Consider the following 54135-nt stretch of genomic DNA (forward strand, 5'->3'; position numbering starts at 1 on the left):
GGCCGCGAGCCATTGGACAGCGTCGGCTGGAAGGAATAGGCGCCCATGGGCAATCCATCGGCGACGATCGTTTCCATGCGTGCCTGGCCGAAAGCGCCGCGCGTCTGCTTGTTGGAGAGGATGGCCTGCAGGCCGACCACGTCCTTTGCCAGCGTTTGGATATTGGTCTGGGCTGCGTCGATGACGGCGAGCCGCTCCTGCAGGCGTCGCAGGTTTTCGTGCGTCGACCGTGTCTGCTCGCCGATCGTCGCCGTCACGCGCTGCGACATGCCGTCCAGACGCTGGCCGATGGCCTGGTTGAGCTCCGCCTGCCGCGAGCCGAACACTTCGGCCATGGTGGCGAGCCGGCCTTGCATCTCTGCCTGCGCCCGCAAAAGCGTCGCCATGTTGTGCTCGGATTCCAGCATGTCGTCCTCGGACCGCCCCCTTCCGCGCATCATCAGGATGATGACGGCGAGCATGAGCAGGATGACGAGACCGGTCAGAACCTGGATCGTGGAGATGGCTTGGCCGAAGATGATGAAGGACATGGAACCGAGTATGCTTGTGGAATTCTTACCGACACCATAACAAAACCGCCGTGAATAGCTAGATCAAAACGTGAACAAGATTTTCCGCCAGCTTATTCCGGCCTGGGTCGGCGTCGTTGAAAAAACACCTCGATACGGCCATCTTGGCGATTCCATCGCACAACAAGATGCGTTATGGGAAAAGTCATGACGATCAAGCCACTTATCATTTTACCCGATCCGCTGCTCCGCCAGGCTTCCAAGCCTATCGAGCGCATCGATACTGAAACTCAGCGCCTCGCTGACGATATGTTGGAAACCATGTATGACGCGCCGGGCATCGGCCTTGCCGCCGTCCAGATCGGCGTTCCGCGCCGCATGCTTGTCATCGACGTGTCGCGCGAGGGCGAAGAGAAGACGCCGCTGGTTTTCATCAATCCGGAAATCGTCGCCTCGTCGGACGATCGCTCGGTCTATGAAGAAGGCTGCCTTTCCATTCCGGACTACTATGCGGAAGTGGAACGCCCGGCCCGCGTCACCGTCAAGTATCTCGACCGCGACGGCAAGGAGCAGCTCACCGAGGCCCACGGCCTGCTCGCGACCTGCGTGCAGCACGAGATCGACCACCTGAACGGTGTGCTGTTCATCGACTATATTTCCCGCCTCAAGCGCGAGATGGTGATCAAGAAATTCACCAAGGCCGCCAAGGCCAAGGCTCTTTGATCTGCGATTATTGAAAGATTGGGCTGAAGCACATATGATATCATTGATATCATATGGAGCTGCGGATGAGTGATCTTTTAATTCGCGGCATTGACGACACGCTGAAAAAGCAATTGCAGGCAAACGCCAACCGGCATGGCCGTAGCCTTTCGGATGAAGCGATTGATCTGTTGCGCCAGTCGCTTGGGCGCCAGGAGGATTCCAACAGTTCCGCAGGGCAACGGCTGAGAACCATTCTTGGCGGAGAGAAGCTGAGCGGAGAAGAGATCGATGCAATCGCTGCCTTTCGGCACGCTCCAGATCGTGAACCGCCGCGATTTGAGTGATTCTATCTTGAGGTACTTCGGATGATTGTGCTCGACACCAATGTCGTATCCGAACTTCAAGGGCGGTTGCATAGCGATCGGATATTGCTTTGGCTCGATGGTTTCGCTGTCGAAACCATTTTCCTAACGACCATTACCGTGGGTGAGATCCGATTCGGTCTGGAGCTATTGGCAGACGGGAAGCGCAAGGCGGCATTGATTGTGCAATTGGAAGCGATAGAGGCTGAGTTTTCCGGCCGCGTCCTCGGGTTTTCCAGCAGTGCGGCGCATCAGTATGGAATAGTTTCCGCCCGACGTCACAAAGTTGGACGGCGAATGGAAACAAAGAACGCCATGATCGCCGCTATCTGCCTCACACACGGCGCGACATTGGCGACGCGCAACACAAAAGACTTCGAGGGGCTTGATCTCAAGCTCATAAACCCGTTTGAAGACGGCTAACGTTTGGTCTCCGATAGCGCGCAGCGTCTTTGGAGCAAGATCACGCGAAACTCGATTTCTTAGCCGGATGGATCGCATGTCGCTCAGCATCATTTTCATGGGAACGCCCGAATTCTCCGTGCCGACGTTGCGGTCCTTGATCGATGCCGGGCACAAGATTCGTGCCGTGTATACGCAGCCGCCGCGCCCAGGCGGCCGGCGCGGGCTGGACCTGCAGAAATCGCCGGTGCATCAGGCTGCGGAATTGCTGGGCCTGCCTGTCTTTACGCCCGTCAACTTTAGGGATCCTGACGAGCGCCAGCGGTTTCGCGATTTGGATGCCGATGTTGCTGTGGTCGTGGCCTATGGCCTGCTGCTGCCGGAAGCCATTCTGACCGGCACGCGGCTCGGCTGCTACAATGGCCATGCTTCGTTGCTGCCGCGCTGGCGTGGAGCGGCGCCTATCCAGCGTGCAATCATGGCTGGTGATAGCAAGACCGGCATGATGGTGATGAAGATGGACAAGGGCCTCGACACCGGCCCTGTTGCCCTGACGCGCGAAGTCGAGATCGGCGCGACCATGACATCAGGCGAACTCCACGACAGGCTGATGCTGGTCGGCGCGAAGGCGATGGCAGAGGCCATGAACAAGCTGGAGCATGACGAACTGCCGCTGACCGCCCAGCCGGATGAAGGCGTCCTCTATGCCGCCAAGATTGACAAGGGTGAAACGCGCATCGATTTCGACAAATCCTCGGTGGAGGTGCACAATCATATTCGGGGCCTGTCGCCTTTCCCCGGCGCCTGGTTCGAGGCCGAGATTGCCGGTCGGCCGGAGCGGATAAAGGTGCTCGGCTCGGAACTGGCCGAGGGAAGCGGAGCGCCCGGCAGCGTGTTGACCGACGATCTTGTCATTGCTTGCGCCTCCGGTGCCGTGCGGCTGACGAAGCTGCAGAAGGCCGGCGGCAAGCCGCTGGCATCGGCCGATTTCCTGCGTGGCACGCCAATCGCGCCAGGCACCGTGCTCGCCCCGGAGCGGAGCTGATGCCGCGCTACAGAATGACCGTCGAATATGACGGCACCCCCTATGTCGGCTGGCAGCGCCAGGACAACGGTCCCTCCGTGCAAGGGGCGATCGAAGGCGCCATCCTGTCACTGACGGCGGAGACGGTCTCCATCCGCGGCGCCGGGCGTACCGATTCCGGCGTCCATGCCATGGGCCAGGTCATGCATGCCGACCTGACCAAGGAGTGGAAGCCCTATACCCTGCGCAATGCGCTGAATGCCCATCTGAGGCAGGCGAGCGAGCGTGTCGCCATTCTCGATATCGCCGAGGTCGATGCGCGCTTCGATGCGCGCTTCTCTGCCATCCGCCGACATTATCTCTATCGTATCATCACGCGCCGCGCGCCCTTGGCGCTGGAGGCCGGGCGCGCCTGGTGGGTGGCGAAGGACATGGATCACGAGGTCATGCATGCCGCGGCGCAGACTTTGGTCGGCCGGCACGACTTCACGACCTTTCGTTCCGTGCATTGCCAGGCAAACAGCCCGGTGCGTACGCTCGACCGGCTTGATGTCACGCGCCATGGCGAGCTGATCGAGATCCGCGCCACGGCGCAGAGCTTCCTCCACAATCAGATCCGCTCCTTTGCCGGAACGTTGAAGCTCGCGGGCGAGGGCAAGTGGACGCCCGACGATGTGCGTGCCGCTCTTGAGGCGCGAGACCGCAAGGCATGCGGCCCCGTTGCCCCGCCGGACGGGCTCTATTTCATGCAGGTGGATTATCGGGATGATGGGGCGCCTGCGATGCCGTTGCCGGATGACGAATCCGACGATTCCTGACGACTGCGGCGGTTCGATCACGACCAGCTTCACACCGGCGGATAGACGCCGAGGAAGCGTTGCAGGAAACCCGTCAGCAGCATGCTCGGGATCAGCAACACCAGCGTCAGCGTGCCGATGAAGAGCGGGTGAGTGCCGCAGATCATTCTGAGGATGCGCGCCAGCGCAAAGATGATTGCCATTGTCAGCACCAGCGATAGAAGTGCTGCCAGACCCTTCGAGCCGGGGACAAAGACGATCAATGCGAGGAGCAGCGCGTTCAGATAGTTTGCCGGTACGAAAAGCCAATTTACGGTAACGACGATCGGCGCAAACTTGTCGCCGAAGCGGAAGACCAGAAGCAGCACGCCGGCGAGAATGGGTCGTATCAGCCAGTTCGCCGCTTCGACCAGCGCCAGCCGCAGGAAGAACGCGATGCCGGTTGATGTTTCGGGCGGCATGGCCGTCAGGTAGGCCTGTTGCCACCACAGCCAGGAAATGCCGATCGACGGCAGGCTCCAGAAGACAGCCCAGAAGGAGCGCAGCATGCCGCGATCCGATATGTCAAGATACTGGAAGCCGCGCGCATCCATCCGGATCAGCAGCCAGAGGCCGGACAGATAATATTGGACTTCCTTAAAGGTCGGCATTCTCGAACCAGCGCTGGATGAAGGTCTCATAGATCTCGGTCAGCGTTTCGAGATCCGATAGCGCCACGCGCTCGTCGACCATGTGCATGGTCTGACCGACCAGGCCGAATTCGACGACGGGGCAATAGTCCTTGATATAGCGGGCATCCGAGGTGCCGCCGGTCGTCGAGAGCGCCGGCCTCAGGCCGGTGACGTTTTCGACCGCCGAAGAGAGCGAAGCGATCAGCGCATTGTTGCGCGTCAGGAAGACCTGGCTCGGACGCTCGGACCAGGTGATGTCGTATCTGGCTGGCGGACGTCCGGGGCGCAGCGTCTGGTCGGCCGCGGCCGCATCCAGGCGGGCAAGGATTTCCGCCTTCAGCGTTTCGACCGTCCAGGTATCGTTGAAGCGGATGTTGAAGGCTGCAGTTGCCTTGGCGGCGATGACGTTGGTGGCGGCATTGCCGACATCGATGCTCGTCACCTCGAGGTTCGACGGCTGGAAATTGTCCGTGCCGGCGTCGAAAGGCGGGTCGAGCAGCGCTTCGGTCAGCTTGAGGATACTGCGCACCGGGTTATCGGCGAGATGCGGATAGGCGGCATGGCCTTGAACGCCGTGAACGGTAATGAAGCCGGAAATCGAGCCGCGCCGGCCGATCTTGATCATGTCGCCAAGCTGGTCCGGATTGGTCGGCTCGCCGACGAGGGACGCATCCCATTGCTCGCCGCGCTCGGCCGCCCATTGCAGCAGCTTGACCGTGCCATTGATCGCCGGGCCTTCTTCGTCGCCGGTGATCAGGAAGGAGATCGAGCCCGCAGGTGGCCCGTGCTTTTCGATATGGCGCGCCACGGCCGCCGCGAAGCAGGCAATGCCGCCCTTCATGTCGACGGCGCCGCGGCCAAAGAGCTCGCCATCGGCGATTTCCGCGGCGAAGGGTGGATGGCTCCAGGATGCGGCATCGCCGACCGGAACGACATCCGTATGGCCGGCAAACATCAGATGCGGACCTTCCGTGCCGAGCCGGGCATAAAGATTCTCGATGTCGGGCGTTCCCGGCTCGCGGGCCGTCATGCGCTCGACTTTGAAGCCGAGTGGCAGCAGCATGTCGGCAAGCGCGGTCAGCGCGCCGCCCTCGGCCGGCGTCACGGAGGCACAGCGGATCAGGGTTTGCAGGTTGGCGACGGGATCGGTAACAGTCATCGGAGGCAACTTATCCGGCGGGAAATGGCAAAGCGATGGCAAAGGGTCGGCGATAGGCCGAAAATCCTTGCCGCGATTCCAGCAATCGCACGGGCAAGCTTACCCGGCAAGCGTGAGAGGAGCGCGATATGGCGACCGCGCTCCCGAATTTACAATCAGTCGCGCAGGAGCTCGTTGATACCGGTCTTCGAGCGGGTCCTTTCATCGACGCGCTTGACGATGACGGCGCAATAAAGGCTGGGGGCCGGCTGGCCGTTCGCCATGGTGTTGCCGCTCGGCAGCGCGCCCGCGACGACAACCGAGTAGGGTGGCACTTCGCCATAGGTGATCTCGCCGGTGGCGCGGTCGACGATCTTGGTCGACTTGCCGATGAAGACGCCCATGCCGAGCACCGATCCTTCGCGGATGATGCAGCCCTCGACCACTTCGGAGCGTGCGCCGATGAAGCAATTGTCCTCGATGATGGTCGGGCCGGCCTGCATCGGCTCCAATACACCGCCGATGCCGACGCCGCCGGACAGATGCACATGCTTGCCGATCTGCGCGCAGGAACCGACGGTCGCCCAGGTGTCGACCATGGTGCCTTCGCCGACATAGGCGCCGAGATTGACGAAGGACGGCATCAGGATGGCGTTCGGGGCGATATAGGCGGAGTGGCGCACAACGGCGTTCGGCACCGCGCGGAAGCCGGCTTCGCGGAAGCGGTTCTCGCCCCAGCCTTCGAATTTCGAGGGAACCTTATCCCACCAGGTCGCGCCGCCCGAGCCGCCTTCGACGATCTTCATGTCGTTCAGGCGGAAGGAAAGGAGCACCGCTTTCTTAAGCCACTGGTTGACCGTCCAGATGCCGTCCGCACCGCGTTCGGCCACGCGGACCTTGCCGCTGTCGAGCAGGTTCAGCGCCATCTCCACGGCGTCGCGGACTTCACCCCGCGTCGACGTGTTCACATTGTCGCGATTGTCGAAGGCGGCCTCGATGGTCTTTTCGAGAGAGGCGAGATCGGTAGCGCTCATGGGAATTCCTTAAAACGTCTGTAGCTGTCGTGGTTTTCGGATAGAGGTCCGGATATGGTCGATTGGTCCTACAGCATGGGCTTGAAAAATGGAATGTCTTTTCCGCGCCGATTGAGCTTGGATTCGGGGTGTTGTAGGGGCATATGCTGAGCTCGGCCGTTGCTGCCTACGGACAGGGCGGCTCGGCATGATCTATTTGAAAGGCATGGTCAATGAGCAAGGCGAAGAACGGCAGGCTGAGGCGCAAGGACGGGGTATGGGATCCCTTGAAGACGAGCTCGGCGGACAAGAAGCGAGCCGAATCCGTGCCGCGTACGCCGCAGTCGATGTCGCCTTCCTACAGGCTCGCCTATGCGGACGAGGATTTCCTTTGCCGTGAGGAGTTACGGCCGATCCGCCTGCAGCTGGAATTGCTGAAGACCGAAATGTATCTGACCGAACGCGGCATCAAATCGACCGTCGTCATGTTCGGCGGCGCGCGCATTCCCGCACCGGGTGCAAACGCATGGGCCGCGCGCAACGATGTGCAGCGTGCCAACCTCGAGACCGCATCGGTTTACTATGAGGAAGCGCGCAAGTTCGCCCGGCTTTGCTCGCGTTATTCGGCGAGCTTCGATTTCCATGAATATGTCGTGGTGACCGGCGGCGGTCCGGGCGTAATGGAGGCGGGCAATCGCGGCGCGTCCGAAGAGGGCGCTCCTTCGATCGGCCTCAACATCGTCCTGCCGCACGAGCAGGCGCCGAACGTCTACGTCACGCCCGAGCTCAGCTTCAACTTTCATTATTTCGCGATCCGCAAGATGCACTTCATGGTGCGCGCCAAGGCGATCGCGGTGTTTCCGGGCGGTTTCGGCACACTTGACGAACTGTTCGAATGCCTGACGCTCATCCAGACCGGCCGCATGGAGCGTCTGCCGCTCATCCTCTTCGGCGAGAAGTTCTGGCGCAACATCATCAATTTCGAGGCACTCGCGGAATTCGGCACCATCGCGCCCGATGACGTCAATCTGATCAGCTTCGTCGACACCGCCGACGAGGCCTGGAAGATCGTCGCGGATTTTTACGAGCACGATAACGGCCATTGAACAGCGAAAGCCCGCCGTCGCATGGCGATGGCGGGCTTCGGTCGTAGGGGTACCGCTTAGGGCGCGATCCATGAAGCGTGACGGTGCTTCGTGGAGGATCGTGCCCGATCGATCGGCTTAAAGCAGCGGGCGGTCCGGCATGTCGTCCAGCGAGATCACGCCGTCATGGTTGCGATCCATGCGGTCGAAGAACTTGCTGGCGGCGTCTTCGGCCTCCTGCTTGCTGATCTGGCCGTTTTCGTCCTTGTCGATGCGATGGAACAGCATCATGCCGCGCATGAGACCTGCCTCATGCATGAAGCGGCCATGCGGTCCGTGATGGCGCGGGCCGTTGTCACCCTTGTCGTCGTTCTGGGCCTGATCGCCCTTGGCTTGGTCGTTTTGGGCCTGGTTGTTGCCCTGATCGTCGTTGGCCTTGGCGTGTGCGGCCTTCCATTCCTTGATGCGTTCCTGACGATAGGCGCGCACCTCGCCGGGCGTGAGCTCGCCGTCATGGTTGGTGTCGATCTGATCGAAGATCTTGTCGATGCCGGCCTTGACCTCATCCTTGGTGACCTTGGTGTCGCCAGGCTGGCCGAATTGCTTCAGCATGCGCACATAGACGATTTCCGGCGAAAAGTGCGGTCCATGCCAGCGACCGCCGTGACCACCCCTTGCCTCATCGCCTTGTGCCGCGAAGGTTGCCTGAGCGCCGGCGCCCACCAGAAGGGCTGCGGAAAGTCCCGCAAGAAGAATTTTTTTCCCGTTCATCGTTTTTCCTTTCGTGTCGAGGAATGGTCAAACGATACGGCGGGCGGCCGAAAACGACCAATTAAACCTCTGTAAGGCGGATGAAACTTTCGTAACCCCGTCTTAAAGAAAGGTTAAACCAATGCCTTGAGGAAAGCTGTGAGATCGTCGGTCACATAGTCGATGTGATCGTCCTCGCCGGTCGTCCGTTCCCACCATTCGACGACGGTCGTCTCGAGATTCTGGGGCACGAGCAGCACTGTCTTCATGCCGAGCGCCTTGGGCACGGTGAGGTTGCGCGGCAGGTCCTCGAACATCGCGGCCCTCTTCGTATCCACTCGATTGAGGCTCATGAACTTGTCGTAGGTGCTGCCGGCTGGCTTCGGCACATAGTCTGCCGCCACGATATCGAAGATGTCGTCGAAATTGTCGAGAATGCCGAGCGCGCCGGCGGTCGCCTCGGCGTGCTTGACGCTTCCGTTGGTGAAGATGAACTTACGTCCCGGCAGCGCCTTGATGGCGGCGGCCAGCTCCGGCTGCGGCATCAGCGCCGAATAGTCGATCGCATGCGCCTTCTCCAGGAAATCGTTGGGATCGATGCCGTGATGGAGCATCAATCCCTGCAGGGTCGTGCCGTGATCGAGATAATATTGCTTCTGCAGCTTGCGCGCTTCCTCGCGCTCCATCTGCAGGAGAGCCGAGACATAGGCCGTCATGTTCTTGTCGATCTGCGCGAAGAGATCGACATGGTGCGGATAGAGCGTGTTGTCGAGATCGAACACCCACTCGCGGATATCGGCAAAATCTGAAGGTTCGGATAGCGTCTTTGTCTGGCTCATGGCCGCCTTATGGCATGCCGCCTTATCGGAGGAAAAGGAAAATATTCATGCTACGCCATATGGGGGATACCGCCGACATTGCCGACCGATCCAATGCCGGCTATGATTTTACCATTGAATTCCGGGGCTTTGCTCTATTTGCAAAGTGAGGGGGAGCTTACGCTCTTTCGGGGTTGTGAAGAGGAAAGTCGCCCGACCGGGCTTTTCGGAGGGGATACGATGAGTCAGGTGGAAAAGGCGCAGGAATTCGCGCGGCTGCACAAAAAGGGTGAGCCGCTCATCCTTTTCAACATTTGGGATGCCGGTTCGGCCAAGGCGGTCACAGAGGCGGGTGCGAAGGCACTGGCCACGGGCAGCTGGTCTGTCGCCGCCGCCAACGGCTTTGGTGACGGCGAGGCGATACCACTGTCGCTGCTTGCGGTGACGGCGCGGTTGATTTCGGTCACGAGCCCGCTGCCTCTGTCAGTCGATTTCGAAGGCGGCTATGCGGTGGAACCCGAGGCGGTTGCAGCCAATGTCGAAAAGATCATGGATCACGGCGCCATCGGTATCAATTTCGAGGACCAGGTGGTCGGCGGCCAAGGCGTCCATCCGATCGAGCTGCAGGCGGCGCGCATCCGCGCGATCCGGGAGATGGCCGATCGGCGGGAAATACCATTGTTCATCAATGCCCGCACCGATCTTTTCCTTCAGGAGAGCGATACGGCGCACCACCAGATCCTGCTCGATGAAGCCTATAGCCGCGTCGACGCTTTCGCCGAGGCGGGCGCCAGCGGTTTCTTCGCGCCCGGCCTTGTCGATCCGGAACTGATCGGAGCCCTCTGCGAACGCTCTCCCTTGCCGGTCAATATCATGGTGCGTCCGACGACGCCCGACAACGAGACTATGGCCGGCCTCGGCGTCAGCCGCATCAGCTATGGCCCAGCTCCCTACCGCTCTGTCATGGGAATGTTGAAAAGCGAGGCCGAAGCAATTTATCGGCCGGCTTGAGCGAAATTGAAGTCCTCTGAGGCGGTCGCCCTCCTCAGGGAACGATCAGCGTACCGGCGCCGTGCTCGGTGAAGATCTCGAGCAGCACCGAATGAGCCGTCTTGCCGTTGAGGATGACGACGCCCTGAACGCCGGCCTTGATGGCGTCGATGCAGGTCTCGACCTTGGGGATCATGCCGCCGGAAATCGTGCCGTCGGCCATAAGTTCACGCGCCTGCGAAACCGAAAGCTCCTTGATAAGCTGGCCCTGCTTGTCGAGCACGCCCGGAACATCCGTCAGGAAGAGCAGGCGCGTGGCGCTGAGCGCGCCGGCGATGGCGCCGGCAAAGGTGTCGGCATTGATGTTATAGGTCGCGCCGTCGCGGCCTGGAGCAACCGGTGCGATGACGGGGATCATCTCAGACTTCGCAAGCAGGTCGAGCAGCGTGCGGTCGACTTCGACCACTTCACCGACGAAGCCGAGATCGAGCACGCGCTCGATATTGGAATCCGGATCCTTGATGGTCTTGTGCGCCTTTTCGGCGAAGACCATGTTGCCGTCCTTGCCGCAAAGACCGATCGCCCATTCGCCCGTCTGGTTGATCAGCGCGACGATTTCCTTGTTGATTGAGCCAGCCAGCACCATTTCGACGATCTCGACCGTCTTTTGATCGGTGACGCGCAGGCCGCCCTCGAATTTCGATTCGATGCCCATCTTCGTCAGCATGGCGCCGATCTGCGGCCCGCCGCCGTGGACGACAATCGGGTTGACGCCCGATTGCTTCAGAAGCGCGATGTCGGCGGCAAATGCCTTGCCGAGTTCGGCATTGCCCATGGCATGGCCACCGTATTTCACCACGATGGTCTTGTTTTCATAGCGTTGCATGTAGGGCAGGGCCTGCGCCAGCAGGCTGGCTTGAAGCTCGCTTTGGGATTCGGACATGGTGCACCCCGTGAGATTGTTTGCGGCCTTTTATCTCAAGTTTCTGACAGAGGGAATAATGATGTCCGGATTAGTTTGCTCGGTGTCACACTGGCGTTGATGAAATTGATTTCGTCACCGCGCTTGCCAGCCGGGACTTTTCTCTTAAAGATTGGTCTTGGTGGAGCAAGCGGGGGTCGGATGGCGAACGAGGAGACGGAAGCGCTTATCGGCCGCGTCGCCATGCGTGACCAGAAGGCTTTTACCACGCTTTATAAACGTACCAGCCCGAAACTCTATGGCGTATGCCTGCGTATTATTGGCAACAGGACGGATGCCGAAGAGGTTTTGCAGGAAGTTTACGTGAAGATCTGGCAGCGGGCCGAGCAGTTCGCCGCATCCGAAGGGCCTGCAACGCCGTGGCTGACGGCGATCGCCCGCAATCGATCCATCGATTTCGTCCGTGCCCGCAAGCCTGTGGCCGATGAAATCGACGCCGCACACGATCTTGCCGACACCGAACCCGGCCCCGAAGAGCAAGCAATCGTGAAGGGAGAGGGTAGGCGGATTGACAGGTGCATGGAAGAGTTGGAAGCTGATCGCGCGCGGGCGGTTCGCAGCGCCTATATCGAAGGCTTGAGCTACCAGGAACTCGCCGATCAACACTCGGTGCCTTTGAATACCATGCGCACCTGGCTGCGCCGAAGCCTGATCAGATTAAGAGAGTGCATGGACCGATGAGTACACCCGATCAAAGCAAGGGAGGCCGCTCCCGCGACGAAGTTCTGGCCGGGGAATATGTACTTGGCGTACTCTCGCTGGAGGATCGGCAGAAGGTCGAGCGGCGCATGCGCAGCGATCGTCAATTTGCCGCGATCGTCAGTCGATGGGAGCAGAACCTTTCGGAGTTCAATGAAGAATACGAAATGGTGACGCCGGCGAAGTCGGTCTTTCCGAAGATAGAAAGACGTATCTTCGGAGATGCGGCGTTGGGCGCTCATCTCTGGAATTCGCTGCTGGTCTGGCGCGTCGTTGCCCTCGGTTCATTGTTCCTTGCCGCCGGCGTGGTGGTTTTCACCATCACAAACAACGGCATATCCCGGTCCGTACCGGGCAAGCAGCTGACGGCTTCCCTTGCCGGCCAGAACAGCGCCATCAATCTCCTGGCCGATTATGACGCCAGCAGCGGGCGGCTGAAGGTGACGCCCGTTGCGGCCGGAAAGCCGGAGGAGAAATCGCTGGAGCTCTGGCTCATTCGCGGCAGCGATCCTGCCGAGGCGCTCGGCGTGCTGCCGCAGACCGGCGAAGGCGAAATCGTCCTGCCGCAGGAACTTCACGGCAAGCTGACCGAAGGCGCAATCATCGCCGTCAGTATCGAGCCTTTCGGGGGTTCTCCGACCGGCAAGCCCACGGGCGATGTCGTGGCATCCGGCACCATCCGTTTCCCCTGAGAATTTATTTCCTTCGAAAGACAATCGCCGCTGAAACTCTTCTCTATGGCCCTCCGTATCTTCCTGTGACCCCACATGATCGGGGCAAGAACAGGAAGAGGAAAAGCTATGATCAAGACCGTGATTCGCGTCGTCGCTGTGGCCGCAACGCTTGCCGCCGCAACCAGCCTCGCCCACGCAAAGGACCCCATGGTGGGGGGCGCGGCGATGTACGCCAGCAAGAATATCGTGCAGAACGCCGTGAATTCGAAGGACCACACGACTTTGGTCGCTGCCGTCAAGGCTGCCGGCCTTGTGGACACGCTCGAAGGCAAAGGCCCCTTCACCGTCTTTGCGCCGACGAATGAAGCCTTTGGCAAGCTTCCGCCCGGTACAATCGAAACCCTGCTGAAGCCCGAGAACAAGGCAACCCTAACCAAGATCCTGACCTGCCATGTCGTCGCCGGTGACGATATGGCCGCCGCCATCAAGAAATGGGCGACGAGCAAGGGCGGCGAATACGACCTGAAGACGGTCGGTGGCTGCACGATCAAGGCGATGGACAAGGGCGGCAAGCTGACGCTGACCGACGAGGCCGGCGGCACCGCTCATATCACCATCGCCGATGTCAAACAGTCGAACGGCGTGATCCACGTTGTCGACAAGGTGTTGTTGCCGAAGATGTAATCCTCGACGGCGACAGGGCCGCCGCTCCCCGCGGGGCGCTGGGCGGCGGCCTCATCCGGCTGACCTGATGTTCAGACCGGAATTCCCACTGTCAGGCCAATCGCCTGGCGCAACTCCTCGAGACCCACACCCTTCTCCGATGAGGTGGCGAGAATGCCGGGATAGGCGGCAGGGCGCTTGCGGATTTTTTCGGCGGTATCGGCCAAAAGCTTCGGCAGGCCCGCCTCCTTGATCTTGTCGGTCTTGGTCAGCACGATCTGATAGGAAACGGCGGCCTTGTCGAGCAGGCCGAGGACCTCGTCGTCGTTCTTCTTGATGCCGTGGCGGCTATCGATCAGCACATAGACGCGCTTCAGCGTCGTGCGTCCCCGCAGATAGTCGAAGACCAGCTTCGTCCAGGCATCCACCTGTTCCTTCGGCGCTTCCGCATAGCCGTAGCCCGGCATGTCCACCAGCGCCATGGGCGGCAGGTCGCCACCCTCGCCGGAAAAGCCATCGGGAACGAAATAGTTGAGCTCCTGCGTCCGCCCCGGCGTGTTCGAAGTGCGCGCCAAACCCTTATGGCCGACCAGCGCATTGATCAGCGACGACTTGCCGACATTCGAGCGCCCGGCAAAGGCCACTTCCAAAGGCCCCTCCGGCGGCAGGAATTTCATCGCTGGCACGCCGCGGATGAAAATCCACGGGCGGCCGAAAAGCGGCTTGTCGTCTTTTATGGTCTGTTCTGCCATGCTGCTTCAGGTCTTCCGGTTCGATTGTTGACTGGCTTCGAGGTTTTGCCGGCGAAAGTCAAGTTTTGATCGGTGTGCCCGTCGACGGTCTTTTGGCGATGCATTCTGACCGGCACTCGCAAAAATCCGCAATTGCTGCGCCGCGCGTCCGTAAAGGCCATGCTACTCTTTGGCCTCATGAAGACCAGCACAGAAGAAAATTATCGTCGGCGCATCGCCCGCGTTATCGAAGCGATTATGGTCGATCCGTCAGCGCCTCATTCGATCGAGAGCCTTGCTGCCGTCGCTCATTTCTCGCCATTCCATTTCCATCGGCTCTATCGCGCGCTGACCGGCGAAAGCATTGCCGCCACGACACGCCGGGTTCGGCTTGCCCAGGCGGCGCATCGACTGGCCGGCCGCACCGTCTCGGTTACTGAAACGGCATTAGATGCAGGCTACGACAGCTCGCAGAGCTTCGCGCGTGCCTTTCGCAATCTGACCGGGCTTAGTCCGACCGATTTCCAGATGCAGCAACAGTCGATCACGATGAGCCTTCCTCCGGTGACGATCGTTGATCGGCAGCCGGTGACTGTATTTGGTGTGCGTCACCATGGGCCGTTCACAACGATTCCCCATAGCTATCGGCGTTTGCGGCAATGGTCGTCGGAGCGTGGGATAGCATGGAACGACGTTGCTCGTATCGGCGTCTGCCATGGCGATCCGGATCAAGGTGACGGCTTTCGATATTTTGCCGGGCTGATCCTGTCGAACGATGAGCTGGCGACGGACGGGCTTGAACGATGTGACGTGCCGGGCGGGCGCTATGCCCGGCACCGGCTGATCGGCCCCTATGCGCTCATTTCTCCGACGTTTCAGACGCTCTTCGGCGGATGGCTACCGCAAAGCGGCCTCGAGCCTGACGATCGCCCGGCGCTCGAAATCTATCTCAATCACCCAAGGCACGTAGCCGACAGCGAACTCGCCACCGATCTGCTGATTCCGCTTCGCGACGCAGCCGAGTGATGCATTGCACCAACCCCGTTCGATTTTCATTTTGGGAAAAGAAAATGCGTTTCGCAAAGACTCTATGCTTCATTGCCGTCAGCTTGACCGCAACGTGGGCTCACGCAGCGGGCCTGAAATCGTTTGAAGTCCCGGCGGACGCAAGCGGTCCCGCTCTCCGCGCCTTCATCTGGTCGCCCTGCACGGTTGCGCCGGCGGACATTACGCTTGGATCGATCATCGTTTCTGGTGTCCGGAATTGCCCGATCGTGGGCGCTAATCTGCCGTTGGTCGTCATTTCGCATGGTCATGCCGGCAGCTCTCTCGGCCATCACGATACAGCGGAAATCCTGGCGGATGCCGGCTTCGTCGTCGTCGCCTTGAACCATCCGCGCGACAATTTTTCCGACATGAGCCAATCGGGCGATATATCCGTCTTCATCGAGCGACCGACAGATATCAAACGTCTCATCGATTTCATGCTGAACGCCTCTCCGGAAGCGGCACACATCGATCCGAGCCGCATCGGCTTCTTCGGCTTCTCGCGCGGCGGTTATACCGGCCTGGTTCTTGCCGGAGCGATCCCGGATTTTCACGATCCGCATGTCTCATGCCCGGAACCGGCGCCGATTTGCGGACAGATCCGCCGCAACGAGCTTCCGACGCAGCCGTTGACCCAGGATGCGCGTATCAAGGCTTTGGTCATTGCCGATCCGTTCAGTTTCTTTTCGACCAAGGACAGCCTGAAGAATGTCAAGGTGCCCGTTCAGCTCTGGGGCTCGCAATATGGCGGCGATGGCGTGCTGCCGGAAAACGTCGTAGCTCTAACGGATGACTTGCCGGCAAAGCCCGAATTTCATGTCGTCTCCAACGCGGCGCACTTCGCCTTTCTCGCACCTTGCTCGCCGGCGCTCGCCCAGTCCCAGCCGGAGATTTGCAAGGATGCCAACGGCTTTGACAGGGTCGCCTTTCACAAGTCGTTCGATGCGGACGTTCTGTCATTCTTTCGGCGGCATCTGATCGAAGCGGGCAAGCCGTGACCGGTCGGCCCGGCTTTCAAGGCAACCGCGATCACGAGGAAAACGGATAGCCTCGCGCACGCGATATCCCACAAAAGAAAAACCCCGCCGAAGCGGGGCTTTGCTGTTTATTTCGATGGTGCCGGTTTTCGTTTGAAAAGGCCCTTGAGATTGTCGAAGAGTTCCACCTTCACGCCGTGGCGCCTCATGATGATCGACTGCTGGATGACCGAGAGCGTATTGTTCCAGGCCCAGTAGATGACGAGGCCGGCCGGGAAGCTTGCCAGCATGAACATGAACACCAGCGGCATCCAGGTGAAGATCATCGCCTGGGTCGGGTCCGGCGGCGTCGGGTTCATGCGCATCTGCAGGAACATGGTGACGCCCATGATCATCGGCCAGACACCGAGATGCAGGATGGTAGGAGCCGCAAACGGCAGCAGGCCGAAGAGATTGACAATCGAGGTCGGGTCCGGAGCGGAAAGGTCCTGGATCCAGCCGAAGAACGGCGCATGGCGCATCTCGATGGTGATGTAGATCACCTTGTAGAGCGAGAAAAAGATCGGAATCTGCAGGAGCACCGGCCAGCAGCCCGCGATCGGATTGATCTTCTCTTCCTTGTAGAGCTGCATCGTCGCCTGTTGCAGCGCCATTCGGTCGTCGCCGAACTTGGCCTTCAGCTCCTCCATCTTCGGCTGCATGCGCTTCATGTTCGCCATCGAAGCATACTGCTTGCTGGCGAGCGGGAAGAACAACGCCTTGACCACGATGGTGGTGCAGAGGATGGCGACACCGAAATTGCCGAAGTAGCGGAAGAAGAAATCCATCAGCTTGAACATCGGCTTGGTGATGAAATAGAACCAGCCCCAGTCGATCAGGCGGTCGAAGCGCGGGATCGAGTAGCTGGTCTCGTAGCGGTCGATGACCGGTACTTCTTTCGCGCCGGCGAAGACGAGGTTCTTCAACTCGATCGACTGGCTGGGAGCGACCGTGACGGCATCTTGCTTGTAATCGGCCTGATAGCGCGGCGTGCCGTCGCTGAAGTGCGAGAAGCGGGCATCATAGGCCGTCGACTGCGGCGGCACCATGGTTGCGGCCCAGTACTTGTCTGTCATGCCGAGCCAGCCGCCGGTCGACTTGGCGGGCGTCGTGGCTTCCTTCTCGGTTGCCGCATACTTGGTCTCGATCAGGCCGTCATCGCCGATGACACCGATGAAGCCTTCGTGCAGAACGTAGGCGGACGGCGTCTCGGGTTTATTGTAGCGGGTGACGCGGCCGTAGCTCGAGAGGGAAACCGGTGCCTGGCCGCTGTTGGCGATCTTGTCGGTGATCGTGAACATGTAGCGATCGTCGACGGAAATCGTGCGCGAGAAGGTGATGCCCTTGTCATTGGTGTAGGAAAGCGTCACCGGCGTCTTGTCGGTCAGCTTGTCGCCGCTCGAGAGCGTCCACATGGTCGAAGGGCCGGGGACCGCACCGGTCGCGTCGCTGCCGACATAGCCGAGTTCGGTGAAGTAGCCGTCCTTGGTATCGGCCGGGCTGAACAGCGTAATGATCGGGCTGCTCTTGTCGACGGTCTCGTGATAGGTCTTGAGCCTGAGGTCGTCGAGGCGCGCGCCTTCCAGGTTGATGGAGCCGGCAAGCGCAGGCGTATCGATGACAACGCGCGAAGAAGAGGTCTTGGCGACCGATTGGTCGCGTGTCAGGACCGTCGGCGCAGTCTGGCCGCCTGCCGGCAGCGAGCCGTTGACCGCAGCGCCTGCGCCCGCGGCGGGTGCCTGCGTCGTCTGGGCCTGCTGCGACTGCTGCTGCAGCTTGGCGGCCTGTTCGGCCTGCCGCTGCGCTTCGAGGCGCGGGTTCATATAGAAAAACTGCCAAGCGAGGACGATCAGCACCGACAGGGCAATCGCTATGAAGTAATTGCGGTTGTTTTGCATCATGTGTTCCTGGAGCGGTCCGTTTCCGGTCGCCGGTGTTTCGGCCTGGTTTCGATACGCTGGACGAGTTCACTCACCAGTTTTTCGAAAGGTGCGGTCAGCACATCGCGCCGCGCGACAACCACATAGTCGTGTCCGGGCTGCATTGCAAACCCGGCATGAAGCCGCACGGCTTCTTTCAGCCTGCGCCGCATGCGGTTGCGCTCCACTGCGTTGCCATGTTTTTTGGTGACGGTAAAACCAACGCGGGGGTCGGCGTCGGAAAGCTTGCGGTCCAGCATCTCTAGGAGGAAGAAGCTGCCTCTGCGCTTCTCGCCTTCGCGGACTGCAAGAAACTGCGGCCGGCTCTTCAGCCGCCCGACAGTCTTTTTGGGTCGTTCATTCGTCAATTTGCCCGCCATCCTCGACTATCGGGCATTTCGGCCGTTAGGCCGAAAGACGCTTGCGGCCGCGGCTACGGCGAGCGGAAAGAACCGCGCGACCGCCCTTGGTGGCCATACGGGAACGGAAGCCGTGGCGACGCTTGCGGACAAGCTTGGATGGTTGATAGGTACGCTTCATTTATTTAAACACCGCGGAGTGCGGCCCTTCTTGAGCTTTGCTTCAAAAGCAAGCAGCGTTGTTGATTATGGCGAACGGACTTCGCCCGCAAAAGCAGGCTCCGGGACCGGACGTGCGCGGGCTTATAAGGATGAAGACCCATAGAGTCAATTATATCGGCGCAAATTCCTTGAAGTCCGGGGTTCCAGCCGGTCGATCGGCGGCCGTTGCCGCCAGCCATAGCATTCGGCCGATTGATTGCATGGCCAACAATATAATTCAGTAAATACTGAAATATACAGCAGAAATAGCAGCGACGTCGCATCTCTCATATATAAATACCGCAATATATCATTAATGAATTTAGCCGATATCTAGGTACATGCTGGAAAAACCCATCGATTTATGGGGAGGAGACCGGCCTCGGAGGGTATCGTGAAGATTCGCGGCAAAATAAACCTGCTTGTATTCGTCATGGCTGGCGCAGCGCTTTTGATCGGCGCTACCGCCCTTTATGCGCTGCATCAGTATGACCAGAAATTACAGAGCTACGATCAGACCGCCGGGCGCGCCTACATGGGCGAGCGCCTCAACCGTTATGTGACGGCGGTGGTCATGGAATCGCGCGGCATCTATGCTGCCGCTTCCGCAAAGGACGCCAAGAGCTTCGCCGATGGGTTGATGGGCGACCTCGACGAGATCGACAAAGTGCTCGCGGCCTGGGCGCCTATGGTTCCGGATGCGCAGAAGGCAGAATTCTCCAAACTGCAGGCCGGCTCTCAGGAGTTTCGCGTCTTCCGCACCGAAACGGCCCGTCTTGGCGTGACGGATGGTCCGGATGCCGCCAGCAAGCAAGGCAACAATGAAGCCAACCGTGCCAATCGCAAGGCTTTCCAGGCCGAGATCGATGCTGTGGTTAAAACCGATAAGGCAGAACTTGCAGCAGCCGAAACCAGCATCGCGACTTTTCATAACGCTATCTTGTGGGCCGTCCTTTGCATCACGGTGGCGGGCATCAGCGCCGGCGTCGGCCTGGGCTCCTATATTGGCACCGTTCATCTGAGCCGTCCGATCCGCAAGGTGACGGAAGCCATCAACAAGGTTGCCGACGGTCAATTCGATATCGAGGTCCCGTTTGCCGGTCGCCGCGACGAAATCGGCGAGATGGCCGCTGCCGTCGATGTTTTCAAGGAGAACGGCAAGGCCGTGCGCCGCATGAATGCCGAGGAAACGGCCCTGCGCGCCAGGAGCGACGAACTTCAGTCCAGCATGTCTCTGGCCGTCTCGGCCGCCGCTGCCGGCGATTTCAGCCGTCGCATCGAGAAGGATTACGGCGATGCCAACCTCAATCGCTTTGCCGGGAATGTGAACGAGCTGCTGGTGAGCGTCGATACGGGTATCGGCGAGGTGCGTCGCGTAATCGCAAGCCTCGCTGATGGCGATCTGACGCAGGCCATGAAGGGCGAATTCCAGGGCGCCTTTGCCGAACTGCAGCAGAACGTCAATGCCACGCTCGCGACCCTCAAGAGCACCATGCGCGAGGTGCGGGAGACGACGGGCTCGATCAACACCAACACCAACGAGTTGCGCCACGCCAGCGACGACCTCTCCAAGCGTACCGAACAACAGGCCGCCGCCCTCGAGCAAACCTCGGCGGCGCTCGACGAGATCACCTCCGTCGTCCAGAATTCGACGGAACGGGCGCGCGAAGCGAGCATCATGGTGACCGAGGCCAAGGAAGACGCCGCTCGCTCCGGCAAGGTGGTTCGCAATGCGATCGACGCCATGGGCGGCATTGAACAGGCATCCGGCGCGATCAGCCAGATCATCGGAGTGATCGACGATATCGCCTTCCAGACGAATCTGCTGGCACTCAATGCCGGCGTCGAGGCTGCGCGAGCAGGCGACGCGGGCAAGGGCTTTGCCGTCGTTGCCCAGGAAGTGCGTGAACTCGCCCAGCGCTCCGCCACCGCCGCCAAGGATATCAAGGTGCTGATCAGCAAATCAGGCGATCAGGTGCAGGTCGGCGTCAAGCTGGTGCAGGCCACCGGCGAGGCGCTGTCGACCATCGAAGCCCGCGTGCTCAAGATCAACGACCATATTCATTCCATCGCGACGGCGGCGCGCGAACAGGCAACAGGCCTGTCCGAGGTAAACAAGGCCGTCAACCAGATGGATGAAGTCACGCAGCGCAATGCCGCCATGGTCGAGGAGACCTCGGCCGCGACCCATCGTCTTGCAGGCGAAGCCGATGGCCTCGTCCGCCTGGTATCCCGCTTCAAGGTCGATGCCGGCAGCATGTCCGCTCCGGTGCCTGCACGCGCCGAGACGCATCGCCCGGCGGCATCGCCGGCACGGCGGATGATCGATAAGGTCGCGACTGCCTTCGGCGGCGCAAACGCTCTCTCGCCGGCCGTCGCGACGAAGGGTTGGGAAGAGTTTTGATCCCGTCGGAGAGGGACAACGCGGCCGCGCCTGCGCGCCGTCGTCGTCCCTCTCCAGACCCTTCTCGCCGTTAAAGCCGGGAAGAGATTGGAAAAAAGCCTACAATCACCTATTATCTGGTTTCGATACGTCGCCATCATGTCGCTTTGCAGCGAAGCGGGACAATTGAAATGGATAGTGGGCAGGACAGGAGGGCCGCAAAAAGCGGCAAAGCCGATAAGGGCCGCCTGTCCCAATTTTGTAGGCCCACAGGGATCTTCGGCGGGCTTTCCGGCAAGCTTCTCATCCTCACCGTCGGCTTCATTCTCCTGGCCGAAGTGCTGATCTTCGTGCCCTCCGTTGCCAATATGAGGCTGCGTTGGCTGGAGGACCGGCTGAATACGGCCGCTGCAGCCGCGATCGTCATCGACGGCCTGCAGCCTGCCGAGCTACCTCGCGCGCTGCAGAAGGAAACGCTGATGGCCACCGGCACGCGGGCCATCGTCCTGCGCAAGGACGGCACGTCGCGCCTGCTTGCGACGGCCGAGATGCCGGCCTCGGTCGATGATATGTATGATCTGAGCAATGTGTCCCAGCTGACCGCCATCAAGGACGCACTCGACACTCTGCTCTTCGGCGGCAACCGTATCATCCGCGTTTTCGGCCCGGCCGGCGGCGATGTCGGCACCGGCATCGAAGTGGTGTTGAAGGACACCCGGTTGCGCAATGCGATGCTCGCCTATTCGGTTAGCGTCTTCTTCGTTTCCATCCTGATTTCATTGTTCACAGCGACGCTGATCTTCTTTGCGATCAACCGCATGATGATTCGTCCGATCCGGCGGCTCACCGATAGCATGCAGGCTTATTCGGACGACCCGGAGGATCCGGGCCGTATTCTCGTGCCCGAGATGGGGCGCGATGAGCTTGCAGTCGCCGGCCGCCATCTCGCCTCCATGCAGTCGCAGCTGCAGAAGACGCTGAAGCAGCAGAAAAATCTGGCGGCGCTCGGCCTCGCCGTCTCGAAGATCAATCACGACATGCGCAACATCCTGTCGGCGGCGCAATTGATGTCCGACCGATTGGTCGATGTCGACGATCCGATGGTCAAGCGTTTCGCGCCGAAGCTGCTGCGCACCATCGACCGCGCCGTCGGTTATACGACCGAGGTCCTTTCCTATGGCCAGACGTCCGAATCGGCGCCACGCCGGCGCAAGATCCGTCTTGTCGAGCTCATCGGCGAGGTTCGTGATATCCTGGCGATCGATCCTGAAACCGGTATCGAATTCGTCGAGCAGCTCGGCCCCGAGCTCGAGGTCGATGCCGACAGCGAGCAGCTGTTCCGCATCATCCATAATCTGTGCCGCAACGCCCATCAGGCATTGGTCGCTTTCGGCGAGACGACACCCGACGGTATCAGGCGCATCACGGTTTCGGCGCATCGCATCGGCAGCGTCGTCAGCATCACCGTCGATGACACCGGGCCGGGCATGCCGCAGAAAGCGCGGGAAAATCTCTTCACGGCATTCCGCGGCTCTGCACGTTCCGGCGGTACCGGCCTTGGCCTGGCAATCGCCCGCGAACTTGTGCTTGCTCATGGCGGCACCATAGCGCTCGTGGAAAAACCATCCGCGGGAACGCAGTTTCGCATCGAGATCCCCGACCGCCCCGTATCCCTCGATGATTATCGCAGCCGAAGCTTCCGCGAAAGCTGAGGTTTTTCAGCCTCTTCGCACCGACATGCACGAAAATCGCGATCTTTTTCAGAAATCCACTTGCAATCCCCCAAAGGAGGCTTTAGAGAACCGCCACGCCAACGGTTTCTTCCGTTTCGGCCACGCACCCGTAGCTCAGCTGGATAGAGCACCAGACTACGAATCTGGGGGTCAGGAGTTCGAATCTCTTCGGGTGCGCCATTCTCATCTCTATATAAGTTTGCGATCTGACTGCCTGCACCGCAGGCACAAATGCTTGCGCGTATCCCGCGCCGGGCGACAGATGATCGTGCTTGCCGCCCGGCGGCTGCAATTTTCCCGCGCGCCGATCAGCCCCGGCGCGCCGTTTCCTCTCCATGCTCCGTCGCCAACGGCAATTCCGGCAGGAACAGCAGTGCGACCAGCGCCAATGCGACGATGGCCGTTCCCGTCGCAAAGGTCATGGCAATGGCGTGGCGGTAGAGCGCTATGGCCGCGGCATGGGCTTCGGGGGAGGTGGTGGCAAGTTGCTTCATGCCGGCCTCCGTCAATGACGACATATGAAGACCGTCCAGGGCGGCGCCAGCGTTCTGTACGTGATAGGCGAGGATGGCGCCGGAGCCGGTGACGCCGATGAGGCCGCCGAGCGAGCGGAAGAAGGCGAGCGTCGCCGTGCCGACGCCGCGATGCGCAAAGGGCAGGGCATTCTGCACCGCGATCGTCATGGTGGGCATGACAAGTCCAAGTCCGAGGCCGAGGGCGAAGACGGCTGGCTCGATCACCATGAAGCCCTGGCTGGTGGCCGCCGCCCAGGCGAGCGTAGCGAAGGCGACCGTCGCAAGGCTCAGACCGAATAGCTGGGCCGGCTTGTAGCGTCCGAAGCGATGCAGCAGCACGCGGCCATTGACCATGGACGAGATGACGACGCCGACCATCAGCGGGCCGGTCAGCAGGCCGGAATGCGAGGGGCTGACACCCATGACCATCTGGAAGAACAGCGGGAAGAAGAGGCTGGCCCCGAGCATGCCCATGAAGGTCAATGCCAGCACGAGGCAGGCGACGACGAACAGCCGGTTGCGGAAGAGATCCGGCGGCAGCACCGGCTCTGGCTCCCGCCGGATATGGAGAACGAAGCAAACGCCGAGAATGAGGGCAGCCGCGGACAGGCCGAAAATCTCAGGCGAATCCCAGGCCCATTCGTTGCCGCCGAGCGCCAGCACCAGCAGGAAGCTGGTCGTGCAGGCCGTCAGCAAGACAGCGCCGAGATAGTCGATGCGGCGGCTGCGCGCCTGATGCGGCCTCTTGAGTGCTCGGCCGATCATGACGAGGGCAACGGCGCCGATCGGCAGGTTGACGTAGAAGATCCAGTGCCACGACAAGAGATCGGTGATGACGCCGCCGGTGATCGGGCCGATGACGCTGCACACGGCGAAGACAGCGGCGATCGAGCCCTGATTGCGCCCACGTCTTGCCGGCGGCACGATGTCGCCGATGATGATCTGCGCCAGCGGCAGCAATCCACCCGCGCCGATGCCCTGGATGGCCCGGAAGACGATGAGTTGCATCAGCGTCTGCGCCATGCCGCTCAGTACGGAGCCGAGCAGGAAGATCAGGATCGCCGCGTAGATCATCGGCTTGCGGCCGTACTGGTCGCTGAGCTTGCCATAGAGCGGCATGGTGCTGGTCGACGCCAGCACATAGGCGCTGACGACCCACGACAGATGCGTCAGCCCGCCGAGATCGCTGACGATGCGCGGCAAGGCCGTCGCCACGATGCTTTGGTCGATGGCGCCAAGGCCGAGAACGATCATCAGGCCGAGAATGACGGCGCGGATCTCGCGACGATCGGGCGGATCGCTCGCGGCCGGCGCCGATGGCGGAATTGCATTCAGACGCTCGCCGCTCATTGCCCGATCTCCCCGAGTGGCCCGACCGCTGCGCGAATGGCAGCGCGCTCGTCGGGCGACAGTTTGGCCAGTTCGGACGCAAGCCAGTCGGTCCGCTTTTGTTTCATGCTCCGTATCAGCTCTTCTCCTTTGTCGGTCGCGATCAGGCCATTGCGGCGCCGATCGCTCGGGTCGGGCTCCGAGCGAGTGATGAGACCGTCCCGCTCCATCGTCTTCACATGTCCGGATATCGTTGGCCCGCGCAGCTTCTCCATCCGGGCCAGTTCGGCGACGCCGATGCCCGGTTCGCGCATGATGGCGAGGAGCAGCAGGGCATGCAGGGGTGAAAGGCCGGGATCGTCGCTCTCGCGCCGCAATTGCCGGTACAGGCGATGGAGAGCAGGGCGCAACGCCTCGGCGAGCGCATGTGCTTCTTCAAGCACATGATGACGGTCGGGTTTGATCATGGAGTCTCAATCGAACAGTAGATAGGTAGGCTTCCTATCTATATGACTATTGAATGTCTTTTACTTGCGCAAGCGGTAATATTATGATTCATTTTCAATCATTGCGCGTTGTTCGTTCCGATTACGTCTCTGGAGGAGAAGAGCTGTGAAACGATTCCTGACGACCGTGACAGTGACCGCCTTAAGTGCCCTGGTTGCTGTTACATCATTTGATCCCGCCGTTGCGGCGCCGATTCAGCCGATGGTGCAGCCGGCAATCCTGCAGACGACCGGCCAGGCTGCCGGCGTGACCGACGTGCAATATCGTCGTCACCGTCCCCATTATCGCCCGCACTATCGCCCACATTACCGTCCGCACTATCGCGGCGGCTACTGGCATGGCCATCGCGGCTATCGCTACGCCCGCCCGGGATATCGCCGCTATAACGATGGTTTCTGGTATCCGCTGGCCGCCTTCACCGCCGGCGCAATTGTTGGCGGCGCCGTCGCACGTCCGCCCCACGGCAGCGCCCATGTTCGCTGGTGCGCGAGCCGGTACAAGACCTATCGCGCTTCTGACAATACCTATCAGCCGACCAATGGTCCGCGTCGGCAGTGCGTCAGCCAGTGAGTTGCCGGTGAATTGAATGCGCGAAGTCCCTCTCCGCTCTTGCGGAGAGGCACATCTTTCAGGCGGTTGCGGGGATAGGCATCTTCAATCCCGTCAATTGCTCCGAGACATCCCAAAGCCGCCGCCAGATGGCGGGATCGCGGGCATGGGCGGCGATGCGGTCGAGTTCCAGGCTGAACAACAGCGTCGCCAGCTTCGACTGGCAATAGGCACGCCGAGCCCATAATTTTTCCGCCATTGCAGATCTTCGAAATTGATCCTGCCGCTGCGGTGCGCCAGGCTGCTGACGGTGACCACACGGGGGTTGTCGGCATCGAAAACCGTGGGCAGCAGTCGCATCGTCCAGGCGAAGTGACCGATATAGTTGGCGCCCATCTGCATCTCGAAGGCAATGTCTGCGCCGGATGTTGCCGAGCGGATTTTGGCGAGCGCCTCGGCGCCCTTTCTCTCGTTGGGTGAGGCGATGATGACCTTTACGCCAGCGCCGACCAGCGCCTTGGCGGCTTCGTAGCCGATACCGCTATTGGCAACGGTGATAACTGCAATTCGGCCTGACTTTGGGGGAATGTCTTTCACTGTCCGGCCGGACATTGCGGGACGCCTGTGGAGGGATTTGGCATCGCCTATTGTATCTGTTTGTATATTGCACTAGATGCAAGTTTGTATCTGTTAAAAATATGCAGCAATAGAAATCCGGGATTGTGCTTGCATATCAACGGTTCTCGATGGCCAAATGATGTGGGGTGCCTTCGAAATGCCATGCTGCTCGGCCCTGATCGCGCCATATTTGCTATCGTAGCCGGAGATTGGATTCGCGGAATGACGACAAAGACCTCATGCTCTGATTTTGTGCGGTTTTTCCGCTCCTGGGTAAGCAATCCCATGCGTGTCGCGGCGGTGGCGCCCTCGGGTGAACGCCTGGCCAGGTTGATGACTCAGGAGATCGAGCCGCTCGACGGCCCGATCCTCGAACTCGGCCCCGGCACGGGTGTTTTCACCCGCGCGTTGCTGGCTCGCGGGATTCCGGAAAGCGCGCTGACGCTTGTCGAGTTCGGCGAGGAGTTTGCCGTTCGGCTGCGCGGCCGTTTTCCCGAGGCCCGTGTGGTGCAGATGGATGCTGCGCAGCTTGGCCAGTGCGGCCTCTTTGAGGATGTGCCTTTCGGCGCTGTGATCAGCGGCCTGCCGCTATTGTCCATGCCGCCCGCCAAGATCGTGGCCATTGTCGGCGGAGCCTTCGAGACAATGAAGCCGGGTGGAGCCTTCTATCAATTCACCTACGGTCCCCGTTGCCCCATTCCGAGGCCAATCCTCGAAAGCCTCGGCCTGAAGGGGACACGCATCGGCGGCACGGTGCGCAATATTCCGCCGGCCGGTGTCTACAGGATATCACGGCAGAATCCGCTGGAGATCTCGATCGGCGGCTCTTACGCGCCCGAAGCCAGCAAGGCCGATATGAGGCGGCCCGAAGCAAGTGCATGACGGGGGGTAAGATGGCGGATATGCCTGATGTCGTCGTGAAGGAGGGCCGGCGCGAGCGTAAGCGCCGCCAGACTCGCGAGCGCATCGAAGCCGCCGCCCTGAGGCTTTTCCTGGAGCGCGGCTTTGACGGCACCACGATCGAGGACATCACCGAGGCGGCCGATGTGTCCAAGCGCAGCTTCTTCGATTATTTCCCGAGCAAGGAAGATGTGGTCGCTGCCTGGCAGGATGGTTTCTCTGGCGAGTTGATCGAGGCGGTCGCCGCTCAGCCCAAGGATGCGGCCATCGTCGATGTCATCGAGGCGGCTGTCAATGCGGCGCTGCTCGACGCTATCTCGGATCCGCAGTATCTCGCCATCGCCGCCTTGATCCGCGATACCCCCACTCTTCGCGCCCGCGATCAATTGAAATATGCCAAGCTTGAGAGGAAGCTGGCGGATGCGCTGCATGCCCGTTGCCGTGGCGGCGATGAGGAGCGGTTCCGCCTCAGCCTGCTGTCGTCAGCCGTCGTCAGCATGCTGCGCATCGGCGGTGAACGCTGGGGCGCGGGGCTGCGGGATATGTCGCTTGAAGAATTCGCCCGCAGCATGTTCGACGAGCTTTGGACAGCTCTTGCCGATCTGGGTACGCAAGCGCGCCGACATGTGCCCGCGCAGTAATCCCGCTGCGCGCGAGCGGCCCGCCCGGCAGCTGCGCCGAAATGGTCGGCGTCGATGCCCGCATGGCGCAAGGATGAATTCGTTACGCGGGTGCGCATTGCATATGCCAACCTGCTGCCCCATCTTTTCCAGGTCGCGACCCTATTCCCCTCTCGCGAAAAGCTCGACCTGCCCGAGAAGCCTCGGCCCGCTCGGATGCCAAAAAAAGCCAGATACATTCCAGACCAGCAAAAAGGACTATAACCATGTCAGATTTCGACGCAGCCAAGTCCGGTCAATTCAAGATCGGCGGCGACCTCTCCGTCCATCGTCTCGGCTTCGGTGCCATGCGCATTACCGGGTCCGGTATCTGGGGCGAGCCGGAGAACCATGACGAAGCTATCCGCACCCTGAAGCGCCTGCCGGAACTCGGCATAAACTTCATCGACACGGCTGATTCCTATGGCCCGGACGTTTCCGAACGTCTCATCAAGGAGGCACTGCATCCCTACGGCAACGGCCTTGTCGTCGCCACCAAGGCCGGATTGACCCGAACCGGCCCCGACGTCTGGGTGCCCGTCGGCCGCCCGGAATATCTGATCCAGCAGGCGCATAAGAGCCTGCGCAATCTCGGTGTCGACCGGATCGATCTCTGGCAGCTTCACCGCATCGATCCCAAGGTGCCGGCGGCCGAACAGTTCGACGCCGTGAAATCTCTGCTCGACGCCGGGATCGTCCGCCATGCGGGCCTCAGCGAAGTCTCCGTCGCCGACATCGAAGCCGCATCGAAGCATTTCAAGGTGGTGACGGTGCAGAACCGCTACAATCTCGTCGATCGCACCAGCGAAGACGTGCTCGATTATTGCGAGAAGCACAATATCGGCTTCATCCCCTGGTTCCCGCTTGCCGCGGGCGATCTCGCCAAGGAAGGCTCGCTTCTCGACACTATCGCCAAGAAGCATGGCGCCGCGCCGAGCCAGATTGCGCTTGCCTGGGTTTTGAAGCGCAGCCCTGTGATGCTGCCGATCCCCGGCACGGGCAAGGTCAAGCACCTGGAAGAAAATACCGCCGCCGTCAACATTGTCCTCTCCGACGAGGAATTCACGGCTCTGGACGCCGAGGGCCGGAAAGCATTCAAGACGGCTTGAGACCCTCCCAGCTTCGGCGAACAAGGCCGAAGCCGCGAATCGAAAGCAGGTGAAGCGGCGGAGATATCTCCGCCGCTTCAGGACAGAGTTTCCTCGAATGGCATGTCGAAATGTATGATCACGATCATGTGAATCGCGGTCCTCGGCCGTTCGGCGGCTGTAAAATAGGCGGTAAATACCCTGATTATCAGTGCTATGCGGCATTTTCGGCATATGTGAACAAAAGCAATGCACTTGGTGCATTGCTGCATTGCGAAAGCCAATCTGTTCAGGTCCCCGCCGGCGTTTTATTTATTTCATCGAAGGCAGCGCACCTCCTCCTCCCAGCGCTCCTTCATTGATTGGCAACACTCCTCCTCCTCCCAGTTGCCAATCCGGATCAAGAGCCCGATGCATCCTCCTCCCGCGTCGGGCTCTTTTTTTCTTCTGTCATCAGTGACATGCCGGCCTCGATCATGGCGTTGCGCCTTTGCAATGCTGCGCGAATTAGCGTCGCATCATATGGCCAAGAACGGCCTGAGTCGCTTGCGCCGAAGGCATCGATGCGTAGAGTGGCGCGACATTCAGGCATAGGAAGAGGTTGCATGATGCAGCGCGTGGCAGGTTCGGGCCGATGGGGAAGCGTGCTTCTCCGGACTGTCGCCGTCGCCGTGACGCTGTCACTCGCGGCCTGTGGTCGTCCGATCGGGGTCATGCAACCGATCAGTGAAAGTGTTCCGGGGACATCGAGGGTCGACCTGCTGGTCGCCACCACGCGCTTGCCGGACAAGGATCCGGCAATCCTGTTTTCGGGCGAACGCGGTCCCGGGCTGAAGGTGGATGCGGTCAGCGTCTCGATCCCGCCGGAAGCCAATCGCAAGGTCGGCCAGGTGCAATGGCCGAGCCGCCTGCCAGGCAATCCCCTGAAGAATTTCGTGACGACCGCCGTCAAGCCGATACCGACCGAAGCGGACGGGCGAGCCTGGCTGCATGGGGAACTGCCGAAGGATAAGCGGGTGCTGATCTTCGTGCATGGTTTCAACAACCGCTATGAGGACGCGGTCTATCGTTTCGCCCAGATCGTCCACGATTCGCACGCCGAAGTCGCCCCGATCGTTTTCACCTGGCCGTCGCGAGCCAGCATTTTCGACTATGCCTATGACAAGGAAAGCACCAACTATTCCCGCGACTCTCTGGAGGAGCTGCTGCGCCGCGTCGCCGCGGATCCTTCCGTCGGCGACATCACGGTCATGGCGCATTCAATGGGCAGCTGGCTTGCGGTCGAATCCCTCAGGCAAATGGCGATCCGCAACGGTCGCGTCGCGCCGAAGATCAAGAATGTCATTCTCGCTTCGCCCGATCTCGACGTCGATGTCTTTGGCGGGCAGTTTGCAGCACTTGGCAAGGACAGGCCGCATTTCACGCTGTTCGTCTCGCGTGATGACCGGGCACTATCGCTGTCACGGCGCATTTCCGGCAGTATCGATCGCTTGGGCCAGATCGATCCCGCAGCCGAGCCCTATCGCAGCGAGCTGGAAAAGCAGGGGATCACCGTGCTCGATCTCACCAAGCTCAAGACCGGCGACAGCTTGAATCACGGCAAGTTCGCCGAGAGCCCCGAAGTGGTGAAGCTGATCGGCGCCCGGCTGATTGCTGGCCAGACGATCACTGATTCCGATGTTGGTATCGGCGATGCCGTCGGCGCGGTTGCCATGGGTGCCGCCCAGACCGTCGGCAGCGTGGCTGGCGCTGCCGTCAGCGCCCCGATCGCCATCTTCGACCCCCGAACGCGCGCGAACTATGGTGAGCAATTGCGCCGCGTCGGTGCCTCCGCCGGCAATACCATCGGTTCCGTCGGCGATAGCGTGCAAGCGACGGGCAGCAATGTCGGAGAGGCATTGGGGCAGTAAAGCCCCAGCCACACGCCAGAGACTTCGAGCGCCTTTCGAAACTCCATAGCCAGTCTGCTTGATCTGATATATCACAGAGTCGCGCCATATCGGACATGGCGGCACTTTGTGGGTAGGCTTTCGGCATGGGCGAAAACAAGCGTACGGTCATCATTGTCGGCGCCGGCGTCATCGGCGCGGCGATCGCGTTGGAATTGCAGCGGCGTGGCCGGCAGGTGACATTGGTGGACAAGGCGGGGCCGGGGGAGGGCACCTCCTTCGGCAATATGGCAAGCATCGCGCTCGATTTTGCCGCCGGTTCCGGCCCCTCCACCTGGTCGAAGATTCCGGGCTGGCTGCTGGATCCGGAAGGGCCTGTGTGGCTCAGGCCCTCCTACGCTCTGAGAATGCTGCCGTGGTTTCTGCGTTTCGTCGCCGCCGGTCGCCCGTCGCGGCTCCGCGAAATCGAGGATGCCGGCATGAGCCTCTCGCGTCATGCCCTTTCCGATTTCAGGGCGATGCTCGCCGCCGCTGGCGCGCCTGACCTGATGACAGAGGAGGGGTGCCTCTCGATTTACGAGACCGAAGCGGAATTTGCCGGCGACCGCGCGCACCTCGAGCTGATGCAGCGCTATGGCATGGAATACAAGGTTCTCGCCGGCGCGGAAATCCGCGATCACGAACCGGCTTTATCTCCCTCCATCGCCAAGGCCGTGCTGCTGCCGGATAACAAATCCATCCGCGATCCGTATAAGCTGGTACTCACGCTGATGGAGGCGGCAAAGGCTCTTGGTGCGACCTTCGTCTCCGGCGCGGTGCGAACCGTAGAGCGTCAGTCGGACGGCGACGTGGCTGTGCTGTTCGAGAATGGAACCCGGCTTCAAGCCAATGATGTCGTGCTGGCCGCCGGCGTGCGCACGCGCTTCATCGCCTCGGCCCTCGGCGAGCCGATCCCGCTGGAGACCGAAAGAGGCTATCACACACAGATCATGAAGCCCGGCATCGCCATGCGCTATTCCATCATCTGGCCGCGTCGCGCCTTCATGGTGACGCCCACGGCCGGCGGCATCCGCGTCGGCGGCAACGTCGAGCTGGCTGGCCTCGATGCGCCGCCGGATTATCGCCGTCCCCGCATTCTCGTTCGTCACGCCCAAAGAGCGTTGCCCGGATTGCAGGTGGAAGATGCCAAGGATTGGATGGGTCATCGCCCGGCATTGCCGGATACGATCCCGATCATCTCGCCTTCGTCGCGTGTCCCGGGTGTCTGGTACGCGACCGGCCACGGTCATCTCGGGCTGACCTTTTCGGCGACGACAGCGCGGCTGATGGCCGATATGATGACCGGCATCGCCCCTGCTGTCGATATGACGCCGTTCCGCATCAACCGCTACTAGGACAAGACCGATGTCCGGATTGGAGCAAACGATATGAGATGGAAACGCACGATCCAGTTGCTGGACGTTCATTGCGAGGGCGAGATCGGCCGGGTTGCCATCGGCGGCGTGCCGAAGATTCCCGGCAACAGCATTGCCGAGCAATTGCATTGGCTGAACTCCGATCCGAAGGGCGAGGAGTTGCGTCGCTTCCTGGTGCTGGAGCCGCGCGGCGCGCCGATCGGTTCCGTCAACCTGCTGCTGCCGGCCAAGCATCCCGATGCCGATGCCGCCTTCATCATCCTGCAGCCCGATCAGGCGCATGCAAGCTCCGGCTCCAATTCCATCTGCGTGACCACGGCACTGCTTGAATCCGGCATCGTCGAGATGAAGGAGCCGGAAACGGTGGTGACGCTCGAAACCGCCGCCGGTCTGGTCAGGGCAACCGCCACCTGCCGCGACGGCCGCTGCGAGAAGGTGCGGCTGACCATGGTGCCCTCCTTCGTGCATGAGCTGGATGTCGAGATCGACACGCCGCAATGGGGCAGGATCAAGCTCGACCTCTGCTACGGCGGTATTTTCTATGGGCTCGTCGATGTCGGCCAGATCGGCCTGACGATCGAGAAGGCCAATGCCGCATCGCTCGTTCAGGCGGGCATGATCCTCAAGGACTTGATCAACCGCACCATGTTGGTCGTCCATCCGGAAATCCCGGCGATCTCCGGCGTCGCCTATGTGATGTTCCGTGACATCGATGCCGATGGCGCCATCCGCACATGCACGACCATGTGGCCAGGCCGCGCTGATCGCTCGCCCTGTGGCACCGGCAATTCCGCTAATCTGGCGACGCTGCATGCGCGCGGCAAGGCCAAGGTCGGCGATGTCTTCAAGTCCCGCTCGATCATCGGTTCGGAGTTCGAGGTGGGCCTGCAGGCGGTGACCGAAGTTGCCGGCAAACCGGCCATCATCCCCACCATCACCGGCCGGGGCTTCACCTTCGGCTTGAGCCAGGTCGCGCTCGATCCCTTCGATCCGATGGCAGAGGGCTTTGCGATGACGGATGTCTGGGGGCCTTCGGCGGGCGATATTTAAGGGCGGACAAGGAATCGGTTCCGTTCGCATAGAGAGTTTTGCCCCTAACCCTCTCCCCGTCTCGACGAGGAGAGGGGACTACTTCTAAGTCTCGTCAGAGCAATTGGCCGGAAAGAAGGCTGTGGGTGCGCCCATCTCCTTCGCCCCGCGTGCGGGGAGAAGGTGGCCGATAGGCCAGATGAGGGGCTTTGGGCGAGGGGCCTCGCTATCCCTTCGGATAAATTACGCCCTTGCGCAGGATGATATTGCCATAGAGCCTGGGCTCACTGGTCTGTATCAGCGCGTGCGCCTGTTTGACGCGCTCGTAGAACTCCGCCGGCAGCAATGGCACGACCTTGATGTCGGGCACGTGCCGCGCGCAGCACTCGATCATTTCGGCATGGACGGGATCGACTGCGTCGCGATCCTGGCGGACGGTCGCCCGGAAGATCGCCTGCGGCACGAAATCGTCGATCGGCAGGACGCTGAGCACGGCGTCAAGCACGCGAATGACGCCGTGGCCGTCGAGGCGGATGAGGCGGCGCCCGTGTTCGAGGCCGGGATAATTGCCGTCCACGAGGGCTATCTCGTCGCCGTGGCCCATGGCGCGTAGGGTCGCCAAAAGCTCGGGGCTCAACAGCGGGTCAATGCCCTTCAGCATGCTCTATCTCCTTGAAGAGGACGTTCTGGTCGATGAGGTAGCGGGCGAAGATCGGCAGGCTGGCGCCGCCGATGGCACGTGCCTGCGGCCCGACCGCGCCTTCGATAATGTCGGGCATGACGACGCCCTGCAAGTCCAGCTCCGAAGCGGCCTTGATGGTTGCGCGCACCACGCGTTCCCGCACCCAATGTGGAAAGCCGCCGTCGATGACGGCGGCGCTGAAATCGATGACCGAGGCGCATGCGACGATCGCCTGCGCCAGCGCCTTGGCCGTGTCCTGAATCCAGATTTCCAAAGGCTCGCCGAAATCGACCCAGTCGTTGGCCGAGTACCAGAGCGGACGCGGGTCGAAGCCGTGATCCTTCAACAGGTTTTCGAGCACGAAGATCGAGGCGATTTCCAGAAGCTGGCGGTTCTCGCCGTTGCGGCCACGCACGGGCAGCGGGCCGAGCGCGCCGGCCGTGCCTGTTCGCCCGACGAAAATCGAGGAATTGAGGACGATGCCGCCGCCGAGGAAGGAGCCGATGAAGAAATAAACGAAATCCGGATAATGCGAGCCGACGCCGAAGACGAGCTCGGCGCCGCAAGCGCTGGTGGCGTCGTTCTGCAGGAAGACGGGGTAGGCAACGCGCGAGGCGATCTCTGTCTGCAGGTTGAAGCCGCGCCATACGTCCATCGCTCCGGCCGGCGCACCCACCTGTTCCGCCCAGTTCCACAATTCGAACGGCGCGGCGATGCCGATCCCGGCAATTTTCCGCCGCTCTTCGTTGCTGAGCCGCCCCTCGAGCTCCTGGATGCTGGCCGTGACGAAGGAGAGGATGTCCTGCGGCAACGGATAAGGGTAGATCTGATGAAGCTGCATCCTGATGCTACCGACGAAATCCATCAGCACCAGATCGGCACTGCGGCGGCCGATCTTGACGCCGAAGGAGAGCACCGCATCGGGATTGAGCCGCATGGGGATGGATGGCTGTCCGACGCGGCCGCGCACCGGCGCGTCTCGTGAGAGCAGCCCATCCTTCTCCAGTTCCCGCATGATGACGGAAACGGTCTGCGCCGAAAGGCCGCTGCGTCGGGCGATATCCGCTTTCGACAGCGCCCCATGGCGACGCACCAGCGACAGCACGAGCCGCTCGTTATGGGCGCGCACACCAATCTGGTTCGCGCCCCCGCTGGGGTCGAGAATCACAGGTGCTGTGGGTGTGTCCTCCGGGTCGTGCACGAGAGACATGGGGCTGCTCCTTCCACCATGGCCATGCCTTATTTTTCGGCAGAATGCCACATCCAATTAATAATTCAATCCGATTTATTTATTGACAGGGAGAAATCTTTAGGCTCAGATATGGGCCGTCGAGGATGTGCATATGACCTTGGAGGAGGTCCACCGGAAACAATCTGACAGGCATGGCGCATCTTTAAATCGGGTTCGGATTGAGCCTGTGACTGCCGGAGGGTCCGGCTTTTCAAACATCGGGAGGATTGAATGAAAAAATCTGTTATCTCCGCCGCGCTCGCCGCTCTGGCGATCGGCGTCGCCTTTGCAGTGCCGGCCAAGGCCGCTGGCGTATCCGCCTGCCTCATCACCAAGACCGACACCAATCCTTTCTTCGTCAAGATGAAGGAAGGCGCGACCGCCAAGGCGAAGGAACTCGGCGTGACGCTGAAGTCCTATGCCGGCAAGATCGATGGTGACAGCGAAAGCCAGGTCGCCGCGATCGAAAGCTGCATCGCCGATGGCGCGAAGGGCATTCTGATCGCCGCTTCCGATACCAAGGGTATCGTTTCCTCGGTCAAGAAGGCACGCGATGCGGGCCTGCTGGTCATTGCGCTAGACACGCCGCTGGAGCCGGCTGACGCCGCCGATGCGACCTTCGCCACCGACAATCTTCTTGCTGGCAAGCTCATCGGTCAGTGGGCGAAGGAAACGCTGGGCGACAAGGTGAAGGACGCCAAGGTCGGCTTCCTGGATCTGACGCCGTCGCAGCCTTCCGTCGACGTGCTGCGCGACCAGGGCTTCATGATCGGCTTCGGCATCGACCCGAAGGATCCGAACAAGATCGGCGACGAAACCGATCCACGTATCGTCGGCCATGACGTCACCAACGGCAATGAGGAAGGTGGCCGCAAGGCCATGGAAAACCTCCTGCAGAAGAATTCGAGCATCAACGTCATCCACACCATCAACGAACCGGCTGCCGTCGGCGCCTACCAGGCCCTGAAGGCCGTCGGCTTGGAAAAGCAGGTTCTGATCGTGTCCGTTGACGGCGGTTGCCCGGGCGTCAAGTCCGTCAAGGAAGGCGTGATCGGCGCGACGTCGCAGCAATATCCGCTGATGATGGCTGCCCTCGGCGTCGAGGCGATCAAGAAGTTCGCTGACACCGGCGCAAAGCCGAAGCCGACCGAAGGCAAGTCCTTCTTCGATACCGGCGTTTCGCTGGTAACGGACAGGCCGGTCCCTGGCCTGAAGTCGATCGACACCAAGGAAGGCACCGCCAAGTGCTGGGGCTAAGCCTCATCCTGAACTTGGCGTGATCTTATCCGAAAACGGCTTCACACTTTTCGCTGAAGCGGTCCTTGGATTTGCGATCACCTTCCTGACATCAACGCCGGCCGGGCTCTCGCTTCGGCCGGTTTCAACAGCCGGCGGTTTCCGCGTATAATTCGGCGCGGCAGCGGAGGAATACAATGACCGGAGCACAGGAATTCGAGCGTGTTCTCGACGGCAGCGACAAAAATGTTGCCTCGTTCGAGCACCAGGATGTCTCTCTTCTCAAACGCATGCAGCATTTCTTGCATTCGACACCGGCCGCCGTGCCGTTGATCGTATTGGTGATGGCAATCATCATCTTCGGCTTTGCCATCGGCGGGCGTTTCTTCTCCGCCTACACATTGACGCTGATCCTGCAGCAGATCGCCATTGTCGGCATTCTCGGCGCGGCGCAGACGCTGGTTATCCTGACTGCCGGCATCGATCTGTCGATCGGCGTCATCATGGTCATTTCCTCCGTCGTCATGGGCAACGTCGCCGTCACTTATGGCCTGCCGACGCCTGTCGCCATCTTGGCAGGCATGATCGTGGGCGGTCTCTGTGGATTGCTCAACGGTTTCCTTGTCGCCAACATGAAGCTGCCGCCGTTCATCGTGACGCTCGGTACGTGGAATATCGTCATGGCGACGAATTTCATCTATTCGGCCAATGAAACCATCCGCGATACCGATGTCGATGAACAGGCGCCGCTGCTGCATTTCTTTGCCATCAGCTTCCGGCTCGGTGGTGCGGTGCTGACCCTCGGTGTCATCGCCATGGTGCTCCTGGTGCTGGGCCTATGGTATATTCTCAATCACACCGCCTGGGGCCGGCATGTCTATGCTGTCGGCGATGATCCGGAAGCGGCGAAATTGTCGGGCATCCAGACCAAGAAGGTGCTGCTCGCTGTCTACGGCGTTTCGGGACTGATCGCGGCCTTTGCCGCCTGGGTTTCGATTGGCCGTAACGGCTCGGTCTCGCCTTCTTCGGCTGTGACGGATTTCAATCTTCAGGCAATTACCGCGACCGTGATCGGCGGCATCTCGCTCTTCGGCGGCCGTGGCTCGATCCTCGGCACGCTGTTCGGCGCGATGATCGTCGGCGTGGTCTCCATGGGCCTTAACATGCTCGGAGCCGATCCGCAGTGGAAGGTCCTCCTGACGGGCGTGCTGATCATCGGCGCCGTCGCGATCGATCAATGGATCAGAAAGGTATCGGCATGACCACGACTGGCGAACCCCTTCTCACCGCGCGTGGCCTCGTCAAGCGCTATGGACGCGTGACCGCGCTCGACAATGCCGATTTCGATCTCTATCCCGGCGAAATTCTTGCCGTCATCGGCGACAACGGCGCCGGAAAATCCTCGCTGATCAAGGCGATTTCCGGCGCGGTCACGCCCGATGAAGGTGAGATCAGGCTGGAAGGCAAGCCTGTCCATTTCAGGTCGCCGATGGAAGCGCGCGAGGCCGGCATCGAAACGGTCTATCAGAACCTGGCGCTGTCGCCGGCGCTCTCGATTGCGGACAACATGTTCCTCGGTCGCGAGATCCGCAAGCCCGGCATCCTCGGCTCCTGGTTCCGCATGCTCGACCGGCCGGCGATGGAAAAGCGCGCCCGCGACAAGCTCACCGAGCTTGGCCTGATGACGATCCAGAACATCAATCAGGCGGTGGAAACGCTCTCCGGCGGCCAGCGTCAGGGCGTGGCCGTGGCGCGTGCCGCCGCCTTCGGCTCGAAGGTCGTCATCATGGACGAACCGACGGCGGCACTCGGCGTCAAGGAAAGCCGCAAGGTGCTCGAACTCATCCTCGACGTGCGGGCTCGCGGCTTGCCGATCGTGCTGATCTCGCACAATATGCCTCACGTCTTTGAGGTGGCGGACCGCATCCATATCCATCGCCTCGGACGCCGTCTGACCGTCATCAACCCCAAGGACTATACCATGTCGGATGCGGTTGCCTTCATGACCGGGGCCAAGGCTCCGCCGGCGGAGACTGTCGCTGCATGAGTGTTGCGCTCGAAGACGTTGCCGGCGACATCATTGCGCGCGCCGGCGACGCAAAACGCATCCTGGTGGCGATTGCCGGCCCACCCGGCGCCGGCAAATCGACATTGGCGGATAACGTCGTCAAGGCGTTGAAGGCCAAAGGCGAAAGCGCCGAGGTTCTGCCGATGGACGGCTTCCACATGGACAACGCCGTCCTGATCGAAAAGGGGCTTTTGAAGCGGAAGGGCGTGCCAGAGAGCTTCGACGTGCGCGCCTTTCTCGATATCGTCAGGGCCGTGCGGGCTGCCGATCAGGAGGTGCTCGTGCCGGTCTTCGACCGCTCTCGCGAGATTGCCATCGCATCGGCCCGCGTCGTTTCGCCGGATCACCGGTTCATCGTGATCGAGGGAAACTATCTGCTGTTCAGTCAGGGAAAATGGGCGGAGCTTGAGGGCATGTTCGACTATTCGATCATGCTGGCGCCGCCGATGGAGGTTCTGGAGCAGCGGCTCTGGGAGCGTTGGAAGGGCTATGATCTCGACGACGAGGCCGCCCGCGCCAAGGTCTATGGCAACGATCTGCCGAATGGCCGGCTGATCCTGGAGAACCGCCGCCCGGCCGATGTCACCATCGACATCGTGCAAGACTGAACCTGGCCGTCATTTAACCGCCGTCGCGGATTGTTTTGCGGTGGCGGTTGGTGCTATCGAAGCGCGATAGCCCAAAGCATGATCCCGAAAAATGTGAAGCGTTTTCGGACGAGATCGTGCTTACATTTCCAGAGGTCGTGTCCATGCAAAAGCTCTCCATCCGCCGTCCCGATGACTGGCATCTGCATCTGCGAGATGGAGCAATGCTCGAAGGCGTGATCGGCGATACCTCCAGGCATTTTGCCCGCGCCATCATCATGCCCAATCTCGTGCCGCCGGTCGTGACCACGGCGGATGCGACCGCCTATCGTGAACGCATCCTCAAGGCTTTGCCGGCCGGCGACCGCTTCCAGCCGCTGATGACGCTCTATCTCACCGAACATACCAGCCCTGACGATGTCGAAGAGGGCAAGACGAGTGGCCTGATTACGGCCGTCAAGCTTTATCCAGCAGGTGCTACGACCAATTCCCATGGCGGCGTGCGCAATCTCGACAATGCAATGCCGGTATTGGAGCGCATGGCGAAGGTCGGCCTGCCGCTCTGCGTCCATGGCGAGGTGACGACGCCGGAGGTGGATATTTTCGACCGCGAGGCCGTGTTCATCGAGACCGTGCTCGATCCGTTGCGAAAGCGCCTGCCGGAGTTGAAGGTGACGATGGAGCATGTGACGACATCGGACGGCGTGAATTACATCAAATCGGCAAAGGCCAATCTCGCCGGCTCCATCACGACGCATCATCTGATCATCAACCGCAACGCCATCCTCGTCGGCGGCATTCGTCCGCATTACTATTGCCTGCCTGTCGCCAAGCGGGAAAGCCACCGCCTGGCGCTGCGCGCGGCCGCCACGAGCGGCGACATCAGGTTCTTCCTCGGCACGGATTCGGCGCCGCATGTCGATCCGCTGAAGGAATGCGCCTGCGGCTGCGCCGGCATCTATACTTCGATCAACACGATGAGTTGCCTCGCGCATGTCTTCGAGCAGGAGAATGCGCTGGACAGGCTGGAGGCCTTTGCCTCGCTGAACGGGCCGGCCTGGTATGGACTGCCTGTCAATGAAGACAGCATCACCTTGGTGCGCCGGCCCGATGCCGTGACATTCCCGTCGAAGATCGAGACCGGGGCCGGTCCGGTCACTGTTTTTGACCCGATGTTCCCGTTACATTGGGACGTTGAATCCTGATTTTAGGTTCGGTGAATATAAGCAATAATGAATTTAACGGGTGATATTGGCGTCAAAGTATTCGTGTCTTGCCACTAAATGAGACGTATATTTTATTGAAATGTATTTTCTTTATTATTTGCCGTAACCAATTCGATACCCCTTGAGGGCTAGCGTGTCATTGATCCCTCCACGGTAATGATGAGACCGTCGAAAGAGCACGATGCTGGTCGATTACAATTCCCTCCTTCTCGCCCTCGGCGTCTCCGCGACCTGCCTAGCGGTCACATTGGTGGGAAGCTGGTTTTCTCGCCGGCCTGATACTTTTCTGCTGACGTGCTCTGCCGGCCTGGTGCCTATCGTGGGTGGCATTTTCATATATGGCGCCTATGTCGACAGGCCGCGGCCGATTTTCGCCGTTCTGACTTTTGTGTTGCTTTTCATCGGTTTCGCGACGGTCTGGGTGGCCGGTCACCAGTTTCGCACCCGCCGCCTTTCGAAAATTCGCTTCTTGCTTGGTTGCCTCCCCGGTATCGCGGTGTCGGTGTCTGCCATGCTTGTCGGTTATGACGGTCTGGCTTTCATCGGTGAGAACGTCGTCATCAGCCTGCTCTTGCTGTTGACGGCGCGTGAATATTGGCTGAGCCGCCATGAGGCACCCACGCCGCTCTATGGCATTACCGCGCTTTACACATTGACCGCGATCTCCTTTGCACTTTGCGCGGCTATGTTGATCGCGGACGGTAAGCTCGTGCTTGGCCATGCGCCTGATAATTGGGCGGAGGATTTCAGCCTTGCCGTCTGCATTGCCGGAATGACCGGGATCGGCGCGCTGTCGCTTGCTCTGCATCAATGGCGTCAGGCCGCGCTGCACCGGCAGGAGGCGATCACCGATGCGCTGACCGGACTGCTGAACCGCCGCGCGCTTTTCGATCTCCATGGGGGCCGCTCCTTCGGTCCGTCGATGGCTGTCATCGTCTTCGACATCGATCGCTTCAAGACGATCAACGATCAGCATGGGCACGCGGCCGGCGATCTCGTGCTCAAATTTTTCGGTCAGGACCTATCCGCGGGCTTGCGCGCTTCGGACACGGTGGCTCGGCTCGGCGGCGAGGAGTTTGCGCTTGTGCTCGACAATACGCTGCCCGGCCGCGCCGAGCAGGTCGCCGAACGGGTGCGCGATGCTTTTGCGGCACGAACAATCAGCATTGACGACAAATACTTGACCTGCACGGTCAGCGCGGGTGTCGCGACCGGCACGGTCGAAGGGGTCGGTTTCGATGATGTCCTTCGCGCAGCCGACAAGGCGCTCTACGAGGCGAAGCGCAACGGCCGCAACCGTGTCGAGGTCGCGGCCTATCTGCACGCAGTTTAATCGATCATTTCGATAAAAAGCCCTGTCATACCGCGACTGATCAGAACAGGGCTCGCACGAAGGCGCAAGCTGCAAGTAGCGATGCCACCGCGCGCACATGGTTCCATCGCGTCCAATCGCTGAGATAGGTCGACCATAGTTGCGCGCCCTCCGCCGTATGGCCATCGACCTTGTCCAGTGCGTCGTTCAACGGCACGTTGAACAGTATGGTCGAAAGAAAGCTCGCGACGATATAGAGCACCGCGCCTGTCAGCATCAGCATGCTGATACCATCACGCCAATAGAGGATCGCCATGATAGCAACGAACACCGACAGCGCGGCCGTCAGCAGAAACAGCACGATGAAGGGCGAGCGCACGATCGTCGTGTTGATCGATTGCATGGCAGCGATCCCCTGGTCGGCGGGAAGGCGGGCAAAGGCCTGCATGATGAATGTCGAGAAGGCGAAGTAAACGCCGGCGAGGAGGCCGCTGCTGAGCGCCGCGATGATAAGGGCGATATTGGTGATCGGAAAGGTCATGACTGGATACTCCAGATGCCGGTTGCGGCGGTTTCGCGGGCATAAACGGAAAAATCCTTCGGCTGCCTCCCTAGGATCTGTCTAACGCCATCCGCAAAGTGCGAATTGCGCCCGTCCAGAACCTGCGTGAAGAGTTCATGAGGGAGATCGGTCGTTTCTCGTGGCAACCCAAAGGCGGTCATCTCAGCGGGAAGGGGCTCAAGGCAGTCGGCGACGCGGCCGCCGGTTTTTCCCAATCCGCCGATGATGGCGACAGTTGAGATCTGCATATCGAACTCCTCCAGTTCAAAATGTGATAAACTCTCTCATTTGTGAAATGTGATAAACTCTCTTATATTGTCTGTCAACAGTGACGAACGAGGAATGAGATGGTGCAGGAACCGGTTGCGAGACGCAGGCGCAGCAAGGATGAGGCAGGAACGCCGCGTCGCATCCCCAGCCAGCAGCGTGGCCGCGAACGCGTCGAGCGCATATTGGCCGTGGCGACGGAGCTGATCGCTAGGAATGGCAGCGATGCGCTGCGCATGGGAGAAATCGTCGAGAAGGCGGATGTGTCCTTCGGCTCGCTCTATCAATATTTTCCTGATAAAACAGCGATCATCCGCGTCCTGGCCGAACGCTTCAACGAGCAGGGGCGCCAATGCGTCGAGGACGAGCTGGCGGCGATAAAAAGCGCCGGCGATCTCCAGGCCGGGCTTGGCCGCATTATCGACGGCTACTACGCCATGTTTCTCGGCGAGCCCGTGATGCGAGATATCTGGCACGCCACCCAGGCGGACAAGCTGCTGCAGCAGGTCGATGCCGAGGACATGGAGTGGCATTCGCAGGCCTTTTTTGCCGTCCTTCAACGTCTCTGGCCGGAGCGCGATCATATGGAACTCGCACGGATCGCTCGATTGACCATGCAGCTGGTCGCAGCCGCGGTTCGCTATGCGATCTCGATCGAGAGGGAAGAGGGCGACAGGGCGATTGCGCTGTTCAAGGCGATGCTGCCTGCCGATCTCGGCGCAGTCCGCTAGACGCTCCAAACTGCCGCATGTTGGCAATCCGGCCATGCCGATGGCGGATGCACGCAAAACCGTCTATTCGTCTGGAAACCGCTGGCGCTAGCTGCTATTGCCGCTGAAACATTCCAGCTGCGAAGGAGGCCCGCATGACCCAGATGACTTTTTCCGATCGCGCCGTCATGGCTGAGTTGGTGGCCAGGATGCTTTGGGAGATCAAGGCGGTGCATTTCAGCGCCGACAAGCCCTACAGGCTGGCTTCCGGCATGGCGAGCCCGGTCTATATCGATTGCCGCAAGCTGATCTCCTATCCGCGCATCCGCTCGACGGTCATGGATTTCGCCGCCAGCCTCATCGTCCGCAATGCCGGCTTCGAGCAGTTCGATTGCGTCGCCGGCGGCGAGACCGCTGGCATTCCCTTCGCTGCCTTCCTGGCCGAGCGGCTGAACCTGCCGATGATCTATGTCCGCAAGCAGCCGAAGGGCCATGGCCGTAATTCGCAGATCGAAGGCCATATGCCCGACGGCGCCCGCGTGCTCGTCATCGAGGACCTGACGACGGCCGGCGGCAGCATGTTCACCTTCATCGATGCCATCCGCGCCGCCGGCGGCATCGTCGAGCACGGCATGGCGCTGTTCTATTATGATATCTTCCCCGAAGCCGAGGAGCGGTTTGCCAACGGCAAGGTCCGCCTGCATCATATCGCCACCTGGCGGGATGTGCTTGCTGTCGCCAGGGAACAGAACCTGTTCGACGACAAGACGCTCGAGGAAGTCGAAGCCTTTCTCAACGCGCCGCTTGCCTGGTCGGGACGGAATGGCGGCGTTTCGGAGCTTCCCAAAAAGTGATGCTTTGCTTTTGCCATGAATTTATCTAATCGATTTATGAGACTGGACATGACAGACGCGCTCTTTGGGAGGTCGGAATGATATTGTGCTGTGGCGAAGCTTTGATCGATATGCTGCCGCGGGAGACGACGCAGGGCGAAAAGGGCTTTGCCCCCTATGCCGGCGGCGCGATCTTCAACACCGCGATTGCGCTCGGCCGCCTCGGCGTTCCCACGGGTTTCTTCACCGGCATCGCCGACGACATGATGGGCGATATCCTGCGCGAGACACTTGCGGCCGCCAAGGTGGATTACAGCTATTGTGCCATCGCTCCCCGTCCGAGCACGATCGCTTTCGTCAAGCTCGTCAACGGCCAGGCTACCTATGCCTTCTACGATGAGGGCTCTGCCGGTCGCATGATCACCGAAGCCGACCTGCCGACCCTCGGCGATGATTGCGAAGCCCTGCATTTCGGTGCAATCAGCCTGATCCCCAACCCGTGCGGCGAGACCTACGAGGCGCTGATGAAGCGCGAATATCAAAGCCGGGTCATCTCGCTCGATCCGAACATCCGCCCGGGGTTCATCAAGGACAAGCAGGCGCATATGGGCCGCATCAGCCGCATGGCCGCCATGTCCGATATCCTGAAATTCTCTGACGAGGACCTGGAATGGTTCGGCATTGCTGGCAATCACGATGAGCTGGCTGCGCATTGGCTGAACCAGGGCGCCAAGCTGGTCGTCGTCACCAAGGGTGCCGAGGGCGCGACGGGCTACACGAAGTCGCTGAAGGTTTCCGTGCCGAGCGAGCGCGTCACCGTCGTTGATACGGTCGGGGCAGGCGACACCTTCGACGCAGGCATCCTGGCGTCGCTGAAGATGAATGGCCTGCTGACCAAGGCGCAGGTTGCCGCGCTCGATGAGAAGGCATTGCAGCATGCCCTGGCTTTGGGCGCCAAGGCTGCGGCAGTTACCGTATCGCGCGCCGGCGCAAACCCGCCTTGGGCGCATGAGATCGGGCTCTGAGCTCGCTCGAATTTCAAGGCTTCCAATAAAAGAGCCCGCCTGATGTTTCAGGCGGGCTCTTTCGTTTACGATGGAGAATATTACTTCGCGCGGCTCGCCAGCGCGGCCACCAGCCCCTGTGTCGAGGAATCGTGGCCGGCAGCGCTTTCCTTGCCTTCGATGACAGGCAGCAGACCGGTTGCCAGTTCCTTGCCGAGCTCGACGCCCCACTGGTCGAAGGAGTTGATGCGGAACAGCACGCCTTCGACGAAGACGCGGTGTTCGTAGAGCGCGATCAGGCGGCCAAGAGCGAATGGCGTCAGCTTGTCGTAGACGAAGGTGATCGACGGGCGGTTGCCGGTGAAGACGCGGTGCGGCGCGATGAAATCGGCCTTCTTGTCGTCCATGCCCTTGGAGGTGAGCTGCGCCTTGGCCTCCTCGAAGGTGCGGCCCTTCATCAATGCTTCCGACTGCGCCAGGCAATTGGCCATCAGCAGCTGATGCTGGTGGCGCAGCTCCGACTCGAAACCGTTGGCGGCGATCATGAATTCGGCCGGGATGACGCTCGTGCCCTGGTGGATCAGCTGGTAGAAGGCGTGCTGGCCGTTGGTGCCGGGCTCGCCCCAGACGACCGGGCCGGAATTGCCTTCGACCGGCGTGCCGTCGATGGTGACGCCCTTGCCGTTCGATTCCATGTCGAGCTGCTGGAGGTAGGCCGGGAAGCGCGACAGGCGCTGGTCATAGGGCAGGATGGCGCGCGTCGGATAGCCGAGCACGTTGCGATGGTAGAAGCCGATGAGGCCGAGCAGCATCGGCAGGTTTTCCTTGAACGGCGCCTTGCGGAAATGGTTGTCCATCGCATGCGCGCCGTCGAGGAACTTGCCGAAGTTTTCGGGGCCGACGGCGATCATCAGCGGCAGGCCGATGGCCGACCAGATCGAGTAGCGGCCGCCGACCCAATCCCAGAAGCCGAAGACGCGCTGGCTGTCGATGCCGAAGGCGGCGACCTTGTCGAGCGCCGTCGAAACGGCGGCGAAGTGGTGCTGCACGGCGGCTTCGCCGAGCGCATCGGCGATGAACTTGCGCGCCGTCTGGGCATTCGTCATCGTTTCGATCGTGGTGAAGGTCTTCGAGGCGACGATGAACAGCGTCGTTTCCGGCTTAACGAGCTTCAGAATGTCGGCGATGTGCGCGCTGTCGATGTTCGAGACGAAGTGCGAGCGCGGACCGTCATGGAAAGGCGCCAGCGCCAGCGTCGCCATGACCGGGCCGAGATCGGAGCCGCCGATGCCGATATTGATGACGTCGGTGATCGCCTTGCCGGTCGAGCCCTTCAGCGCGCCGGAGCGGATGCCGTCGGCAAACTTGCCCATGGCCGCCAGCACCGCGTTGACATCAGGCATGACATCCTTGCCGTCGACCAGCACGGGCGTGTTGGAGCGGTTGCGAAGCGCTGTGTGCAGCACGGCGCGGTTTTCGGTGAAGTTGATGGCGACGCCCGAGAACATCTCTTCGCGCTTGGCCGCAATGCCGCCTTCAGCCGCGAGCTTTTCGAGAAGGACGAGGATATCGTCGTTCACCGCGGTCTTGGAATAGTCCATCAGCAGATCGTCGAACGAAGCGTTGAAGCGGGAGTAGCGTTTGGGATCGGCGGCAAAGGCGGCGCGGATATCCGTGGCCTTCGTTGCCGATGCGGTGCTCTTCAATTGATCGACGAGGGCGTTCATGGGAGGCTCCTTGCGGTTCGCGCCGCTTGCCGTCAGACGGGGCCGGGCGCTTTGAGTTTGGTCGCGGAAACTATTCCCTATGTAGGGCGTAAATCAAGTTCACGTATCGTCCAAAACGAAAAAAGGCCGCTCGCGGATTAGGACGAGCAGCCTCCTGAATGGCATGGAATTATGTCAGCCGCGCAACTCCTTGCGCAGGATCTTGCCGACATTCGATTTGGGCAGCTCCGCACGGAATTCGATGAAGCGCGGGCGCTTGTAGTTGGTGAGGTTGGCGGCGCAATGCGCCTTGATATCGGCCTCGGTCAGTGCCGGATCCTTCTTGACGATGAAGAGCTTCACCGCTTCGCCGGAATGCGGGTCCGGAACGCCGATCGCTGCCGCCTCGAGAACGCCCGGATGCATGGCGGCGACCTCCTCGATCTCGTTCGGATAGACGTTGAAGCCCGAGACCAGGATCATGTCCTTCTTGCGGTCCACGATCTTCGTATAGCCGCGCTCGTCCATGAAGCCCATGTCGCCGCTGCGGAAGAAACCGTCCGATGTCATCACCCGCGCAGTTTCGGCCGGCTGCTTCCAATAGCCGGCCATGACCTGCGGTCCACGGATGCAGATTTCACCGACCTCGCCGAGCGGCAGCGAATTGCCGTTCTCGTCGCGAATATCGAAATCGGTGCCTGATATAGGCAGGCCGATCGTTCCGGAGAATTCGGAGCTGTCGAAGCGGTTGGCGCTCGCGACCGGCGACGTCTCGGAAAGACCGTAACCTTCGGTGATCCAGGCGCCCGTCATCTTCTGCCAACGTTCGGCCACAGGCCGCTGCACCGCCATGCCACCAGCCAGCGTCGCAGTGTGCGACAGGTCGAGCTTGATGAACTCGGGATTGTTCATCAGGGCGTTGAACAACGTGTTCAGGCCGGGGAACATGTCGAACTTGTATTTGCCAAGCTCCTTGATGAAGCCCGGTATATCGCGCGGATTGGCAATCAGCACGTTATGGCCGCCGATCGACATGCCCATCAGCGAGTTCACCGTCAATGCGAAGATGTGATAGAGCGGCAGCGCGCAGACGAAGGTCAGCTGCTCGGGCCGCGGCTTGTTGATATAGGCGGACTGCAGCCAGAGCAGCAATTGCAGCTGGTTGGCGAGCAGATTGGTATGCGTCAGTATCGCACCCTTGGCAACGCCGGTCGTGCCGCCGGTATATTGCAGAAACGCGATGTCGCTGCCGGAGAGTTCGGAAGGCTTCAGCGGCAGGCGCGCCCCTTCGGCGATCACGGCCTTGAAATTGCGATGGCCGGGGATGGACCAGGCCGGTACCAGCTTCTTCACCTTGCGGACGATGAAATTGACGATATGGCCCTTCACGCCTAGCATGTCGCCGAGGGCGGTGACGACGACATGGCGCACATCCGTATGCGCCAGGACCTGCTCCACCGTATGGGCGAAATTCTCGAGGACGAAGATCGCCTTCGCGCCGCAATCGCGCAGCTGGTGCTCGAGTTCACGCGGCATATAGAGCGGATTGACGTTGACGACGACGAGGCCGGCGCGAAGTATGCCGTAGGTGGTGACCGGATTTTGCAGCACGTTCGGCATCATGACGGCGACACGATCGCCCTTCTGAAGGCCGAGGCTTTGCAGCCAGGCGGCGATCTTGCGCGTTTGCGTATCGAGGTCGCGATAGGTGATCGATTTGCCCATGCTGGTGAAGGCGAGCCGGTCGGCGTAGCGCGCGCAGCTTTCCTCCAGCAGTGCGACGAGTGATGTATGCTCCAGCGGCGGCAGTTCGGCCGGTACTATGTCCGGATAGGAAGCAAGCCATATTTTTTTGACTTGCGGTCTATCCGAAGGAGCGGAGACTGAATTCATGCGCACTTCCTCCTCTACGCATCATCACCACGCCCCGCCGCTTGGGCGGCGGTTATGTAAAGTGTCACCGCGCGACGGAAAAGTCTCCCGCTTTTCATATCGTCGCAGCTTTCGCTCGCAACTAAATCATCCGAGCGCGATGAAAGCTATAATAACCTTGACGTAAACGTCAATAATCGTCGTGCGCTCACGTTTTTTTACAGTTTTGAAAAAAATGCTGGAACTTTTGCGGTAACGGAGCGTTAATGGGCCGTGGGCGCATACCCATAGGAGCCTCGTCTTGCCCTTATTGAGCAGATGGGGCGCTCCAAAGTTTATGTGACGCGTATCCAAAAGGAGGTGCGCATATGCATAAAGAGAGTGCCGAAATCTCTGGCCGTGACCTCTACGTCAAGGACATGTCGATGCTGGTCGCTTGCGACCGCGTCGAAGGATCGAAGGTATTCGGTTCGGATGGTAGGCAGATTGGTCATATTGAGCGGCTGATGCTTGAAAAAAGTGATGGACGCATCGCTTTCGTCATTCTGAGCTTCGGCGGCTTTTTCGGCATCGGTCAGGATCACTACCGATTGCCTTGGGAAAAGCTGCGCTATGATGCTCGTATCGACGGTTATCGTGTCAGCATGACCAAGAATGACATTGAAAAAGCGCGCCGCTTCGCCAGCAAAGACGAACACGACCATAAGGATCATGGCCACAAGAGCCACGATTATTTTGGCGTGCCGCCTTATTGGATGTAAGCGCGCCGCCAGATCCGGTTTCATAAGCCCCGCCGGTGCCGCGGGGCTTTGGCTTGTGCGGCTTTATTGAAACCGCCCGTGTCTTTGTACGACCTCGATCTTGTAGCCGTCGGGGTCGGTGACGAAAAACAGCAGGGCGAAAAGTTTCCCATCGCGATTGAGTTCGACGATCTTGCCGGGATTGAGCCCGAGGGCGGCCAGCCGTGCGTGTTCGTCTTTCAACTCATCGACCGAGACGGCCAGGTGACCATAGGCTTCACCGAGCACGTAAGGCTCGCTGCGGCCCTGGTTGACTGTCAATTCCAGCTCGAAGCCGGTCTCGGCATTGCTGAGATAGATCAGCGTGAAGGTCGGGAAGGCGACGCGGTCGGCGATCTCAAGCCCGAAAGCCTTGTTGTAGAATTCAACCGAACGCGCCTCGTCGAGGACACGGATCATCGTGTGAATCATCTTGGCCATCGGCGCCTCCGTATATCATCTGAGCATCTTCCCAAGCCAATGCCATCGGTCGCCGGACAAGACAAGTGCGCTTGGGTGGTGCCATACCAACATTCAACTATTGAGATTAAGGCGGCTCCGGGGCTTTTGAATTTCGATCAGCCTGCTTACACTCCGAGCATTCAGGCCAACGGCTCGATCGGCCAAAACTAACTGATGTTCGAAGGGGGGACCTATGTACTACGCTATCCTGGCCTATCACGAAGAGGGCGTAGTGGAATCCTGGAGCGAGGAAGAGGATGCAGCGCTCATGGCCGAGTTGCTCCAGATCAATGATCATCTCGTCAAGGAGAAGTCGCTCGGGCCGGCAGCCCGCCTTGGCCAGACGCAGCGCGCCGTGACCTTGCGGGGCAAGGGCGCAGGCATGGTCATCGATGGACCGTTTGCAGAAACCAAAGAGCAGCTGCTCGGCTTCTATGTCGTCGATTTTCCAACGCTGGAGGCAGCCGTTGAAGTGGCGCGCGACCTGCGTCGCGTCAACCCGACCGCCGTCTATGAAATCAGGCCGATCTCCCTCTATGTGCCCGGAGCGTCATTGGCCCCGAGCGAGGAAAACTAGCAGGCATTGAGGTATCGTTGATCGTGGGGCCGCTGCTTTCGATCCGACGAGGCGACACCTTGGAGCTTCAGTGGGGCTGCAGGCCGATCTTGCGGGTTATCGAATGTTCGATCATCTCCATGCCATCATAGATCAGCACCGCCATCAGGCCGACGATCAGGCCGCCTTGCAGGATGAAGGCGGTGTTGTCGTTGATCAGCCCGGCGATGATGACCTCGCCGAGGCCCTTGGCGGCGACGGTGGAGCCGATGGTTGCCGTACCGATATTGATGACGGTCGCGATCTTCAGTCCTTCGATGATCAGCGGCAGAGCAAGCGGTAGCTCGACGCGGAACAGCCGCTGCCAGCCATTCATGCCCATGCCGTCGGCGGCATCGAGCACGGAGGCCGGCACCTGCTGCAATCCGGCGACGGTGTTCTCGAAGATCGGCAACAACGCATAGAGGAAAAGCGCGATCAATGTCGGGACCGCGCCGAAGCCGGTGGTGGAAATGGCGAGTGCCAGCACCGCGACGGGGGGAAAGGTCTGGCCGGCATTGGCGATCGCCCGCGAAAGCGGCAGGAAGTCGGCCCCGATCGGCCGCGTGACGAAGATGCCGCCAAGCACCGCCAGGATACCGCTCGCGCCGATCGAGACGAAGATCAGCTCGAGATGGCTGAGGGCAAGGCTCGGAAGACTGTTCTGCGTATAGATCGGTGAGGCGCCGAATTTCGTCAGCGGCGCCAGGATCGGCGTCAGCCATTCCGGACGGAACAGCAACACCAGCAGCAGTGCCAGCGCCAGCAGACGAAAGAGATTAGCGGCGAGAAGTTTCATGCTTTGCGGCCCAGCTCTATCAGATGCTGGATCGAGATCGAACCGACCGGCACCTTTCTCTCATCCTCGACCGAAGCCTCGTCGGCACCCTGCCAGATCAGTTCGGCCAGCGCGTCACGCAGATTAAGCGTTTGCGGCAGGCTGTAGCCGAGACCGGGCCTGAGAGGCTGCATGCTCTCTTTCAGCGGCAGCAACGACATCAGCTTCAGCGCGCGGTCCGACGTGCCGGTCAATTGCTGCACGAAGGGATCGGCCGGCTCGGTCAGGATCTTCTCGGGCTCTGAACATTGCAGCAGTTTGCCGCCGCTCATCACGGCGATCTTGTCACCGAGATGGAAGGCCTCGTCCATGTCATGGGTCACGAGAACGACCGTCGTGCCGAACTGCTTCTGGATATCAAGCAGATCGTCCTGCGCCTTGCCGCGGATGACAGGATCGAGCGCGCCGAAGGGCTCGTCCATCAGCAGCAATTCCGGCTCGGCGGCAAGCGCGCGGGCGACGCCGACGCGCTGCTGCTGGCCGCCGGAAAGCTGGCTCGGATATTTGGCGGCAAAGGTGCCGGGATCGAGACGGAAGAGATTGAGGAGTTCTTCGACACGCCCCTCGATGCGCGTCTTGTCCCAACCAAGCAGCTCGGGGACGGTCGCGATATTCTGCGCAACGGTGCGGTGGGGAAACAGCCCGTGGCCTTGGATGGCATAGCCGATGCGGCGGCGAAGCTCGGTCGCCGGCACACTCATAATATCCTCGCCGCCAACAGAGATGCGGCCCTCGGATATCGGCACCAGTCGGTTGATCATCCGCATCAGGGTCGATTTACCGGAGCCCGACGTGCCGACGATGACGGTGATCGTGCCCTTCTCCATGCTCACGCTGACATCATCGACCACGGTGGCGGCGCCGTAGCGTTTGGTCACGCCCTTAAGCTCGATCATGTTGCTCATGCGCGTTGTCCCCGGATGCTGTCGATGACCGCATCGAGGATGACGGCCGATGAGAAGGCGAGAATGACTGTCGGCACGGCGCCGAGCAACACCAGATCATTGGCCGTCTGGCCGATGCCCTGGAAGATGAAGAGGCCGAAACCGCCGCCGCCGATTAGGGCCGCGACCGTGACGAGGCCGATCGCCTGTACCAGCACGATGCGGATGCCGGTGAGGATGACCGGAAAGGCGAGCGGCAGGTCGATGCCCGTCAGGATCTGCCTTCGCGTCAAACCCATGCCGGCGGCGGAATCGCGCACGGAGGGATCGACGCCGGCAAGGCCGACGACGGTGTTGGCGACGATCGGCAACAAGGAATAGATCACCAGTGCCACCAGCGCCGGCGCCACGCCGATGCCCTGGATGCCGATCGCGGCGGCGAAGGGAACATGGGCGGCGATATAGCCGAGCGGCAGCATCAGAATGCCGAACAGCGCCAGGCTTGGAATGGTCTGCACCAGGCTCAGCGCCCGCAAGACCACGGCGCGCAGGCGCGGCTGCCAAAAGCAGAAGATGCCGAGCGGCAGGGCGAGCACGATGGCGATGGCGACGGAACCGAGGGACAAAAACATGTGGCCGAGCGCCTCGCGCCAGAATTTGTCGGCGTTATTGCCATATTCCTTCATGATCGACAGATTATCGAGCAGGCCGGAGCGCAGAACGGCGACGAGCAGGGCGGCATAGAGCGCCAGCGCGGCGACCCTAAGCCAGGGCGTCAGCCGAAGCTTCACCAGCGCATCCGAAATCATCAACCCCACAACGGCCAGCAACACCCAGAAGGAGCCGCCGGGCGTAATGCGCGCCACCGTGCTTCCAGTCGGCGTTGCCGCCGTCGAAACAAGCCCGAGCGTGACGATGAGCATGGCGATCGCAAGGGTGCCGATGGCGAGGCGAAGAAATTGATTGCGCAGGAACAGCACGGCGAGGGCGGCGGCCACGAGAAGGGCAAGCAGGACCATTGTGGTCGGCTGGCCAAGAAGCTGCGTGAGCAACTGCGGCTTGCCGGCAGCGATGCGGTTTGCCTTGACGATGATGAACGGCATCAAGGCCGCCGCCAGCGCGCCGCCCGCCACCAGCACCACTCCGAGACGGTCCACTCTGCGGACCGCTAGCGCATCTTCCATAAGGCAAGCTCCGTCAGCGCATGAGCCCAAAAAATGAGGCGGTTTCGGACAAGGTCATGCCCATTTTAATGTCCCGCGGCTCCACTCTATCGAAAACGGAGCCGCGAGATCAGCGGTGAAGCCTTATTTCAGGAAGCCATTGTCCTTGAGGTAGGATTCGGCGACAGCCTTGGCCGGCTCGCCATCCACCTGGATGCGGCCGTTCAGCTTGCGCAGCACGTCGGCGGTCAGACCCTTGAAGACTGGAGCCAGTACCTCCTCGATCTTCGGATTGGCCTTGAGCACGGCCTCGCGGATGATCGGCGTCGGGGCATAGACCGGCTGCACGCTCTTGTCGTCTTCGAGAACCGTCAGTTCGGCCGCTTCGATGGCGCCGTCGGTGCCATAAACCATGGCCGTGTTGACGCCGTTGGTCTGGTCGGCCGCCGCCTTGATCGTCGCCGCCGTGTCGCCGCCGGAGAGCACGACTTCCTGGTCGGGCTTGAGCTGGAAGGCGTAGGTCGTCTGGAATGCCGGCAAGGCCGCCGGCGAATTGACGAACTCGGAGGACGCCGCAATCTTCACGGGACCGCCGCCGGCAACCCACTTGCCGAAATCGGACATGGTCTTCAGCTTGGCCGGGCCGGCGACATCGCTGCGAACGGCGATCGCCCAGGTGTTGTTGGCGGGCGAGGGCGTCAGCCAGACGATCTTGTTGGCGTCATAGTCCAGCTTCTTGGCGAGGTCGTAGCCCTGCTGCAGGTTCTTCCAGGCCGCATCGTCGGCCTTGTTGAAGAAGAAGCCGGCATTGCCGGTATATTCGGCATAGATGTCGATCTCGCCTGCGGTGATCGCCTTGCGCACGACCGGCGTCGTGCCGAGCGCGATGCGGTCCTGCGCCTTGATGCCGTTGGCATTGAGCGTGGCGAGGATGATGTTGCCGAGCAGG

Annotated in this window: 57 protein-coding genes and 1 tRNA gene (2 of these 58 cut by a window edge); 33 read left to right on the forward strand and 25 right to left on the reverse strand. The window is 60.8% G+C overall.

Annotated elements, in window-relative coordinates:
* Positions 1-530 carry the 5' portion of a DNA recombination protein RmuC gene (locus tag AB8B29_RS00270; RefSeq protein WP_092574416.1) on the reverse strand. The gene continues 649 nt to the left of window position 1, outside the view, so only the first 530 of its 1179 coding nucleotides appear in the window; the start codon lies at positions 528-530; the stop codon falls past the left edge of the window.
* Positions 531-716: 186 nt separating this feature from the next.
* Here AB8B29_RS00270 and def point away from each other — a divergent pair, with 186 nt between their 5' ends.
* The 5 genes from def to truA all read left to right on the forward strand — a co-directional run bounded on the left by def (position 717) and on the right by truA (position 3820).
* Positions 717-1232, forward strand: coding sequence for a peptide deformylase (def, locus tag AB8B29_RS00275; protein WP_037203047.1), 516 nt, complete (start codon positions 717-719; stop codon positions 1230-1232).
* A 53-nt stretch (positions 1233-1285) separates the two neighbouring features.
* Positions 1286-1558 (forward strand): FitA-like ribbon-helix-helix domain-containing protein, encoded by a 273-nt coding sequence (locus AB8B29_RS00280; RefSeq protein ID WP_037203048.1) that lies wholly within the window; start codon positions 1286-1288, stop codon positions 1556-1558.
* A gap of 21 nt (positions 1559-1579) precedes the next feature.
* Positions 1580-1999, forward strand: a complete 420-nt coding sequence (locus tag AB8B29_RS00285; protein WP_047641074.1) for a type II toxin-antitoxin system VapC family toxin — start codon at positions 1580-1582, stop codon at positions 1997-1999.
* A 76-nt stretch (positions 2000-2075) separates the two neighbouring features.
* Entirely contained in the window at positions 2076-3023 is a 948-nt protein-coding gene (gene fmt / locus AB8B29_RS00290) for a methionyl-tRNA formyltransferase (protein ID WP_092574518.1), read from the forward strand.
* Entirely contained in the window at positions 3023-3820 is a 798-nt protein-coding gene (gene truA, locus AB8B29_RS00295; RefSeq protein WP_092574414.1) for a tRNA pseudouridine(38-40) synthase TruA, read from the forward strand. The genes fmt and truA overlap by 1 nt, the downstream gene beginning before the upstream one ends.
* Before the next feature lie 29 nt (positions 3821-3849).
* Here truA and AB8B29_RS00300 read toward each other — a convergent pair whose 3' ends face one another.
* From AB8B29_RS00300 to dapD, 3 genes are all read right to left on the reverse strand, one after another.
* Positions 3850-4449, reverse strand: a complete 600-nt coding sequence (locus AB8B29_RS00300) for a hypothetical protein (RefSeq protein WP_092574412.1) — start codon at positions 4447-4449, stop codon at positions 3850-3852.
* Entirely contained in the window at positions 4436-5629 is a 1194-nt protein-coding gene (gene dapE, locus AB8B29_RS00305) for a succinyl-diaminopimelate desuccinylase (RefSeq protein ID WP_037203052.1), read from the reverse strand. The genes AB8B29_RS00300 and dapE overlap by 14 nt, the downstream gene beginning before the upstream one ends.
* 155 nt (positions 5630-5784) lie before the next feature.
* Positions 5785-6642 (reverse strand): 2,3,4,5-tetrahydropyridine-2,6-dicarboxylate N-succinyltransferase, encoded by an 858-nt coding sequence (dapD, locus tag AB8B29_RS00310; RefSeq protein ID WP_037203053.1) that lies wholly within the window; start codon positions 6640-6642, stop codon positions 5785-5787.
* 212 nt (positions 6643-6854) lie between these two features.
* Here dapD and AB8B29_RS00315 point away from each other — a divergent pair, with 212 nt between their 5' ends.
* Positions 6855-7727, forward strand: a complete 873-nt coding sequence (locus AB8B29_RS00315) for an LOG family protein (protein WP_037203054.1) — start codon at positions 6855-6857, stop codon at positions 7725-7727.
* 117 nt (positions 7728-7844) lie between these two features.
* Here the strand turns inward: AB8B29_RS00315 and AB8B29_RS00320 are convergent, their stop codons facing one another.
* On the reverse strand, positions 7845-8477 hold the full coding sequence (locus AB8B29_RS00320; RefSeq protein ID WP_037203055.1) for an EF-hand domain-containing protein: 633 nt from the start codon (positions 8475-8477) through the stop codon (positions 7845-7847).
* A gap of 113 nt (positions 8478-8590) precedes the next feature.
* Positions 8591-9295 carry a pyrimidine 5'-nucleotidase gene (locus AB8B29_RS00325; RefSeq protein ID WP_037203056.1) on the reverse strand — a complete coding sequence of 235 codons (705 nt, stop codon included), beginning with the start codon at positions 9293-9295 and terminating at the stop codon, positions 8591-8593.
* A gap of 219 nt (positions 9296-9514) precedes the next feature.
* Here AB8B29_RS00325 and AB8B29_RS00330 point away from each other — a divergent pair, with 219 nt between their 5' ends.
* Complete coding sequence (locus AB8B29_RS00330; RefSeq protein ID WP_037203057.1) at positions 9515-10285, forward strand: isocitrate lyase/PEP mutase family protein; 771 nt, start codon at positions 9515-9517, stop codon at positions 10283-10285.
* 34 nt (positions 10286-10319) lie between these two features.
* On the opposite strand, the gene argB is transcribed toward AB8B29_RS00330, so the two are convergent.
* The gene (gene argB, locus AB8B29_RS00335; protein WP_037203058.1) at positions 10320-11207 is read right to left on the reverse strand and encodes an acetylglutamate kinase; all 888 of its coding nucleotides are present in this window, start codon (positions 11205-11207) and stop codon (positions 10320-10322) included.
* Positions 11208-11387: 180 nt separating this feature from the next.
* On the opposite strand from argB, the gene AB8B29_RS00340 reads away from it, so the two are divergent.
* The 3 genes from AB8B29_RS00340 (at position 11388) to AB8B29_RS00350 (ending at position 13303) form a co-directional block, all read left to right on the forward strand.
* A complete protein-coding gene (locus AB8B29_RS00340; RefSeq protein ID WP_037203059.1) occupies positions 11388-11927 on the forward strand; it encodes a sigma-70 family RNA polymerase sigma factor in 540 nt (179 codons plus the stop codon).
* A complete protein-coding gene (locus tag AB8B29_RS00345; protein WP_037203060.1) occupies positions 11924-12637 on the forward strand; it encodes an anti-sigma factor in 714 nt (237 codons plus the stop codon). Before AB8B29_RS00340 ends, AB8B29_RS00345 begins: the two co-directional genes overlap by 4 nt.
* A 108-nt stretch (positions 12638-12745) precedes the next feature.
* Positions 12746-13303 (forward strand): fasciclin domain-containing protein, encoded by a 558-nt coding sequence (locus AB8B29_RS00350; RefSeq protein WP_037203062.1) that lies wholly within the window; start codon positions 12746-12748, stop codon positions 13301-13303.
* A 71-nt stretch (positions 13304-13374) separates the two neighbouring features.
* Here AB8B29_RS00350 and yihA read toward each other — a convergent pair whose 3' ends face one another.
* Complete coding sequence (gene yihA, locus AB8B29_RS00355; protein ID WP_037203063.1) at positions 13375-14034, reverse strand: ribosome biogenesis GTP-binding protein YihA/YsxC; 660 nt, start codon at positions 14032-14034, stop codon at positions 13375-13377.
* 177 nt (positions 14035-14211) lie between these two features.
* Here yihA and AB8B29_RS00360 point away from each other — a divergent pair, with 177 nt between their 5' ends.
* Together AB8B29_RS00360 and AB8B29_RS00365 are read left to right on the forward strand one after the other, a co-directional pair.
* Complete coding sequence (locus AB8B29_RS00360) at positions 14212-15039, forward strand: AraC family transcriptional regulator (protein ID WP_167669571.1); 828 nt, start codon at positions 14212-14214, stop codon at positions 15037-15039.
* Between the two features lie 44 nt (positions 15040-15083).
* Positions 15084-16058, forward strand: coding sequence for an alpha/beta hydrolase family protein (locus AB8B29_RS00365; protein ID WP_092574408.1), 975 nt, complete (start codon positions 15084-15086; stop codon positions 16056-16058).
* Between the two features lie 107 nt (positions 16059-16165).
* Here the strand turns inward: AB8B29_RS00365 and yidC are convergent, their stop codons facing one another.
* Genes yidC through rpmH form a run of 3 tightly spaced genes read right to left on the reverse strand, consistent with a single transcriptional unit; the run spans position 16166 to position 18535 of the window.
* The gene (yidC, locus tag AB8B29_RS00370; RefSeq protein ID WP_037203065.1) at positions 16166-17974 is read right to left on the reverse strand and encodes a membrane protein insertase YidC; all 1809 of its coding nucleotides are present in this window, start codon (positions 17972-17974) and stop codon (positions 16166-16168) included.
* Positions 17974-18375: a ribonuclease P protein component gene (gene rnpA / locus AB8B29_RS00375; RefSeq protein WP_113118236.1), complete on the reverse strand. Its 402-nt coding sequence runs from the start codon at positions 18373-18375 to the stop codon at positions 17974-17976. The genes yidC and rnpA overlap by 1 nt, the downstream gene beginning before the upstream one ends.
* 25 nt (positions 18376-18400) lie before the next feature.
* Entirely contained in the window at positions 18401-18535 is a 135-nt protein-coding gene (gene rpmH / locus AB8B29_RS00380; protein WP_034488840.1) for a 50S ribosomal protein L34, read from the reverse strand.
* 414 nt (positions 18536-18949) lie between these two features.
* Between rpmH and AB8B29_RS00385 the strand changes: the two genes are divergently transcribed.
* The 3 genes from AB8B29_RS00385 to AB8B29_RS00395 all read left to right on the forward strand — a co-directional run bounded on the left by AB8B29_RS00385 (position 18950) and on the right by AB8B29_RS00395 (position 22851).
* Positions 18950-20959 (forward strand): methyl-accepting chemotaxis protein, encoded by a 2010-nt coding sequence (locus AB8B29_RS00385; protein ID WP_092574516.1) that lies wholly within the window; start codon positions 18950-18952, stop codon positions 20957-20959.
* A gap of 170 nt (positions 20960-21129) precedes the next feature.
* Positions 21130-22650, forward strand: a complete 1521-nt coding sequence (locus AB8B29_RS00390; RefSeq protein ID WP_092574404.1) for a sensor histidine kinase — start codon at positions 21130-21132, stop codon at positions 22648-22650.
* A gap of 124 nt (positions 22651-22774) precedes the next feature.
* A tRNA-Arg gene (locus AB8B29_RS00395) sits at positions 22775-22851 on the forward strand.
* Positions 22852-22979: 128 nt separating this feature from the next.
* Here the strand turns inward: AB8B29_RS00395 and AB8B29_RS00400 are convergent.
* Both AB8B29_RS00400 and AB8B29_RS00405 read right to left on the reverse strand, forming a co-directional pair.
* Positions 22980-24536, reverse strand: coding sequence for an MDR family MFS transporter (locus AB8B29_RS00400; protein ID WP_092574402.1), 1557 nt, complete (start codon positions 24534-24536; stop codon positions 22980-22982).
* Complete coding sequence (locus AB8B29_RS00405; RefSeq protein WP_092574400.1) at positions 24533-24982, reverse strand: MarR family winged helix-turn-helix transcriptional regulator; 450 nt, start codon at positions 24980-24982, stop codon at positions 24533-24535. Before AB8B29_RS00405 ends, AB8B29_RS00400 begins: the two co-directional genes overlap by 4 nt.
* A 145-nt stretch (positions 24983-25127) precedes the next feature.
* Here AB8B29_RS00405 and AB8B29_RS00410 point away from each other — a divergent pair, with 145 nt between their 5' ends.
* Complete coding sequence (locus AB8B29_RS00410; protein ID WP_092574398.1) at positions 25128-25592, forward strand: BA14K family protein; 465 nt, start codon at positions 25128-25130, stop codon at positions 25590-25592.
* Between the two features lie 93 nt (positions 25593-25685).
* Here the strand turns inward: AB8B29_RS00410 and AB8B29_RS00415 are convergent, their stop codons facing one another.
* Positions 25686-26183, reverse strand: a complete 498-nt coding sequence (locus tag AB8B29_RS00415; protein ID WP_245297498.1) for an SDR family NAD(P)-dependent oxidoreductase — start codon at positions 26181-26183, stop codon at positions 25686-25688.
* Positions 26184-26411: 228 nt separating this feature from the next.
* Here AB8B29_RS00415 and AB8B29_RS00420 point away from each other — a divergent pair, with 228 nt between their 5' ends.
* The 6 genes from AB8B29_RS00420 to AB8B29_RS00445 all read left to right on the forward strand — a co-directional run bounded on the left by AB8B29_RS00420 (position 26412) and on the right by AB8B29_RS00445 (position 33190).
* Positions 26412-27071 carry a class I SAM-dependent methyltransferase gene (locus AB8B29_RS00420; protein WP_092574515.1) on the forward strand — a complete coding sequence of 220 codons (660 nt, stop codon included), beginning with the start codon at positions 26412-26414 and terminating at the stop codon, positions 27069-27071.
* An 11-nt stretch (positions 27072-27082) separates the two neighbouring features.
* Entirely contained in the window at positions 27083-27730 is a 648-nt protein-coding gene (locus AB8B29_RS00425; RefSeq protein ID WP_092574396.1) for a TetR family transcriptional regulator, read from the forward strand.
* Positions 27731-27975: 245 nt separating this feature from the next.
* Positions 27976-28857, forward strand: coding sequence for an aldo/keto reductase (locus tag AB8B29_RS00430; protein ID WP_047641065.1), 882 nt, complete (start codon positions 27976-27978; stop codon positions 28855-28857).
* 596 nt (positions 28858-29453) lie between these two features.
* Complete coding sequence (locus AB8B29_RS00435) at positions 29454-30746, forward strand: alpha/beta hydrolase (protein ID WP_425350002.1); 1293 nt, start codon at positions 29454-29456, stop codon at positions 30744-30746.
* Between the two features lie 125 nt (positions 30747-30871).
* Entirely contained in the window at positions 30872-32119 is a 1248-nt protein-coding gene (locus tag AB8B29_RS00440) for an NAD(P)/FAD-dependent oxidoreductase (protein WP_037203071.1), read from the forward strand.
* Between the two features lie 33 nt (positions 32120-32152).
* The gene (locus AB8B29_RS00445; protein WP_037203072.1) at positions 32153-33190 is read left to right on the forward strand and encodes a 4-hydroxyproline epimerase; all 1038 of its coding nucleotides are present in this window, start codon (positions 32153-32155) and stop codon (positions 33188-33190) included.
* A gap of 205 nt (positions 33191-33395) precedes the next feature.
* Here AB8B29_RS00445 and AB8B29_RS00450 read toward each other — a convergent pair whose 3' ends face one another.
* Complete coding sequence (locus AB8B29_RS00450) at positions 33396-33830, reverse strand: RbsD/FucU family protein (protein ID WP_047556392.1); 435 nt, start codon at positions 33828-33830, stop codon at positions 33396-33398.
* Positions 33814-35061 (reverse strand): ROK family transcriptional regulator, encoded by a 1248-nt coding sequence (locus tag AB8B29_RS00455; protein WP_037203074.1) that lies wholly within the window; start codon positions 35059-35061, stop codon positions 33814-33816. Before AB8B29_RS00455 ends, AB8B29_RS00450 begins: the two co-directional genes overlap by 17 nt.
* A 252-nt stretch (positions 35062-35313) precedes the next feature.
* Here AB8B29_RS00455 and AB8B29_RS00460 point away from each other — a divergent pair, with 252 nt between their 5' ends.
* The 6 genes from AB8B29_RS00460 (at position 35314) to AB8B29_RS00485 (ending at position 41532) form a co-directional block, all read left to right on the forward strand.
* Positions 35314-36339, forward strand: coding sequence for a sugar ABC transporter substrate-binding protein (locus AB8B29_RS00460; RefSeq protein WP_037203075.1), 1026 nt, complete (start codon positions 35314-35316; stop codon positions 36337-36339).
* A 176-nt stretch (positions 36340-36515) separates the two neighbouring features.
* The gene (locus AB8B29_RS00465) at positions 36516-37580 is read left to right on the forward strand and encodes an ABC transporter permease (RefSeq protein WP_037203076.1); all 1065 of its coding nucleotides are present in this window, start codon (positions 36516-36518) and stop codon (positions 37578-37580) included.
* Positions 37556-38365, forward strand: a complete 810-nt coding sequence (locus AB8B29_RS00470; RefSeq protein ID WP_173410348.1) for an ATP-binding cassette domain-containing protein — start codon at positions 37556-37558, stop codon at positions 38363-38365. Before AB8B29_RS00465 ends, AB8B29_RS00470 begins: the two co-directional genes overlap by 25 nt.
* Entirely contained in the window at positions 38362-38994 is a 633-nt protein-coding gene (locus AB8B29_RS00475) for a nucleoside triphosphate hydrolase (RefSeq protein WP_037203077.1), read from the forward strand. The genes AB8B29_RS00470 and AB8B29_RS00475 overlap by 4 nt, the downstream gene beginning before the upstream one ends.
* 143 nt (positions 38995-39137) lie before the next feature.
* The gene (gene pyrC, locus AB8B29_RS00480) at positions 39138-40178 is read left to right on the forward strand and encodes a dihydroorotase (protein WP_037203331.1); all 1041 of its coding nucleotides are present in this window, start codon (positions 39138-39140) and stop codon (positions 40176-40178) included.
* 202 nt (positions 40179-40380) lie between these two features.
* The gene (locus AB8B29_RS00485) at positions 40381-41532 is read left to right on the forward strand and encodes a GGDEF domain-containing protein (RefSeq protein ID WP_037203078.1); all 1152 of its coding nucleotides are present in this window, start codon (positions 40381-40383) and stop codon (positions 41530-41532) included.
* 40 nt (positions 41533-41572) lie between these two features.
* On the opposite strand, the gene AB8B29_RS00490 is transcribed toward AB8B29_RS00485, so the two are convergent.
* Together AB8B29_RS00490 and AB8B29_RS00495 are read right to left on the reverse strand one after the other, a co-directional pair.
* Positions 41573-42052 (reverse strand): anthrone oxygenase family protein, encoded by a 480-nt coding sequence (locus AB8B29_RS00490; RefSeq protein ID WP_037203080.1) that lies wholly within the window; start codon positions 42050-42052, stop codon positions 41573-41575.
* The gene (locus AB8B29_RS00495) at positions 42049-42321 is read right to left on the reverse strand and encodes a hypothetical protein (RefSeq protein WP_037203081.1); all 273 of its coding nucleotides are present in this window, start codon (positions 42319-42321) and stop codon (positions 42049-42051) included. The genes AB8B29_RS00490 and AB8B29_RS00495 overlap by 4 nt, the downstream gene beginning before the upstream one ends.
* A 99-nt stretch (positions 42322-42420) precedes the next feature.
* On the opposite strand from AB8B29_RS00495, the gene AB8B29_RS00500 reads away from it, so the two are divergent.
* From AB8B29_RS00500 to AB8B29_RS00510, 3 genes are all read left to right on the forward strand, one after another.
* Positions 42421-43071, forward strand: a complete 651-nt coding sequence (locus AB8B29_RS00500) for a TetR/AcrR family transcriptional regulator (protein WP_037203082.1) — start codon at positions 42421-42423, stop codon at positions 43069-43071.
* A 134-nt stretch (positions 43072-43205) separates the two neighbouring features.
* Positions 43206-43904, forward strand: a complete 699-nt coding sequence (locus AB8B29_RS00505; protein WP_037203084.1) for an orotate phosphoribosyltransferase — start codon at positions 43206-43208, stop codon at positions 43902-43904.
* 77 nt (positions 43905-43981) lie between these two features.
* On the forward strand, positions 43982-44908 hold the full coding sequence (locus AB8B29_RS00510; protein WP_037203086.1) for a carbohydrate kinase family protein: 927 nt from the start codon (positions 43982-43984) through the stop codon (positions 44906-44908).
* 80 nt (positions 44909-44988) lie between these two features.
* Here AB8B29_RS00510 and pgi read toward each other — a convergent pair whose 3' ends face one another.
* On the reverse strand, positions 44989-46614 hold the full coding sequence (gene pgi / locus AB8B29_RS00515; RefSeq protein ID WP_047641062.1) for a glucose-6-phosphate isomerase: 1626 nt from the start codon (positions 46612-46614) through the stop codon (positions 44989-44991).
* 174 nt (positions 46615-46788) lie between these two features.
* Positions 46789-48486 carry a long-chain fatty acid--CoA ligase gene (locus tag AB8B29_RS00520; protein ID WP_037203088.1) on the reverse strand — a complete coding sequence of 566 codons (1698 nt, stop codon included), beginning with the start codon at positions 48484-48486 and terminating at the stop codon, positions 46789-46791.
* 347 nt (positions 48487-48833) lie between these two features.
* Here AB8B29_RS00520 and AB8B29_RS00525 point away from each other — a divergent pair, with 347 nt between their 5' ends.
* Positions 48834-49226: a PRC-barrel domain-containing protein gene (locus tag AB8B29_RS00525; RefSeq protein WP_037203090.1), complete on the forward strand. Its 393-nt coding sequence runs from the start codon at positions 48834-48836 to the stop codon at positions 49224-49226.
* 63 nt (positions 49227-49289) lie between these two features.
* Here AB8B29_RS00525 and AB8B29_RS00530 read toward each other — a convergent pair whose 3' ends face one another.
* Positions 49290-49685 (reverse strand): VOC family protein, encoded by a 396-nt coding sequence (locus tag AB8B29_RS00530; protein WP_037203092.1) that lies wholly within the window; start codon positions 49683-49685, stop codon positions 49290-49292.
* A 214-nt stretch (positions 49686-49899) separates the two neighbouring features.
* Here AB8B29_RS00530 and AB8B29_RS00535 point away from each other — a divergent pair, with 214 nt between their 5' ends.
* Entirely contained in the window at positions 49900-50283 is a 384-nt protein-coding gene (locus AB8B29_RS00535; protein ID WP_439006067.1) for a YciI family protein, read from the forward strand.
* A gap of 67 nt (positions 50284-50350) precedes the next feature.
* On the opposite strand, the gene AB8B29_RS00540 is transcribed toward AB8B29_RS00535, so the two are convergent.
* From AB8B29_RS00540 to osmF, 4 genes are all read right to left on the reverse strand, one after another.
* A complete protein-coding gene (locus AB8B29_RS00540) occupies positions 50351-51100 on the reverse strand; it encodes an ABC transporter permease (protein WP_037203095.1) in 750 nt (249 codons plus the stop codon).
* Entirely contained in the window at positions 51097-52035 is a 939-nt protein-coding gene (locus AB8B29_RS00545; protein WP_439006668.1) for an ABC transporter ATP-binding protein, read from the reverse strand. The genes AB8B29_RS00540 and AB8B29_RS00545 overlap by 4 nt, the downstream gene beginning before the upstream one ends.
* A gap of 5 nt (positions 52036-52040) precedes the next feature.
* Positions 52041-53207, reverse strand: coding sequence for an ABC transporter permease (locus AB8B29_RS00550; RefSeq protein ID WP_037203097.1), 1167 nt, complete (start codon positions 53205-53207; stop codon positions 52041-52043).
* A gap of 123 nt (positions 53208-53330) precedes the next feature.
* On the reverse strand, positions 53331-54135 hold the 3' portion of the coding sequence (gene osmF / locus AB8B29_RS00555) for a glycine betaine ABC transporter substrate-binding protein OsmF (protein WP_037203099.1). 104 nt of this gene lie beyond the right edge of the window; only the last 805 of its 909 coding nucleotides appear in the window; its start codon lies beyond the right edge, outside the window — the gene reads right to left on this strand; its stop codon occupies positions 53331-53333.

Origin of the sequence: Rhizobium sp. 11_C7_N12_5 (genome assembly GCF_051811145.1) — a bacterium.
Lineage (GTDB): Bacteria > Pseudomonadota > Alphaproteobacteria > Rhizobiales > Rhizobiaceae > Rhizobium > Rhizobium lusitanum.

Bases quoted from the DNA above. Each gene is read 5' to 3' on its own strand.
- AB8B29_RS00535 (WP_439006067.1), top strand. From the start codon at position 49,900: ATGTACTACGCTATCCTGGCCTATCACGAAGAGGGCGTAGTGGAATCC.
- pgi (WP_047641062.1), bottom strand. From the start codon at position 46,614: ATGAACGCCCTCGTCGATCAATTGAAGAGCACCGCATCGGCAACGAAG.
- AB8B29_RS00325 (WP_037203056.1), bottom strand. From the start codon at position 9,295: ATGAGCCAGACAAAGACGCTATCCGAACCTTCAGATTTTGCCGATATC.
- AB8B29_RS00445 (WP_037203072.1), top strand. From the start codon at position 32,153: ATGAGATGGAAACGCACGATCCAGTTGCTGGACGTTCATTGCGAGGGC.
- AB8B29_RS00420 (WP_092574515.1), top strand. From the start codon at position 26,412: ATGACGACAAAGACCTCATGCTCTGATTTTGTGCGGTTTTTCCGCTCC.
- AB8B29_RS00525 (WP_037203090.1), top strand. From the start codon at position 48,834: ATGCATAAAGAGAGTGCCGAAATCTCTGGCCGTGACCTCTACGTCAAG.
- AB8B29_RS00340 (WP_037203059.1), top strand. From the start codon at position 11,388: ATGGCGAACGAGGAGACGGAAGCGCTTATCGGCCGCGTCGCCATGCGT.
- yihA (WP_037203063.1), bottom strand. From the start codon at position 14,034: ATGGCAGAACAGACCATAAAAGACGACAAGCCGCTTTTCGGCCGCCCG.
- truA (WP_092574414.1), top strand. From the start codon at position 3,023: ATGCCGCGCTACAGAATGACCGTCGAATATGACGGCACCCCCTATGTC.
- AB8B29_RS00320 (WP_037203055.1), bottom strand. From the start codon at position 8,477: ATGAACGGGAAAAAAATTCTTCTTGCGGGACTTTCCGCAGCCCTTCTG.
- AB8B29_RS00345 (WP_037203060.1), top strand. From the start codon at position 11,924: ATGAGTACACCCGATCAAAGCAAGGGAGGCCGCTCCCGCGACGAAGTT.
- AB8B29_RS00500 (WP_037203082.1), top strand. From the start codon at position 42,421: ATGGTGCAGGAACCGGTTGCGAGACGCAGGCGCAGCAAGGATGAGGCA.
- AB8B29_RS00540 (WP_037203095.1), bottom strand. From the start codon at position 51,100: ATGAAACTTCTCGCCGCTAATCTCTTTCGTCTGCTGGCGCTGGCACTG.
- AB8B29_RS00280 (WP_037203048.1), top strand. From the start codon at position 1,286: ATGGAGCTGCGGATGAGTGATCTTTTAATTCGCGGCATTGACGACACG.
- def (WP_037203047.1), top strand. From the start codon at position 717: ATGACGATCAAGCCACTTATCATTTTACCCGATCCGCTGCTCCGCCAG.
- AB8B29_RS00550 (WP_037203097.1), bottom strand. From the start codon at position 53,207: ATGGAAGATGCGCTAGCGGTCCGCAGAGTGGACCGTCTCGGAGTGGTG.
- AB8B29_RS00285 (WP_047641074.1), top strand. From the start codon at position 1,580: ATGATTGTGCTCGACACCAATGTCGTATCCGAACTTCAAGGGCGGTTG.
- AB8B29_RS00430 (WP_047641065.1), top strand. From the start codon at position 27,976: ATGTCAGATTTCGACGCAGCCAAGTCCGGTCAATTCAAGATCGGCGGC.
- AB8B29_RS00505 (WP_037203084.1), top strand. From the start codon at position 43,206: ATGACCCAGATGACTTTTTCCGATCGCGCCGTCATGGCTGAGTTGGTG.
- AB8B29_RS00350 (WP_037203062.1), top strand. From the start codon at position 12,746: ATGATCAAGACCGTGATTCGCGTCGTCGCTGTGGCCGCAACGCTTGCC.
- AB8B29_RS00460 (WP_037203075.1), top strand. From the start codon at position 35,314: ATGAAAAAATCTGTTATCTCCGCCGCGCTCGCCGCTCTGGCGATCGGC.
- AB8B29_RS00465 (WP_037203076.1), top strand. From the start codon at position 36,516: ATGACCGGAGCACAGGAATTCGAGCGTGTTCTCGACGGCAGCGACAAA.
- rnpA (WP_113118236.1), bottom strand. From the start codon at position 18,375: ATGGCGGGCAAATTGACGAATGAACGACCCAAAAAGACTGTCGGGCGG.
- dapE (WP_037203052.1), bottom strand. From the start codon at position 5,629: ATGACTGTTACCGATCCCGTCGCCAACCTGCAAACCCTGATCCGCTGT.
- AB8B29_RS00490 (WP_037203080.1), bottom strand. From the start codon at position 42,052: ATGACCTTTCCGATCACCAATATCGCCCTTATCATCGCGGCGCTCAGC.
- AB8B29_RS00470 (WP_173410348.1), top strand. From the start codon at position 37,556: ATGGATCAGAAAGGTATCGGCATGACCACGACTGGCGAACCCCTTCTC.
- dapD (WP_037203053.1), bottom strand. From the start codon at position 6,642: ATGAGCGCTACCGATCTCGCCTCTCTCGAAAAGACCATCGAGGCCGCC.
- argB (WP_037203058.1), bottom strand. From the start codon at position 11,207: ATGTCCGAATCCCAAAGCGAGCTTCAAGCCAGCCTGCTGGCGCAGGCC.
- AB8B29_RS00495 (WP_037203081.1), bottom strand. From the start codon at position 42,321: ATGCAGATCTCAACTGTCGCCATCATCGGCGGATTGGGAAAAACCGGC.
- AB8B29_RS00450 (WP_047556392.1), bottom strand. From the start codon at position 33,830: ATGCTGAAGGGCATTGACCCGCTGTTGAGCCCCGAGCTTTTGGCGACC.
- AB8B29_RS00545 (WP_439006668.1), bottom strand. From the start codon at position 52,035: ATGATCGAGCTTAAGGGCGTGACCAAACGCTACGGCGCCGCCACCGTG.
- AB8B29_RS00365 (WP_092574408.1), top strand. From the start codon at position 15,084: ATGCGTTTCGCAAAGACTCTATGCTTCATTGCCGTCAGCTTGACCGCA.
- AB8B29_RS00405 (WP_092574400.1), bottom strand. From the start codon at position 24,982: ATGATCAAACCCGACCGTCATCATGTGCTTGAAGAAGCACATGCGCTC.
- AB8B29_RS00415 (WP_245297498.1), bottom strand. From the start codon at position 26,183: ATGTCCGGCCGGACAGTGAAAGACATTCCCCCAAAGTCAGGCCGAATT.
- yidC (WP_037203065.1), bottom strand. From the start codon at position 17,974: ATGCAAAACAACCGCAATTACTTCATAGCGATTGCCCTGTCGGTGCTG.
- rpmH (WP_034488840.1), bottom strand. From the start codon at position 18,535: ATGAAGCGTACCTATCAACCATCCAAGCTTGTCCGCAAGCGTCGCCAC.
- AB8B29_RS00520 (WP_037203088.1), bottom strand. From the start codon at position 48,486: ATGAATTCAGTCTCCGCTCCTTCGGATAGACCGCAAGTCAAAAAAATA.
- AB8B29_RS00390 (WP_092574404.1), top strand. From the start codon at position 21,130: ATGGATAGTGGGCAGGACAGGAGGGCCGCAAAAAGCGGCAAAGCCGAT.
- AB8B29_RS00360 (WP_167669571.1), top strand. From the start codon at position 14,212: ATGAAGACCAGCACAGAAGAAAATTATCGTCGGCGCATCGCCCGCGTT.
- AB8B29_RS00330 (WP_037203057.1), top strand. From the start codon at position 9,515: ATGAGTCAGGTGGAAAAGGCGCAGGAATTCGCGCGGCTGCACAAAAAG.
- AB8B29_RS00485 (WP_037203078.1), top strand. From the start codon at position 40,381: ATGCTGGTCGATTACAATTCCCTCCTTCTCGCCCTCGGCGTCTCCGCG.
- AB8B29_RS00455 (WP_037203074.1), bottom strand. From the start codon at position 35,061: ATGTCTCTCGTGCACGACCCGGAGGACACACCCACAGCACCTGTGATT.
- AB8B29_RS00400 (WP_092574402.1), bottom strand. From the start codon at position 24,536: ATGAGCGGCGAGCGTCTGAATGCAATTCCGCCATCGGCGCCGGCCGCG.
- AB8B29_RS00315 (WP_037203054.1), top strand. From the start codon at position 6,855: ATGAGCAAGGCGAAGAACGGCAGGCTGAGGCGCAAGGACGGGGTATGG.
- AB8B29_RS00510 (WP_037203086.1), top strand. From the start codon at position 43,982: ATGATATTGTGCTGTGGCGAAGCTTTGATCGATATGCTGCCGCGGGAG.
- AB8B29_RS00475 (WP_037203077.1), top strand. From the start codon at position 38,362: ATGAGTGTTGCGCTCGAAGACGTTGCCGGCGACATCATTGCGCGCGCC.
- AB8B29_RS00530 (WP_037203092.1), bottom strand. From the start codon at position 49,685: ATGGCCAAGATGATTCACACGATGATCCGTGTCCTCGACGAGGCGCGT.
- fmt (WP_092574518.1), top strand. From the start codon at position 2,076: ATGTCGCTCAGCATCATTTTCATGGGAACGCCCGAATTCTCCGTGCCG.
- AB8B29_RS00425 (WP_092574396.1), top strand. From the start codon at position 27,083: ATGGCGGATATGCCTGATGTCGTCGTGAAGGAGGGCCGGCGCGAGCGT.
- AB8B29_RS00300 (WP_092574412.1), bottom strand. From the start codon at position 4,449: ATGCCGACCTTTAAGGAAGTCCAATATTATCTGTCCGGCCTCTGGCTG.
- AB8B29_RS00440 (WP_037203071.1), top strand. From the start codon at position 30,872: ATGGGCGAAAACAAGCGTACGGTCATCATTGTCGGCGCCGGCGTCATC.
- pyrC (WP_037203331.1), top strand. From the start codon at position 39,138: ATGCAAAAGCTCTCCATCCGCCGTCCCGATGACTGGCATCTGCATCTG.